The sequence below is a fragment of the Roseococcus sp. genome (assembly GCF_965227005.1).
Taxonomy (GTDB): domain Bacteria; phylum Pseudomonadota; class Alphaproteobacteria; order Acetobacterales; family Acetobacteraceae; genus Roseococcus.
The window spans coordinates 55,527-99,868 of record NZ_CBDDFJ010000010.1 but is presented as its reverse complement, the minus strand read 5'-3'; the positions used below and the strand labels follow the sequence as shown (position 1 = coordinate 99,868).

The following is a 44,342-nucleotide window of genomic DNA, read 5'->3' as shown; positions in this document are numbered from 1 at the left end:
CCGGCCCGATATAGGGCAGCGCCGAGAGGGCGGGGATGTCGGGCGAAGGGATCGGCGTGATCGTCGGCAGCGAGCCGCTTGGATAGAGCACGCGGTAGGCAAAGCCGGTCGCGCCGATGGCGAGGAGGTTCAGCGCCAGACCGGCGATGATCTGCTCGACCTGCAGCAGCACGGCGAGAAGGGCGAGCAGCAGGCAGACGACGAGCCCGGTCAGCGCCCCGGCGCCGATGCCGACGAGGCCCGAGCCCGTGGCATGCATGGCGGCGAAGCTGGCAAAGGCGGCCATCAGCATCGTGCCTTCGAGGCCCATATTGTAGATGCCGGCCCGCTCGGCCACGGTCTCGCCGAGCGCGGCGAACAGGATCGGCGTCATCGTCTGCAATGTCGTCGCGATCAGGCTGACGATGATGATCGGGGTCAGGAATTCAGACCACACGCGGCGTCCTCCCGATGCGATAGGTCGACAGCGCGGCCGCGCCGACGAACATGATGAGCGCCACCGCCTGGATCATGTCGCTGAGCGCCGAGGGCACGCCGATGCGCACCGGCAGCGTGATCGCGGCATTGTCGAGACAGCCGAACAGGAAGGCGGCGAGGATGACGCCGAGCGGATTGAGCCGCGCCAGGATGGCGATCATGATGCCGGCATAGCCGTATCCGGCCGAGATGCCCTCGAGCAGGCGGTGATGGACGCCATAGACCTCGCCGACGCCGGCAAGGCCGCTGAGCCCGCCGGAGAGCGCCATCACGGTGACGAGCAGCCGCGCGCTGCCCTTGCCCTTCAGCGCCAATACGCGTGGATTGGAGCCGAAGGCGCGCAGCTCGAAGCCGAAGGCGGTGCGGTTGATGAGGACATGCACGACGATGGCCGCGAGGATCGCCAGGATGAAGCCGAGATGGAGATGGGATTTCTCGGCGAGCAGCGGCAGCCAGGCCTCGGGCGGCAGCACCGGCGTGCGCTGGTAATAGGAATTGGCGTCGCTCCACGGGCCGTTGAGCAGCAGCAGCGAGAGCGCATAGAGGATGATGTAGTTGAGGAGGACCGTGGAGATGACCTCCTCGACGCCGAGCCGCGCCTTGAGCCAGCCGGCAAAGGCGGCATAGGCGCCGCCGCCGGCAAACCCGGCCGCGAGCGCGATCGGCAGGATGACGAAGGCAGGGGCGGCGAGGCTGTGCGTCGCCCAATAGGCGGCCATGGCGCCGGCGAAGAACTGGCCCTCCTGGCCGACATTCCAGATCCGCGCCCGGAAGGCGACGACCGTGCCGACCCCGGTCAGGATCAGCGGCGTCGCCCGGGTCAGGCTTTCGAGAAAGCTTCGCCGCGAGCCGACCGCGCCCTCGACGAGCGCCGCGAAGCCATCGCCGACGTTGGCGCCGGCGATGGCGAAGAGCAGCGCCGTCACCAGCAGCGAGGCGATCGCGGCGAGCGCGAAGGTCTGGATCCAGAAGCCGCGGCCACCATCCGGGCGGCGCTCGATGCGAAAGGGCAGGCGACCGCCGTCCTGGAGGCTCATGCCGCCGCCTCTTCGGTCGCCCGAGCTTCAGTCGGCAGCGCCTCGCCGGCCATCATCAGCCCGATCCGGGCGAGATTGGCGCCGGCCGCCTCGATGATGCCCATGCTGCGGCCGCGGAAGAGCACCAGGATCCGGTCGGCAATGCGGACGAGATCCTCGAGGTCCTCGCTGGCCAGGAGGATGGCGCAACCTTCGGCGCGGCGGGCGAGGATCTGGCCGCGCACATATTCGATGACGCCGACATCGAGCCCGCGCGTCGGCTGGTTGCAGAGCAGCAGCTTGCTGGCGAGCGGCAGTTCGCGCGCGAGGATCACCTTCTGGGCATTGCCGCCGGAAAGCGTGCGCGTCCGCGCGTCGACGGAGGGCGTGCGGATGTCATAGGCACTGACCGCTGCCTCGGCCGCGGCGCGGATGGCCTCCCGCTTCAGGAACGGGCCGAAGCGGAAGCGCGGGTTCGACTGGTGGCCGAGCAGGAGGTTCTCGGCGACGGTGAAATCGGCCACCAGTCCGTCGCGATAGCGGTCGCCGGGCACATAGCCGACCCCCTCGGCGGCGATGGCGCCGGGCGTCCAGCCGGTGAGCTCAACGCCGTCGAGGAGGATCGCTGAACCGGCCTCGGCAGCGCGCAGGCCGACCAGCGCCTCGAACAATTCATCTTGGCCATTGCCGGCGACGGCGGCGATGCCGAGAATTTCGCCGCGGCGGATGGTGAAGGAGAGGCTGTCGAGCGCGCGCGTCGTGCGCCCACCCCTGACCGTCAGCGCGCGGATATCGAGCATCGCGACCGGCGAGGGCGGCCGCTCGGGCCGCGCCTCGCTGAGCGAGACGGCGCGGCCGACCATCAGCGAAGCCAGCGTCTCGCGGGTGGCACTCTCGGCGTCGAGACTGCCGACGACGCGGCCCCGCCGGATCACGGTGATGCGGTCCGAGCGCAGCACCTCGTCGAGCTTGTGCGAGATCAAGATGACGGCGACGCCGCGCGCCGTCAGGCGGCGGATCATGGCGAAGAGCTGCGCCGATTCCTGCGGCGTCAGCACGGCGGTCGGCTCGTCGAGGATCAGCAGCCGCGCCTCGCCGAACAGCGCGGCCAGGATCTCGACCCATTGCTGCTCGCCGACCGAGAGCTGGCCGACCGGCCGCGCGAGGTCGAGCGACAGCCCGAGTTCGCCGGCCAGCGCCGTGATCCGCGCCTCGGCGGCGGCGCGGTTCTGGCGCGGCGCGCTGACGAGGATGTTCTCGAAGCCGGTGAAGCTCGAGACCAGCGTGAAATGCTGGTGCACCATGCCGATGCCGGCGGCGATGGCATCGCGCGGCGAGCGGAAGCGCACAGGCACGCCGTCGAGATGGATCGTGCCGGTATCGGGCGCGATCAGGCCATAGAGGCAGGCGGAGAGGGTCGACTTGCCCGCGCCGTTCTCGCCGAGCAGGCAATGCAGCTCGCCCGGCGCCACCTCAAAGCTGATCGCGTCATTGGCGGTGAGCGTGCCGAAGCGCTTGGTGAGGCCGGAGACAGCGAGGCGGGCCACGCGCGGCCCGCCATCGCCCGGCGCTGCTGGCGCGTCCATCAGTCGGATTTCGGCTCGCCGGTTTCGAGCGGCACCTTGAGGCTGCCGTCGAGGATCGCCGCCCGCGCATCGGCGACCTTCTTCTTCACATCGGCGGGGACCTTGTCGTCCCAGGCATGGTAGGGGGCGATGTCGAGGCCGCCCGTCGCCATGCCGAACCACACCGGCTCCAGCGGCGCGTCATAGGGCTTGCCGGTGTCCTTCTTGGCCTTCCACTGGTCGATGACATATTTGACCAGCGGGTCCCATTCGGCGGTCGACGAGGTGACGATCACCTCCGGCGCGCTGTCGCTCATGTCGGCGAAATTGCCGAAGCAGCCGATCTTCTTCTGCACGCAGCCCTCGAAGGCCGGGGCGAGCTGATAGATGAAGTCGGCGCCGGCGGCGGCCTGCGCCACGGTGGCGGCGGTCGATTTGGGCGGGTCGTACCAGCTCTGGATGAACGTGACCTTGCCCTTGATCGCCGGGTCGACCGACTTGGCGCCGCGGAAGAAGGCGTTGATCTGGTCATTGGCGTCGTCGGCCGGGAAGGTGCCGATCACCCCGACGACCTTCGATTTGCTCATCGAGCCGGCGAGGAGGCCGAGCAGATAGGCAGGCTCGTGCAGGTGCAGGTAGACGAGATAGCCGTTCTTGCCGAGCGGCTTGTTGCCGGAGCCGGAAACGACGAACAGCGTGTCGGGATAATCGCCCATCACCTGCTCGACCGCGTCGGCATAGCCGCCATCGCCGAAGATGATGTCGTATTTGCCGCTTTCGGCATAGGTCCGGTAGACCTGCTCCGCCTGGTCGTACTGGACGTTCTCGGTGAAGTCGAAGGTGACGTCGAGGCCATAGGGCTTCGAGGCCGCGACGCGCTTGACCGATTCCATGAAGGCCCGGTCCCACGCGCTCTCGACGCCGCCGGAGACGACCCCGGCAATGTGCAGTTCCTCGGCCCCCGCAGCGGATAGTGAGAGCACGGCGGCAAATCCAGCCGCCATCATCAGCCTGAACGGTTTCATGGACGATCCCCTCGCTTGCTGGGCGAAGGTTAGGGCCGCCATTCCCGCGCTGACGAGGCCGATTTCTGGGCAGCTGCGGCCCGTTTTTTCATCGTGTCCGGCCCGGGCGTCACCGGAGCCGGGTTTTTGCGGCAAGGATTGGAATATTCGTCCGCCTAGAGGTCCAGGATGCCGCCGATCTTGCCGCGTTGCCGCCGGCGAGCGCTGAAAGGCAACGGTCCGCGCGGAAAAACATGCAATGAGGCAGCGGTGCCGCTACATCGGCGGCTCGGTGGTGACGACGGTCTCGTCCTCGATCAGCCGCAGCGCGGTGATGATCTCCTCCTCGATCAGGCTGATTGCCGGATCGGTTGCCGTGCCGCGCGCCGGGCGCGCCATGGTGAGTTCCTGGCGGCGGATATAGTGGCCCTGGATCGGCACGAAGACGAGCGCGCCCTCGCGCTGGTCCTCGGCGACATCGATGCGCGACAGGAAGGTCACCGCCTCGCGCGAGCGGGCCATCGCCTTCATGAATTCGACCGAGTTGGAAAGGAAGTCCGGCTTGAAATCGAGCCCGGCGCGGGCGAAGCCGTCGGTGATCAGCCGGTGGATGGTCATGCTTTCGTCGGCGAGCACGATCGGATAATCGAGGCAGTCGGAGAGCCGCACCGGCGAGCGCAGCGCCAGCGGATGCGACGGCGACACCACGGCGCCCATGCGGGTCGGGAAGACGGCGGTGGCGATGAGGTTCGGATTGTCGGGCAGGCGATAGGCGAGGCCGAGATCCGCCTCGCCCGAGAGCAGCGCCTCGACGATGCCGTCGACGACATGGGCGCTCAGCGTCACCAGCACGCCCGGATGATCGCGGCGGAAATTGGCGATGATCGGCCGGAGCACGCCGCCGGCGATGCCGTGCATGGCCGCGATGCGGATCTGGCCGCCGCGCACGCCCTTCAATTCCTCGAGCCGCGTCTGCAGCCGGTCATACTGCTTCAGCGTGTCGCGGATATGGGCGATCAGCAGTTCGCCGGCCGCCGTCAGGCGCAGCTTGCGCGGTAGGCGGTGGAAGATCGGCGTGCCCATCTCCTCTTCGAGCGCGATGATCTGGCGATTGATCGAGGAGGCCGAGACATGCAGCCGCTCGGCGGCCTGGCGGATCGAGCCGGCGCGCACGACTTCGTCGAGATAGCGGAGCATGCGTGCATGCAGCATCGGCGCCTCCTGGAGGCAGCGCGCCGGCCCTGCTGCCGGCCCATTGCCCACACCTTGATCCCTAGCTGAACAGACTGCCCGCGAACAGGGCAGCGTACTTCGAAAGCGCACGGTGCGACCGGAAAAAGACGCTGGAACGCAACGCTGGACCACCGTCCAATGCTCGGTATAGCCCATCGTCCGAGGTCGCCATGCCCGCTCCGTCCGCTCTCGCCGCGCTGTCCTGTACCCGGCGGCCGCGCCATCGCTCCGCCGCCGCCCTGCTGATCGGCGCGCTGGCGATCGCCGCGACCGCGGGATCGGCTGGCGCCGCCGAGACCATCCGCTTTGGCCTCAACTGGCTGCCGGAGGCCGAGCATTGCGGCTTCTATGAAGCGCAGGAGAAGGGGCTCTATCAGGCGGCCGGCCTCGACGTGACGCTGGAGCCGGGCGGGCCCGACAAGAACGTCCCGCTCAGCGTCGCCGCCGGCAAGCTCGATCTCGGCATGGGCTCGAGCTTCACGACATTCAACCTGCAGAAGGAAGGCGTCGCGGCCGAAACGATCGGCGCCTTCTTCCAGAAGGATCCGCAGACGCTCGTTGCCCATGCCGGCCAGGGCATCGCGACGCTGGCCGATCTCAAGGGCAAGCCGATCATGATCGCCAAGTTTTCGCAGTTCGAATTCTGGCAGTTCCTCAAGACGAAATACGGGTTCTCGGACCAGGATATCCGGCCCTACACCTATTCGTCGGCGCCGTTCCTCGCCGATCCCAAGGCCGTGCAGCAGGGCTACATCACGGAGGACGCGCTGCTGCTCGGCAAGGAAATGCCGGAGCCGCCGGTCAGCATCCTGCTCGCCGATTACGGCTACCAGAACTATGCCTCGACCATATTCGGCACCACGGCCTGGATTGAGGCGCACAAGGATGCGGTCAAGGCCTTCGTCAAGGCGACCGCCGAGGGCTACCGGCTGTGCGTCACCGGCGATTACGCCGCCGCGATGAAGGCCGTGATGGCCGCCAATCCAGATCACACCGCCGCATTGTTCGATTTCAAGATCAAGCAGATGGTCGATCGCGGCCTCGTCGCAGGCGGCGATGCGGAGAAGGGCGGCATCGGCGCGATGACTGACGCGCGCTGGAAGGACTTCTTCGACACCATGGTGACCTCGGGCGTCTATCCCAAGGATACCGACTACAAGGCCGCCTATTCGCTCGAATACCTGCCCTGATCGGGCGCTGACGGGAGGAGCCGCCATGGCCTCGATGAAGCTCGCCATTGTCGATATCGCGCCGTTCATCCACGGCGATGCCAGCGCGCGCCGCAAGGTGGCACGGGCCTTCGGTGAGGCGTTCGAGACGACCGGTTTCGCCGTGATCACCGGCCACGGCGTGCCTGAGAGCCTCGCAGGCGGGCTCTATGAAGCGGTGACCGATTTCTTCGGCGAGCCCTATCCGGTAAAGGCCGGCTATATCCCGCCCGAGCAGACCAAGGGCCGCGGCTACCTGCCCGTCGGCATCGAGAGCGTCGCCAAGACGCTCTCGGGCGAGACGCCGCCCGATCTCTGCGAGGCGCTCGTCTTTTCGGCGCCGCACCGGCCTGGCGCCGAGGCGGCCAATATCTGGCCGGCCGAGCCGCCGCGCCTCAAGCGCCTCGTCGAGGATTGGACCTCGGCGATGGTGACGCTGACCGGGCATCTCGCCGAACTGTCGGCGCTGGCGCTCGACCTGCCGGAGGATTATTTCGCCGCCGCCTATGCCGATCCGGCGCTGGTGCTGCGCTTCGTCAACTATCCCGACCAGATCGAGCCGCCGCGCCCCGGCCAGATGCGCTATGGCGAGCATCACGACTATGGCGCGCTGACAATCCTCCGCCAGGACACGGCGCCCGGCGGGCTGCAGGTCAAGGATCTCGACGGCGTCTGGAAGGAGCCCGGCGTGGTGCCGGATTCCTTCGTCATCAATGTCGGCGACCTCATGGCGCGCTGGACCAACAACCGCTGGCGCTCGACGCTGCACCGCGTCTCCAATCCCGATCGCGGCCTGACCGGCTCGACTCGCCGGCTGTCGCTCGTCGCCTTCACAGGCCCGAACGAGCGCTCCGAGGTCGCCTGCCTGCCGAGCTGTACCGATGCCGATCATCCGCCGCTGTTCGAGCCGGTCACGGCGGGCGACTATATCCGCGCCAAGCTGACGGCCTCGATGCAGCTGACGCCGGGGACATGAGCGCCATGACCGAAGCAGCCACTGCTGCCGCCAACAGCGATCTCGTCGCCGCCTATCATCATGCGCTCTGGCGCGATGGCGACCAAGGCGCCATCGACCGCTACTGGGACCCCGCCGCCGTGGTGCACATGACCGATTTCGAGGGCACTGCCGTCGATGTCGTGCGCGAGGACGTGACCCGCTATTTCGGAGCCTTCGCCGAGATCGAGACGCGGATCGAGCATCTCGTTGCCGAGGGCGATCGCGTCGTGTTGCACTGGACGACGTCGGGCCTGCATGTCGGGCCCTATGGCGACGTCGCTGCGACCGGCAAGCGCATCACCATGACCGGCATGGACCTCCTGCGGCTCGCGGGCGGGCGCATCGTCGAATGCTGGTCGATGTGGGACGGGCTCTCGGTCTATGACCAGCTCGGCGTGCTGAAGATCGGCGCCTGACGTCTCGATGCCGGCCGCCGATTTCGCGCGCGACGGCGTGGCGCTGCGCCCCGGCTTCGTCGATGCGGTCGGTCGGGCCGAACTCGCGGCGGCGATCGAAGCCTGCCGGCGCGCGCCGGGCCCTGGCTTCCGCATCCTCTCGCCGCCAGGCCGTCCGCTTGTCATCAGCGACCGCGACCGCGCCGCCGATGTCGCGGCGATCGGCAGGCTCGCGCGCGCCGGGACCGGGCTGGCGGCTGGGGCGTTCGGCAGCACCAGCGCCGTGCTGCTCGAGGACCAATGGTTCCTCTCGGAGGCGGGCGCCGGTACGCCGAGTCCCTGGCATCAGGACCAGCCATTCCTGCCGGTCGAACCGTTCTTCGTCACCATCTGGATTCCGCTCGATCCGCCGCCCGGCCGCGACAGCCTCCGCGCCATTCCCGGCTCGCAGCGCGGTCCGCTCTATGCGCCGGCCGATTTTTCATCCGATGCGCCGGAGCCGGGCGGCGACTGGGAATCAGGGCGGACGGCGCCGATGTTCGCGCCGGCGCTTTCGCCGGGCGATGCCGTGCTGATCGATTCGCGCGTGCTGCATGCGACCGGCGGCTTCTGTCCGGCGCCGTTCCGCCGGATATCGCTGCGCTATGCCCCGCCCGATGCACGGCTTTCGCCGCGACCCTGGCCGGTCGCCGAGCGCTGGCGGCTCCTCGCCGGAGCGGCGGGCGGGCCGCTTCCCTTGAGCCTGCCGCGCATTGCCGCCGATTGATGCGCCCTCAGGCGAGGCCGGGACCGTCGAGCCGCCGGCCGCGGCCGGGCAGGGCGGTGACCGTTCCGCCGGCGAAGATCGTCTCGCCGCGGCTGATCGTCCGGCTGACGGCGCCGGTGAAGCGTGCGCCGACATAGGCGCTGTGCCGGTTGCGATAAAGGAGGTCGTCCGCGGCCAGCGTGAACTCCGCCTCGGGATCGACGATGACGAGATCAGCATCGGCGCCAACAGCGATCGCCCCCTTCTGCGGATCGAGGCCGAACAGCCGGGCCGGATTGGTCGCGGTCATCCCCGCGATCGCGGCGAGCGTGAGGCCGCGCCGCGCCCCTTCGGTCAGCAGCACCGGCAGCGTCGACTGCAAGCCGGAAATGCCGCCCCAGGCCTTGAAGATGTCGGCATCGCCAGCCGTCTTCTCCTCGATCAGGCAGGGCGAATGGTCGGAGGCGATGACGTCGACGGCGCCGCCGAGCACCCTCTCCCACAGCGCCTCGCGCTCGGAAGGCGCGCGCAGCGGCGGCGCGCATTTCGCCAGCGGCCCGATCCGCTCCAGATCGCGCTCGTCGAAGAAGAGATAATGCGGGCAGGTCTCGGCGGTGACGCTGATGCCAGCGGCCTTGGCGGCGCTGATCCGGTCGATGCCGGCGGCCGAGGACACATGCACGATATGCAGCCGCGCGCCGGTTTCCGCGGCGAGTTCCAGCGCCGTATCGATGGCGGCGAGCTCGGCGGCGATCGGCCGTGCCTCGCCCCAGGCGGCGCGGTCGGTGCGGCCGGCGGCACGGAGCGTCCGCGTCAGGGCGTCGGTCATCGCCTCGTCCTCGGCATGCAGCGCCAGGAAGGAGCCGAGGCTGGCGATCATCCGCATGCCCTTGCGCATCAGGGGCGCATCGACGCGGGGGAAATCGCTCGCCGTGCACATGAACGCCTTGAAGCCGACGACGCCGCCCTGCTGCAGGCTGGAGAGATCTGCGCGGTTGTCGTCGACGAGACCGCCCCACAGCGCATAATCGGTAACGCTGACCCGCGCCGCCTGCTGCTTCAGCGCCAGCGCGGCGGCGTTGACCGTCGGCGGATGGGCGTTGAGCGGCATCTCGACGAAGGTGGTGATGCCCCCGGCCGCGGCAGCGCGGCTGCCGGTCTCGAACCCCTCCCAGTGGCCGCGGCCGGGCTCGGAGAAGTGCACATGCGCATCGACGAGGCCTGGCATCAGCACGAGCCCGCCGGCATCGATCGTCTCGGTGGCGGTCTCCTGCGGCGCGCCCTCGAACAGCGCGGCGATGCGGCCGGCGCGGACGACGACACCGCCCTCGAATTCGCGGTCCGGGGCGATCACGCGGGCGTTGTGGACGATGAGATCGGCTGCTGCCATGCGGCACACCTCGGGGGCAGGGACGGCCGGCCACAAGGGACGATGCCGCTGGTCCCTCCGGCAATAACCGACCGCGCGCGGCGAGGCGAGCCCGATTTCAGGGCAGTTTTTCGGCGCGCCATGTTGACCCGGCCGCCGCCGCCCGGCAAAGAGCGGCGGCCCGCCCTTCGGCGATCCGCCCGAGCAAAGACCCGCCCCGATGACCGAACTCGACCTCCGCCGCGACATCATCGCCACCTGCCTCCGGATGAATGCCAGTGGCCTCAACCAGGGCGTCTCCGGCAATGTCTCGGTGCGCCTTGAGGGACGGATGCTGATCACGCCGACCTCGATCCCCTATGACCGGATGCTGCCGGAAGAGATCTGCTCAATGGCGCTCGATGCCGAGGACGGCGCCTTCGAGGGGCCACGCCCGCCCTCGACCGAATGGCGCTTCCATCGCGACATCCTGCGGGCCCGGCCCGAGGTCGGCGCGGTCGTTCATGCCCATCCGACCTATTGCACCAGCCTGGCGATGACCCGCCGCTCGATCCCGGCCTGCCACTACATGATCGCCGTGTTCGGCGGCGACAGCGTCCGCTGCGCCGATTATGCGACCTACGGCACCGAGCAGTTGTCGCTCAACGTCATCGCCGCGATGGAGGGGCGCTCGGCCGTGCTGCTCGCCAATCATGGCGCCATCGCCACCGGCCATGACCTCGCCAATGCGATGTGGCGGGCGGTCGAGCTCGAGACCATCGCCCGGCAATATTACAACGCGCTGCTGATCGGCGGGCCGGTGCTGCTGACGGCGGAGGAGATGCAGGAGACCTTCGACAAGGGCCTTGCCGCCAATTACGGCGGCATCCGCAAGCCGCACTGAGCCGAAAGCGCTAGGCCGGACGCAGCGCGTCGAAGCGGGCGAGCACGGCCGGTAACTCGGCCATGCTGTCGAAGATGATCGCCGGGCCGAGCGCCAGCGCCGCCGGCCGCAGCTTGCCCGGGCCGATATGCGAGCCGCCGAGAAAGGCAGCGACGACCATGCCGGCGGCAAGCCCGGCGGCGATGCCGGCCGGGCTGTCCTCGACGACGAGACAATCTTCGGGGGCGTAACCCATCGCGGCGGCGGCATGGAGGAAGAGATCGGGCGCCGGCTTGCCGTTCTTGACCAGCGACGCGCTGTAGACATGGCCTTCGAAACGCTCGCTGAGACCGGCCTTGCCGAGCGAGACGGTGAGCCGCTCCGGCGTGCTCGACGAGGCGATGCAGGCCGGCCGGTCGAGCGCGGCGATGGCCGCGGCGATGCCCGGCATCGGCTCGACCCGCGTGCGGATGCGCTCGAAAAGCAGTTCCTTATAGGCCTCGACCTCCTCGGCGGAGAGGCGGATCTGATAGTCGCGCGCGAGCAGCGCTGTCACCGTCGTCCAGCTGCGGCCGAGGAAATGCCGGTAGACATAGTCTTCGGCCACCGGCAGGCCGATGCCCTGCAGGAACTCCGCGAGCGCGGCGATGGCGACCGGCTCGCTGTCGACGACGACGCCGTCGCAGTCGAGGATGACGAGCCCGGCGCTGCGCATGATTGGCCCCGCGTCAGCGCGCGAGATAGCGCGTCAGCGTCGCCGCCGTTCCATCCGTCCATAGCGCCTTGAGCGCCTTTGCGAAGGCGTCGCGGAAGATCGCGTTCTCGCCGATCGCGCCATAGATGTCCTGCATCGCCAACCACGCGAACGGGTCATCCTTGGCGCGGGCCGCGGTCTCGGTCAGCAGCTCCCAGTTCGGATCGTTGGGAGCGATGACGGCGCCGCTGTCGGTGGTGCCGAAGCAATAGCGGCACCACAGCGCCGACTCGAGCGCCAGTCCCTCGATCGGGAGGCCCTGCGCCAGGCGGTCGGCAATGGTCGGGATGATGAATTTCGGCTGCCGGTTGGAGCCATCGAGGCATAGCCGGCGGATGGTGTCGCCGATCTTCGGATTGGCGAAGCGGTGCTGGATCAGCTCGAAATAGGCGCTGGTATCGGTATCGGGCACCGGCGGAACCACCGGCAGGATTTCCTCGGTTTCGATCTTCTCGAGGAAGCCGGCGACGAGCGGATGCTCCATCGCCTCATGCACGAAATGGATGTCGAGCAGCCCGCCGGCATAGGCGATGACCGCATGGCCGCCATTGAGGATGCGGATCTTCATCATCTCGAACGGCGTCACGTCGGGGACGAACTGCACGCCGACCTCTTCAAGGCGCGGCCGTCCGGCCGGAAAGTCGTCCTCGAGCACCCATTGCCGGAAATCCTCGCAGAACACCGGCCAGGCATCGTCGATGCCGAATTCGTCGGCGAGCAGCTTCTTCTCGCGCTCGCCGGTCGCCGGCGTGATCCTGTCGACCATGCCGTTCGGGAAGGAGACAGTGTCCTTGATCCAGGCGGCGAAGGCGGGGTCCGAAAGGGCGGCGAGACCGACGACGGCGTTGCGCGTCACCGCGCCATTATGCGGGAGGTTGTCGCAGGACATCACCGTGAACGGGGTGAGGTCGGCGGCGCGGCGGCGCTTCAGTCCGGCGATGATGAGGCCGAACACCGTCCGGGCGCGTTCGGGGTCGGCGGCATCGGCGACGATCTGCGGATGCTGCGGGTCGAAGGCGGCGGTGGCCGCGTTGATGAAATAGCCGCCCTCGGTGACGGTCAGCGAGACGATGCGGATCGCCGGGTCGGCCAGCTTGGCGAGGATCGCCTCGCGATTATCCGGGGCGATGGTCGCGATCATCGAGCCGGTGACGCGGGCGAGCGAGCTCGTCGCCTCCTGCTCGACTAGCGTCGTCAGCAGGTCCTGCCCGGCGAGCAGCCCGGCAATGCGGCTGTCATGCTCGGTGACGCCGGTGCCGATGATCGCGAAATCATGGTCGCGGCCGGTCGAGAAGAGATCGTCGAGATAGGCGGCCTGATGGGCGCGGTGGAAATTGCCGATGCCGAAATGCAGGATGCCGGCGCTGAGCCCGGCGCGGTCATAGTTCGGCACCCGCGCCGTGGCGGCGATCTCGGGCAGGGTGGAGGTCGTGAGCTTGATCGCCATGGCCGCTGTTCTTCTCGTTTCTCGAATCTCTGCCGCGTCGGGCGGGCGGATCATCCATGCCCCCGCGCCGACATTCAACCTCCCGAAGCCTCAGCTCCGGATCGCCCGGCCGCTCTTGTCGAACCGGTGCAACCGCGCCGGATCCGGCTGCAGCATGATGCGCTCGCCGACCTTGAAGCCGACCTCGCCCTGCGTGCGGACCGTGACGAGGCCGATGCCGGCGACATCGACATAGAGGAAGGTGTCGCTGCCGAGATGCTCGGCGACGCTGACGGTACCTGCCCAGCCGTCGCCGTCTCGCGCGACGCCGAGATGCTCCGGCCGGATGCCTACCGTCTCGGCGCCGTAGGTCGCTGCGGTTGAGCCGCCGACGAGGTTCATCTTCGGCGAACCGATGAAGCCGGCGACGAACAGATTGTCGGGACGCTCATAGAGTTCGAGCGGCGAGCCGACCTGCTCGACCGAGCCGGCATTCAGCACGACGATCTTGTCGGCCATGGTCATCGCCTCGACCTGGTCATGCGTCACATAGATGGCGGTGGTGGCAAGGCTCTTCTGCAGCCGCGCGATCTCGATGCGCATGTTGACGCGCAGCGCCGCGTCGAGATTGGACAGCGGCTCGTCGAACAGGAAGCCCTTCGGCTGGCGCACGATCGCCCGGCCGATGGCGACGCGCTGGCGCTGGCCGCCCGAGAGCATGCGGGGCTTGCGGTCGAGATAGGGCGTCAGGTTCAGCGTCGCGGCGGCGGCGTCGACCTTCTGGCGGATCTCCTCCTTCGGCATGCCGGCCATCTTGAGGCCGAAGCCGATATTGCCGCGCACGCTCATATGCGGGTAGAGCGCATAGGACTGGAACACCATCGACAGCCCGCGCTTGGCCGGTGGCAGGTCGACGACATTGACGCCGTCGATGAAGATCTTGCCGGCGGTGACATCTTCAAGCCCGGCGATGAGCCGGAGCAGCGTGGACTTGCCGCAGCCCGACGGGCCGACGAACACCACGAACGACCCGTCATCGACGGTCAGGCTGACATTCGAGATCACCTTCACGGTACCGAAGTGCTTCTCGACGCCTTCCAGGACGATCTTGCCCATGTTCTCTCTCCCCGTCGTCTATTTCACTGCGCCGAAAGTCATGCCGCGCACCAACTGCTTCTGGCTGAACCAGCCGATGATCAGGATGGGCGCGATGGCGAGCGTCGAGGCTGCGGACAGCTTGGCCCAGAACAGGCCCTCGGGGCTCGAATAGGAGGCGATGAAGGTCGTCAGCGGCGCCGCATCGGCGGCTGACAGGTTCAGCGTCCAGAAAGCCTCGTTCCAAGCGAGGATGATGTTGAGCAGCAGCGTCGAGGCGATGCCCGGTACCGCCATCGGCAGCAGGACATAAACGATCTCCTTCCAGAGCGACGCGCCATCCATCCGCGAGGCCTCGAGGATGTCGATCGGGATCTCGCGGAAATAGGTGTAAAGCATCCAGACCATGATCGGCAGGTTGATCAGCATCAGGATGCCGGTGAGGCCGCCGAGCGAATCGAGCAGGCCGAGATTCTTGAAGATCAGGTAGATCGGCACGAGCACGCCAACCGCCGGCATCATCTTGGTCGAGAGCATCCACATCAGGATGTCCTTGGTCCGCTTGGTCGGCGAGAACGCCATCGACCAGGCGGCCGGCACCGCGATCAGGAGGCCGATCAGCGTCGAGCCGACCGAGATCACCACCGAGTTGAAGAAGTGCTTGAAGTAGTTCGAACGCGTCTGCACCTCGACGAAATTCTCCAGCGTCCAGTGCGGCGGCAGGAAGGCCGGCGGGAACAGGATGGCGTCACCCTCGGTCTTGAAGGCGGTGAGGAACGTCCAGAGGATCGGGAAGAACAGGATCAGCGCCACGATCCAGGCGAGGATCGTGAAGGTCCATTTCTTCTGCGGGCTGATGGCGCGGGCCATGGTTCTCTCCCTTCACGCGTCGAGGTTCTTGCCGACAAGGCGGACCAGGAAGATGGCGACGATATTGGCGAGGATCACCGCCACCACGCCGCCGGCCGAGGCGCCGCCGACGTCATAGTCGAGCAGCGCCTGGTGGTAGATCAGATAGGCGATGTTGGTCGAGGCGTAGCCGGGGCCGCCGCTCGTCGTGACGAGGATCTCCGCGAACACCGACAGCAGGAAGATCGTCTCGATCAGGATGACGACGGTGATCGCGCGGGCGAGGTGCGGCAGCGTGATGTAGACGAAGAGGCTGGCGAAATTGGCGCCGTCCATGCCGGCCGCCTCCTTCTGCTCCTCGTCGAGCGATTGCAGCGCCGTCAGGAGGATCAGCGTCGCGAAGGGCAGCCACTGCCAGGCGACGATGAGGATGATTGAGAAGAGCGGATATGTCTCGAGCCAGGCGACCGGCGCGAATCCGAGCCGCGTCGCGATCCAGGCGAAGATGCCGTAATTCGGGTTCATCAGCATGTTCTTCCACACCAGCGCCGCGACGGTCGGCATGATGAAGAACGGCGAGATCACGAGAATGCGGACGATGCCTTGGCCGTAGATGAACTGGTCGAGCAGCAGGCCGAGCAGGATGCCGCCGATCACGGTGATCGCCAGCACCGACAGGGTCAGGATCAGCGTGTTGGCGAAGGCCTGGAAGAAGGCGGGGTCGGTGAGGAAATACTTGTAGTTGGACCAGCCGGCAAAGCCGACATTGGCGGGATTGAGCAGGCTGTAGTTCTGGAACGAGTACCAGATGGTCAAGAGCAGCGGCACGATCATCCAGATGAAGAGAATGACCACCGCCGGCATGAGCATCGATCGCGCCAGCTTGCGCGTGTTGACGGTCGCCGCCATTTCCTGCCTCCCCACTTTGTTCTTGTCGGGTATGACGCCGTCGCGGTGAGGCTCGGCCGGGCGCGCGCGCGGGCGCCAGCGGTGAGGGATCTCGTCGCGATGCGGTCGGATCGGAAGCGTGCCCGGAGCCGGAGCCCCAGGCACGCCGGGTCCGCTACTTGATGTAGCCGGCCTTGGTCATGGTGCGCGTCGTAACGTCCTGCGCCTGCTTCAACGCATCGTCGACGCTCGACTGGCCGGCAAGTGCCGCCGAGAAGATCTGGCCGACGGTGTCGCCGAGGCCCTGGAACTCAGGAATGGCGACGAACTGCACGCCGGTATAGGGCACCGGCTTGACGGTCGGATGGGTCGGATCGGCCGTGTTGATCGAGTCGATCGTCATCTGGGCGAACGGCGCCGCCTTCAGATAGTCGGCGTTCTTGTAGAGCGAGGTGCGCGTGCCCGGAGGAACGTTGGCCCAGCCTTCCTTGGCGGCAACGAGATCGGTGTAGTGCTTCGAGGTCGCCCAGCCGACGAACTTCTCGGCGGCTTCCGTCTTGGCCGACCCGGCGGGGACCGCCAGCGACCAGGCCCACAGCCAGTTGCCACGCTTGCCGAGGCCGGTATCCGGCGCCAGCGCGAAGCCGACCTTGTCGGCGACCGTCGAGGCCTTCGGGTCGGTCACGAACGAGCCGGCGACCGTGGCATCGATCCACATGCCGCACTTGCCCTGCTGGAACAGCGTCAGGTTCTCGTTGAAGCCGTTCGACGAGGCACCGGCCGGACCGGCCGACTTCATCAGGTCGACATAGAACTGCAGCGTGTTCTTCCATTCCGGCTGGTCGAACTGCGGCTGCCACTTCTCGTCGAACCAGCGCGCGCCGAACGAATTCGACATCGCGGTCAGGAACGCCATGTTCTCGCCCCAGCCGGCCTTGCCGCGGAGGCACACCCCGTTGATGCCATTGGCGCGGTCGGTCATCTTGTCGGCGGCCTGGCGGATGAAGTCCCAGGTCGGGGCGTCGGGCATGGTCAGCCCGGCCTTCTCCATCAGGTCCTTGCGGTACATGACATAGCTCGACTCGCCGTAGAACGGCGCGGCGTAGAGCTTGCCATCCGACGAGAGGCCCGAGCGGATCGCCGGCAGCAGGTCGTCGACGTCGTAGTCGGCACCGAGATTGTCGAGTGGCACCAGCCAGCCGTTCTTCGACCAGATCGGAACCTCATAGGTGCCGATGGTGAGCACGTCGTACTGGCCGCCCTTGGTGGCGATGTCCGTCGTCACCTTCTGCCGGAGCACGTTCTCCTCGAGCGTGACCCACTGCAGCTTGATGTCCGGATTGGCCTTGGTGAAGTCGTCCGTCATGCCCTGCATGCGGACCATGTCGCCATTGTTGACGGTGGCGATGGTGAGCGTGGTCTCGGCCAGAGCCGGTCCAGCCGCTGCGATCGCGACCAGCGAGGCAAGGCCCGCAAGGTGTCGATTGAGTTTCATTGCATCCTCCCTGTATCGGGCATTTGCCCAATAGAGGGGAAAATACTCACAAGAGGCCGAGCGTGGTCAACGAAATTCGATACTGCGGCGCACCATGTGGCGCTTCGGTCTGCCTGTCCCCCGGGGCGCGCGACGGCGATGCATGCGACGTCGCCGAGCCGTGCTCGCGAGCTGATGGCGAGCCTGCCCAGCAGCGAGGCCCGCTGCCACTGACGTCTCGAACAAACAATTCCAACTAGATCTCATGTAAAAATTGCACTTTATGAGGGATATGACCCATGATATTGAATCACTGATTGAAGAGATTGAGTTTGAAGCGCGATTGTTCGGGTTCGCAATGGTGGAAATTTGTGCATTTCATCCGGGGGGATGTAGAATGACGAATAACGGTGACGAGCTTCTGACAACCGGCCTGCCCTACAATGGCAAGAACACGATGCCGGTCGTCGCGATCGGGAATTTTCACAAGACCTTGCCGCATAACAAGTTCGGTGAGGTCGATCCCGCCGCCTATGCGGCGTTCAAGCTGGTTGCGGTGACCGGCGGCGACTATGAGACGGTCGCGAGCGTGAAGACCGGCTTCAAGCTCGATGCCAACGGAAATCATGTCGTCGATCCCACGGTCATGCCGAACCCCTATCAAAGTCCTTTCAACGCCGGAGTCATGCCTCTCTCCGGCGACAAACTGAACAACCCGCAGGCGGCGCGGTTTCTCGACGATCTGAGTGGTGGCCCGGCCCATTTCATGATGTCGGCCGCGCCGAAGGTGCTGTCGCTCTCCACGGCCGCCGAGATGACCGAACTGCAGTGGATGGCGATCCTGCGGGACGAGAAGTTCTCGGACTTCACCACCGCGACGCTCCAGCCCGCCGTCGACGACCTCAGCGCTGCCTTCGGCAGCGTGATCGCGGCAAACGAGCCCGGCGGCCTGAAACTTGGCATCGATCTGCCCGTCGACGCGAACGGCAAGCTCGACCTCACCGAAAAAACGCTGTTCCGCTGCGGGTTGCTCGGCGAGGACAAGGGGCCGATCATCTCGCAGTTCTTCCTGCACGATATTGCCTATGGCGCCCAGTTCATCATCCAGAAGGTGCGTCCCTATGCTTCGCGGAAGGACTTCCTGACCAATCACGGAGACTGGCTTCGGGCGCAGAACACCGGGCTCGACGAATGGGGGCACGGCTATTCCGACGACAACGACTTCGTGAGCAAATCTTCGCTGGAGGAGCCTGGCGGCCCGCGGCGGATCAGCACCATGCGCGATCTCGCGCGCTTCGTGAACAAGGATGCCCTGCACCAGGCTTATTTCAACGCCGCGCTGCTTTGCCTCTCCTGGAAGGTGCCGTTCGACCAAGGCAACCCCTATCTCCGGTATACGCGGCAGGGCAACTTCGGCACTTTCGGCGGACCCGACCTGCTGACGCGCGTCTCCGAAGTCGCCTCGCGGGCGCTCGCCATCGTCTGGCGCCAGAAATGGGAGGTCCACCGCCGCCTTCGCCCCGAGGTCTATGGCGGGATGATGGAGATGCAGCAGGTTGGTTTGATAGATCCGGCGAATCCCGCCGCACCGACTAAGCGCGACTACCGTCTGCCCGACAAGGTGTTCAAAACGAAAGCGACCCAGATTCTCACTGATCCGTCGTCGACGCGCTTCTACAAGAACCACTATCTGCCGATGGCCTTTACAGCGGGATCACCGCCGCACCCGGCCTATGGCGCCGGCCATGCGACCGTCGCCGGCGCCTGCGTCACGATCCTCAAGGCCTGGCTCGATGAGAAGACGCCGCTCGGCGACCATCTCGCCCTCAAGAAGCCGCGGCATCCGCTTGCCAGTTCCGATTGTGAAACGATCTCTATGGGTTCTCACTTGCCCGACGGTTCGGTAAGCGCCAGCAGCTCGAAGGTAGCTGGAGACTGCATCGACCCTGATGAAGACCATTGCCTAGTCGTGATCTCGACGACCAACGAACTCGGCAAGCTCGTGCCATACGCCGCGGACGATGCCGACTCCATGACCGTCGAAGGCGAACTGAACAAGATCGCCTGCAATGTCGCGATGGGGCGCTCGATGGGCGGCGTGCACTGGCGCTCCGACAAGACGCGCTCGCTGCGGCTCGGCGAGCAGATCGCGGCCGAGATCCTTCGCAAGGAATCGCTCGAATATGTGGAGCGGGACGGCCCGGCGAAAACCGCGCCCTTCTGGAGCTTCACCAGCTTTAACGGCAATGACGTCCTCATCTTCAATGGCCGCGTGATGGTCAACGGGGCCGATATCGATCCGAGGATGTCGACGCTCTGAAGCGACGTCGGGGTCCAACGGACCCGCTGCAGGCGAGCGACCCTAGAGCATTTCATGTTTTGATAGAAGCATAGCCAGCGTTGGCGAGATAGTTGGCGCACTCCGCTGGGGAGATCGTGTCGACGAGTGTGCCGACGTGTCGCCAGGTCTCTTCGACGGATCGCTTCTGTGCTGGCCGCATCCAATGCTTGATCTTGGCGAAGGCCTGCTCGATCGGATTGAGGTCGGGCGAGTAGGGCGGCAGGAACCAGAGCCGGGCTCCGGCTGCTCGGATGAGATCGCGCACGGCAGCCGACTTGTGGCTGCCGAGATTGTCCATGACGACGATGTCGCCGGGCCTCAGCGTCGGAACGAGCTGCTGCTCGCCCCAGGCGCGGAAGCAGAGCCCATTGATCGGGCCGTTGAAGACGCAGGGTGCGGTCAGGGTATCGACGCGCAGGGCGCCGAGGAAGGTCAGCGTCCGCCAATGGCCATGGGGAGCAAAACCCTTCAGCCGTTTGCCCTTCGGCCCCCAGCCGCGGATCGGCGCCATGTTGGTCTTGATCCAGGTCTCGTCGATGAAGACGAGGCGGCCGGCATCGAGGCCCTTCTGCCAGATCCTCCAGCGACGTCGACGGCGCGCGATGTCGGCCCGTGCCTGCTCAAGGGCGAACATCGTTTTTTTTGAAGCGCAGCCCCTCGCGCCGCAGGAATTGCCACACGGCATTGTGCGAGACGACGATGCCGCGCGCCGCCAGTTCCCCCTTCAGCCCATGCAGCGTCAGCTGCGGGTTCTGGCTGATCCGCTCGACGATGAAAGCGCGGTGCGGTTCGAGAACCCGTCGCCGATAGCCCCCGACCTTCGCCGGCGCCACCGAGCCCGTCATCCTGTGGCGTTGCGACCACTTCACCACCGACGAGACCGCGACGCCGAACCGGGCCGCCACGGATCGGCTCGTTTCGCCCGCCAGAACCGCCGCAACAACACGCTCGCGAAGATCGTTCGAAAGAGCTCGTGCCATAGATGCTGGCCTCCGCCCAGCCAGCATCTTGAATCACACTCTCAACCAAACCGGAATCCATCCCGATTCCGAATAGCGATGAAACGCTCTAGGGAGGCCGCTCGTCGGCCGGCAGTCTCTTGCAGCCGGCACGGCCCGTCATGGCGCCGCCCTCAGGCGTCCAGCAGCATCCGGGCCATGGCTTCGTCGGTGATGAGGCCGTTGACGAGGCGGCCGGCGAGGGCGGCGTGGATCGCGGGGCGCTTGCGGGCGCCGACGGCGATGCCGATGACGAGGCCGCGATCGCGGTCGGGAACGGGCGCCGAGGCGACGCGCGCATTGGTGGCGATGTCGAGCAGCCTTCCGTCCGCACCGAAGGCCCAGCCGATGATCTCGCCGACGGCGCCGGAGGCTTCGAGCAGCGCCTGCTCCTCGGCGGTGATGAAGCCATCGAGCCGCATCGCCGCGTCGCGCGCCATGTCGCCGATGCCGATGAAGGTCACCTCGGCCCGTTCGGCCAGCGCCAAGGTCGGCTTGATCATCGCCTGGGCATGCAGCGTCTCGCGCTCATGGCTCGACGAGGCGACGACCGGGAACGGCAGGGGAAAGGTGGCGCCGCTGATCCGGCCGGCGAGCGAATAGATCACACTGTGATGCGAGGTGCTGCCGTCGGGCAGGATCGAGCCGGTGAGCGAGACGACGCGATGCTGCGGGCAGTCGATATGCAGCATCTGGTCGACCGAGGCCTGCAGCGAGCGCCCGGTGCCGATCGCCATCACCAGCGGCGGCGAGCGTGACAGCCAGCGCTCCATCTCGGCTGCCGCGGCGCGGGCGATGCCGCCGAGCGCGCCGGGGGCGGAGGGATCGGACGGCACGATCTCGCAATGGCTGAGCTGGAAGCGATCGGTCAGCCGGCGTGCGAGGTCGAGGCAGGCGGCGATCGGGTGGTCGATGCGGATCTTGACCAGCCCCTCGGCAACGGCGAGCGAGACGAGGCGCTGCGCTGCCTGGCGGGAGACGCCGAGCTTCTGCGCGATCTGGTCCTGGGTGTTCTCGGCGACGTAATAGAGCCAGGCCGCCCGCGATGCGTCCTCGAGCCTCTCAGACGATACCATTTCGGCGCTGCTCCGCTGGTCCGGGACGACATAGCGCGCGGCCCGGGGCTGCCGGTTCGCGCAAGACCGCGGCAAGCTAGCGGCGCAGGCCCCCGAAAGTCCATGGGCAACGAAGCCTGCTCAGTACCAGCCGGGCTTGAGGCCGCTGCCGAGCATCTCGTCATAGACGTCGCGCCGGCGGTCGCGCATCACCTGGTTGAAGTCGTTCCAGTTCCGCTTGCGCCTGGCGTCGGCGAGATTGACCGTCGCGATCAGGATCTCCTCGCGGTCGGCGCTCGCCGGCCCGGCCACCGGCCAGCCGGTCTGGCCGACAATGAGGCTCTGGCCGATGAAGGGCTGGCCGCGCTCGGTGCCGACCCTGTCGGCGCAGACGACGAACACCGAATTGGAATGGGCGGCGCCCATGACGATGATATTGGCCATGGCCTCGCGCTTCGGGTCCTGGCCAGGGATCGGCACCCAGTTGGTCGGCACGCAGACGATCTCGGCGCCCTGCAGCGCCGCAAGGCGGAAGCTCTCCGGGAACCAGCAATCATAGCAGATATGGCAGCCGATGCGGCCGAACGGCGTATCGAACACCGGAAAGCCGAGATTGCCGGGCGCGAAATAAAGCGCCTCGTCGCCCCACAGATGCACCTTGCGGTAGCGGCCGATCAACCCGTCCGGGCCGATGATCACCGCCGCATTGTAGAGCAGCAAGCCGTCGCGCTCGGTGATCCCGGCGACGATGTGGACGTCGAGCCGGCGGGCGGCCGCGATCCACGCCTGCGACGAGGGTCCGTCGGGGATCGCCTCGGCCAGCGCCTGCGCTTCCGTGCGGCTCTCGAAGACATAGCCGGTGTTGCAGAGCTCGGGTAGAACGACGAGCTTCGCACCCTTGGCCGCCGCCTCCTCGATCAGCGCGATCGAGCGCTGCAGATTGTGCTCGACCGCCCCGATGAGCGGCTCCATCTGGATTGACGCCACGGTCAGCGGCGCTTCCTTGACGCGGGTTGCGGGCATCAGCGGCTCCTTCGGCGCGTGGCGCTCAGTCCTTGGCGACTGCCCAGGCGATCATCTGTTCGAACAACCGGCCATAGCCTTCCCAGGCCACGAATTCCGGCGGCAGCCAGTGCGGCCCGACATCGGAGGTCCACACGACCGTGCGGCCCTTGCCATGGCGGCGGGTGGCGAGCAGCGGCAGCGCGCCATATCCGGACGAGACGGTGGCGAGCACCTCGGCATCGTCCCGGGCGATCACCTCGTTGAAGCCGAGCAGTGGCGGCCACTCGCCGCCGAGGCCGGCGAGGATCGGATGGCCGGCAGCGCCGGTGACCACCGGCGTGAAGCCCTCGGGCACCTCGATGCGGTCGTCATAGGGGTGGCAGGTCACCGGCAGCACCGTCTCGACCGCGGTGCCGCGATAGCGGGCGGAGCCGTTGATGCCCTGGAAGCTCAGATAGCCGCCGAACATCAGCAGCGCGCCGCCGGCCTCGACATAGTCGCGCAGCGCGATCAGCCGGTTCGGCGTCCGCTTCGAATTCAGCCAGGTGTCGGGATGCAGCAGCAGCGTGTTGGCGCCGATATCGGAGAGGATGACGGCGTCATAGGCGGCCAGCGCGTCGGCGGTCTGCGGGAAATCGCGCTGCGCCTCGTGCGAGGGCATGAAGGTGACCTCGAAGCCGCGCTCGCGCAGCAGCGCCAGCAGCGGATCGGCGCCGGTGTGGAAGGTCACGGACTGGAACTGGTCGAAGCCCTTCACATGGGTCGCCGACGACATCCAGGATTCGCCCGCCAACAGTACTTTCAGCCCCGCCATCATAGAGATCCCATGCCTGAGTTTTTCGATCGCGGCGCCAACAGTCCGGAAAGCGCGCGCACTGTCAAGTCGCTTGAATGAGGTTCAGAAGGTTGGAGGCGTGTTGACCCAGAAGATGCTGGCCCGGGCCGTGCCGACATTGCGGTAGTGATGCGGCCGGTCCGATTCGAACACGAAGCTGTCGCCGGCGGCGAGGTGGAACTGCCGCTCGCCGACGCTGAGCTCGATCTCGCCGCAGATGAGATAGCCGACCTCCTCGCCTACATGGCGGATCGGCCCGGCACTCTCGCCACCCGCCTCGATATGGTGGATGTTGCATTGCAGGAGATGGCCGGATGAATAGGGAATGACCCGTTCGAGCGTGATGCCGTCGCCCTGGCGCAGGGGATCGAGCGCGATCATCGGGCGCGCGCCGGCCCGGAAGATGATACCCTCCTCGCCGTCGATTTCCTCGAACATCCAGCCGATATTGGTCTCCAGCACCTGCACCAGCCGGTGCAGCATCGGCAGCGAGGGCGACGCCTTGCCGTTCTCGATCTTGGAGAGCAGGCTCTCCGAGCAACTGGCGGCCTCGGCCAGCGCCTTCAGCGTCATTCCGCGGATCTGCCGCGCCAGCCGCAAGCGCATGCCGAGCCGCATCTCGGCCGTGGGGACTGCGTCCACCGCGGCCTTCGCCTTCATCGTCATCATCATTCCCGCGTCCATTCACCCGGGCGCAGAGCCCGGCTCCGGCCGAGTGTCGCCCCTTCGCGCGGATTTCGCAACGGCGTTGACAAGCGTTCAAGTCTCTTGAATGATCGCCGGCATCGAGCGGAGCCGGGGGGCGGCATCCGTCGGGGGACGGGGTGATGGCGCCGATGTCAGCAGGCTTTCCAGACGCCGCCGGCAGGGATGGTGCGGGGTGGTGACGCCTCGTGTCGACGGCGCGCGGCTGTTGGCGCGGCTCGACGCGTTCGCGGCGATCGGCGGCCTGCCGAATGGCGGCGTCGACCGACCGGCCTTCTCGCCGTCGGACCAGTCGGCGCGCGGGCTCCTCGCAGCGCTCGCCACGGCGCGCGGCTTCCATGTCGCGCAGGATGACGTCGCCAATCTGTTCATTCGCCGCGGCGCCGACGACGGGGCGCCGCTCTTGATCGGCAGCCATCTCGACAGCCAGCCGAGCGGCGGCCGCTTCGATGGCGCGCTCGGCACGCTCGCCGCCTTCGAGGTGCTGGAAGCGCTCGAGGATCATGGCGCTTCGACCGCGCTGTCGGTCGAACTGGTCGCCTTCGCCAATGAGGAGGGCAGCCGCTTCCTGCCCGGCGCCATGGGCTCGCGCGCCTTCGCCGCCCGCCATCTGCCGGATGGCGCCACGCTGGATGCCGCCGGGATCGCGCTCGACGCGGCCATTGCGGCGACCCGCGCGTCGCTGCCCGAAGCCACGCAGCGTCCGCTCGGCTTTCCGATCGCCGGCTATCTGGAACTGCACATCGAGCAAGGGCCGATCCTCGAGCGGGCCGGCCTGCCAATCGGCGCCGTGGAGGCGATCCAGGGCACGCGCTGGCTCGGCGTCACCATGCGCGGCGAGACCAGCCATGCCGGCACGACGCCGCTTGGCGCCCGCCGAGACGCGGTGGCGGCGCTGGTCGCGGCGCTCGGACGGCTGCAGAATGACGTCATGCCGGGCGACGATGCGGCGCGGCTGACGGCGGGCCGCCTCGGCTCGCTGCCCGATTCGGTCAATGCCGTCGCGCGCGAGGCCCGCTGCACGCTCGATCTCCGCCATCCCAGCGCCGATCGGCTCGCGGCGATGGAGGCGCATGCGCGTGCCGTGCTCGGCGAGGCGGCCGCGGCTCATGGCTGCGTCGCCGAGATCGAGACGCTGTTCGCGACGCCGCCGACCGCGTTCGACCCGGACATGGTCGCTGCTGTCGAAAGCGCCGCGGCGCGGCAGGGCCTGGCCGCCCGCCGTATGGTCTCGGGCGCCTTCCACGACGCGCTGGCCATCGCTGCGATCGCGCCGACCGCCATGATCTTCGTGCCGTGTCGCGGCGGCATCAGCCACAATGAGCATGAATTCGTCGAGCCGGCGGCATCCGTCGCCGGCGCCGCGGTCCTGCTCGACGCAACCATCGACGCAGCGGAACGACTGGCCCGCAGAGGCGCGGCGGCCGCTGGCCTGAACCAGAGGAAGAGGATCGGAACATGAGCATGACCCTGACGAGACGCACTCTAGTGGCGGGCCTCGCGCTCGCCGCCGGCCTGGCCTGCGCGCCGTTCTCCGCGCAGTCGGCGGAACTGACCAAGCTGACCTTCGTGCAGGAATGGCCGACGCCGGACGGGTTCTGGATCCCTTGGCTGCTCGGCGCCAAGAAGGGCTTCTATGCCGAGGAGGGGCTGGAACTCGAGATCGTCGTGCCGCCGACCGTCGCCGACACGATGAAATATCTCGGCACCGGCCGCGCCGACGTCGCCTTCACCACGGTGATGGATGTGATCTTCGCTCGCGGTGAGCAGGCGCCGGTCACCGCCATCGCCCGGTACGGCCGTGGCAACAACTGGGGCATCATCAGCCCCGAGGGCAAGCCGCTGACGGTCGCCGACCTCAAGGGCAAGCGCATCGGCATCTATAACGATGCCTGGACCAAGGCGCAGCTCGGCATGATGCTGGCCGATGCCAAGCTGACGCTCGACGATGTCGAGATGGTCGCAGCCGCCGACGACACCGTGCCGCTGCTGCTGCAGAACCGCGTCGACGCGATCACCGGCATCACCAATGCCGAGGCGACCGAGATGATGACGGCCGGCAACCAGAAGGCCGCCTTCCTGCCGGCGACCGAGCATGGCGTTCCCAACACGCCGATCTTCATGCTCGCCGCCAATGACGACTGGCTGAAGGCGCATCCCGACCAGGCCAAGGCCTTCTTGCGCGCCACCGCCAAGAGCATCCGCTATGCCAGCGAACATCCGGACGAGGGTGTCGCGGCGTTCAAGGAACTCTATGCCAAGGCCTTTGACGAAAAATACATCACGCAGCAATGGGCCGACACGATCCCGTTGTTCGGCGCGCTCGGCGATGATCTGATGGGGAATGACGAGGCCGACTGGACGGCGCTTCTTGCGGCGCTGACCAAGTTCGGCGTGGTCAAGGAGGTCGCAGCACCGTCGACCTATTTCACCAACGCCTATCTCGCCAAGTAACGCCTTCAAGCCGGGGCAGCGTTCGCAGGAACAGCCGTTCCCCGACGTCACACGGCCTCGTCAAGAAGGCCGATCATGCCAAACCCCGCCACTGGCCGCGTCCTCGCCGGCCGGTGGCAGCAACCCCAGCCGGAGCGCGTCGCCATGACCGGATCCACCACCGCCAAACGCATCGTGCCTGCCTGGAGCTACAAGCCGGGCCCGGATGTCTCCGACGTGCCGCCGCCCGGCCTTGCCAGGGCGCAGGCGCTCGCCCGCCAGGCTTGCGCGGTCGGCCTGTCGGCGCTGGAACCCGGGCGCAGCGAGGAGGAGATCGATCTCGTCGTCAGCGACTTCCTGGCGCAGAACGGCGTCGAGCATGTCTGGACGATCACCAATGTCGGCCTCGGCGAGAATACGAAGATTTGCTTCCCGACCAAGGGCCCCGGTCCGCTGAAGGCGGCGGAGCGCGACGTGCTGATGCTCGACGTGCATCCGATCACGCCGGACGGCCATTGGGGCGACTGCACCCGCTGCCGGGTGCTCGGCGACTGGCCGGAGGCGAGCCTCGCGCTGGCCGATCTCGAGCGCATCCATGCCAAGACGCTCGCTTTTTGCCGCCCGGGCATGCCGGCAGGAGCTGGTTCCGGCGGTCCATCGCACGGCGTCGCTGGCGCGGCGGGCGGGGCGGTCGCTCACACCGGCCGCGGCGGAGGTCGTGCTGGCGGCGCTGGCACAGCTTCGGCTGCTGCGCGATCCCGGCATCGAGGTGCTGACCGACCGAGCCAGCCTCGTGCGGCAGGGATGGGTGAGCCATCGGTGATGGCGGCGAATCCACGCGGCGCGTAACCTCGGCACGCCAACCAGGAGGTGCGCCGCCCATGGAGCGATTCTTCGGCTTCGCCGAGCACGGCACCAACGCGCGCCGCGAGATCGCGGCCGGGGCCACGACCTTCCTCACCATGGCCTATATCCTCGCCGTGAACCCCCAGATCCTGGCCTCCGCGGGCATGGATCCCGGCGCGGCCTTCGTCGCGACCTGCCTGGCGGCCGCGATCGGCTCAGCGCTGATGGGGCTGGTGGCCAACTACCCGATCGCGCTGGCGCCGGGCATGGGGCTCAACGCCTATTTCGCCTTCGTGGTCGTCGGCGCGCTCGGCATTCCGTGGCAGGTCGCGCTGGGGGCGGTTTTCCTGTCGGGCGTCCTCTTCTTCGCCATCAGCATGCTGCGCTTGCGCGAATGGCTGATCGGCGGCATCCCGCTCTCGCTGAAGCTCAGCATCCCCGCGGGGATCGGCATGTTCCTCGGGCTGATCGGACTGAAGAACCTCGGCATCGTCGTCGCCCATCCGGCGACGCTGGTGGGCCTGGGCGACCTCACCGCCGCGCCCGTCCTGCTGGGCTGCGCCGGCTTCCTGCTGATGGCGACCCTCGCCGCGCGGCGGGTGCCGGGCTCGGTGATCCTCGGCATCCTCATCACCATGGCGGCGGGCATCCCCCTCGGTCTCACGCAGTTCCAGGGCGTGCTGGCCATGCCGCCCTCGCTGGCGCCGAGCTTCCTGCAGATGGACATCGCCGGCGCGCTCTCGCTCGGCATCGTGGGCGTCGTCTTCACCTTCTTCCTGGTGGACCTGCTGGACAATGCGGGCACGCTGATCGGCACCGCCCACCGCGCCGGGCTGATGCGCCCCGACGGCTCGGTGCCGCGCATCGGCCGCGCGCTGATGGCCGATTCCGGCGGCGCGATGATGGGCGCCGTGCTCGGCACCTCCACCACCGTCAGCTATGTCGAGAGCGCGGCGGGCGTCGAGCAGGGCGGCCGGACGGGGCTGACGGCGGTGACGGTCGCCGTCCTCTTCCTGGCCGCGCTCTTCGCCGCGCCCCTGGCCGCCTCCGTTCCGGCCTTCGCGACGGCCCCGGCGCTGATCTTCGTCGCCTGCCTCATGGCCAAGGCGCTCAAGGACTTGGACTGGGGGGATGAAACCGAATACCTCCCGGCGATGCTGACCGTCCTCGCCATGCCCTTCACCTTTTCCATCGCGACCGGCATCGGTCTCGGCTTCCTCTCCTATGCGGGGATCAAGACCTTCACCGGCCGCGCGCGCGAGGTGCATGGGGCCGTCTGGGTCCTGGCGGGGCTCTGCGCGCTGAAATTCGCGGTCGCGTGATGGCCCGCCCCGCCGCCTTCGCGCCGCTGCGCCATCCTGCCTTCCGGCTGCTGTGGCTCGCCAACCTCGCCTCCAACACCGGGCTCTTCATCCAGAGCACGGCGGCGGGCTGGCTGATGACCAGCCTCGCCCCCGCCCCGATCATGGTCAGCTTCGTGCAGGCCTCCTCCATGCTGCCGGTCTTCCTGCTGGCGCTGCCGGCCGGCGCACTGGCCGACATCATGGACCGGCGCATCTTCCTCATCGGCGCGCAGCTGTGGATGGCGCTGATCGCGGCGCTGCTCTGCCTGCTCACGGCCGGCGGCGCGCTGGGGCCCTGGGGCCTCGTGGCCTTCACCTTCGCGCTGGGCGCGGGCCTGGCCATGACCTTCCCCGCCTGGGCCGCGACCACGCCCGAGCTCGTGCCGCGCGAGGACCTGGTGGGCGCCATCGCGCTCAACGGCATCGGCTTCAATCTGACGCGCGCGGTGGGCCCGGCGATCGGCGGGCTGGTCGTCGCCTGGTTCGGCATCGAGGCGGCCTTCGGGCTGAACGCGATCTGTATCCTGGCGATGGTCGTGGCGCTCTTCCTGTGGAAGCGCGAGCGCGTCACCCCGCGCATGCCGCGCGAGCATTTCCTCTCCGCGGTGCGGGCCGGGGCGCGCTTCGTCGCGGCCACGCCGGCCATGCATGCGGCGATCATCCGCGCCGTCGTCTTCTTCCTCTTCGGCTCGGCGGTCTGGGGCCTCCTGCCGCTGCTGGTGCGCGAGACGCTGCACCTCGGCCCCCAGGCCTTCGGGCTATTGCTGGGCTGCATGGGCGCGGGCGCCGTCGCGGCGGGCTTCCTGCTGCCCGCCGTGCGCGGGCGGCTGGACCGCTCGGGACTGGTGCTGTGGTCCTCGCTGCTGAGCGCGCTTTCGCTGCTGATCCTAGCCACGCTGCACCACTGGTTCTTCACCGGGCTGGGGATGCTGCTCTACGGCGTCGCCTGGATCTCGGCCGCCTCGACGCTGCAGGCCTCGGCGCAGATGGCCGCGCCCAACTGGGTGCGCGCGCGGGCGATCGGCATCTACCAGATGTGCTTCTTCGGCGCGATGGCGCTCGGCTCGGCCTTCGCCGGCTGGATCGCGGGCCGGATCGGCGTGGAGATGACCATGGCGCTCTTCGCGGCGAGTGCGGCCGTCGGCGCCATCGCCGTGCGCAACTGGCGGCTGGAGGGCGATGCCCTGACCCCGCCGCCCAAGGTGGAGATCGTCCACCCCGAACCCGCCGCGCCCGAGCTGAGCCACATGCTGCACGAGGGCGAGCACCGCGTGCTCGAGGTCGTGCGCTACCACGTCGCCCCCGCCGACCGCGCGAGCTTCCTTGCCGTCATGGCGCAGTGCCGGCGCGTGCGGCTGCGCGGCGGCGCCGCCACCTGGCGGCTCTACGAGGATGTCGCCCATCCCGAGCGCTGGGTGGAGCTCTGGGCCATCGAGAGCTGGGAGGAGCATCTGCGCGAGGCCGCGCGGCTGACCGAGCAGGACCGCGTGATCCTCGCCCGCGCCGCCGCCTTCCACAAGGCGACCGGCGGGCCGGAAGCCGCGCGCTATGTGAATGTCAGGGTTTGATATGCATCAATGGCGGCTGGCCCCCAGGCTTCCCATAGTGGGTGGACCAAGGAGAAGAATTCCATGACCAAGCTTGCCAAGACCCGCAACACCCTGGGCGAGAACACCCGCCTTTCCAGCGTCGGCCTGCTCAACGCGGCCCTCGTCGACCTCATGGACCTCACCAACGCCGTCCGCATGGCGCATTGGAACGTGAAGGGACCGCATTTCGCCGCGCTGCATGCCAAGTTCGAGGAATTCTACGACCAGCTGGGCGTCGCGTCCGACGACACGGCCGAGCGCATCGTCCAGCTCGGCGGCACGCCGACCGGCACCACCCAGCAGGTCGGCGCGGCGACGCGTCTCGCTCCCTACCCCGCCGATCTGAAGGACGGGATGGCCCATGTGAAGGCGCTGGCCGACCGCTACGGCGCCCTGGCGACGACCACGCGCGAGGCGATCGACGCGGCCTCCGAGGCCGGCGATGCCGACACGGCGGACCTCTTCACCGCGACCTCGCGGACGCTCGACAAGGCGCTGTGGATGCTGGAAGCCCATCTGGGCTGAAGCGATAGCTGCGGACCTCGCCGCGGGAGTTCCTGTTCATCTGCCTCTCAGCGCCGGCGGTCGAGCGCGCGCGCCGCTGAGGTTGCGAAGGACTCCGCGCCTCGGGTAAGGTCCGGCCCGGGGACAGCGAACACATCATGAACGATCTTTTCGGGGGACGCGGCAAGGCCGCCGTCTCCACAAGCTACAACGCCGCCGATATCGAGGTCCTGGAGGGGCTCGAGCCCGTGCGCCGGCGCCCCGGGATGTATATCGGCGGCACCGACGACAACGCGCTCCACCACCTGGCCGCCGAGATCCTGGACAACGCCATGGACGAGGCGGTAGCCGGCCATGCCGACCGTATCGACGTGGTGCTGGAGGCCGGGAACTGGTTCTCCGTGCGCGACAACGGCCGCGGTATCCCCGTCGACCCGCACCCCAAATTCCCCAAGCTCTCGGCGCTGGAGGTGATCCTCACCACGCTGCATTCGGGCGGCAAGTTCTCGGGCAAGTCCTACGAGACCTCCGGCGGGTTGCACGGCGTGGGCAGCAGCGTGGTGAACGCGCTGGCCGAAACCCTGGAGGTCGAGGTCGCGCGCGGCGGCGAGCTGTTCAAGCAGAGCTATTCGCGCGGCAAGCCCACCAGCAAGCTCAAGCGCGAGGGCGAGGTCCGCAACCGGCGCGGCACGCTGCTCCGCTTCAAGCCCGACCCCGAGATCTTCGGCGCCCTGCCCTTCCGCGCCGAGCGGCTGTTCAAGCTCTGCCGCTCCAAGGCCTATCTGTATCGCGGCGTCGAGATCCGCTGGCGCTGCGACGCCTCGCTCGCCACTGGCGACACCCCGGCCGAGGCGGTGCTGCACTTCCCCGGCGGGCTGTCGGACTTCCTGGCCACGGCCGTGGAGGGCCGGCCCGCCGTGGTGCCCGCGCCCTTCGCCGGAACCGCCGAATTCCCCAATTCCGCCGGCCGCGGCGAATGGGCCATCACCTGGCTCGACCAGGGCGAGGGCTTCCTCTCGACCTATGCCAACACCATCCCGACCCCGCAGGGCGGCACGCATGAGGCCGGGCTGCGCGGCGCGCTGCTCAAGGGCCTGCGCGCCTATGGCGAGATGAAGAAGGAGAAGCGCGCCGCCGGCATCACCGCCGAGGACATTCTCGGCGGCATGGCGGGCATGCTCAGCGTCTTCATCCGCGACCCGCATTTCCAGGGCCAGACCAAGGACAAGCTGACCAACGCCGACGCCCAGCGCCTGACCGAGAACGCGCTGCGCGATCCCTTCGACCACTGGCTCGCCGGCGATCCGGCCAATGCCGACAACCTCCTCGCCTATGCCGTCGAGCGCGCCGAGGAGCGCCTGCGCCGCCGTGCCGAGAAGGACACCCCGCGCAAGACCGCGACCCGCAAGCTGCGCCTGCCCGGCAAGCTCACCGATTGCTCCAGCGAGAGCAGCGTGAACACCGAGCTCTTCCTGGTCGAGGGCGACAGCGCCGGCGGCTCGGCCAAGCAGGCGCGCGACCGCGAGACCCAGGCCGTGCTGCCGCTGCGGGGCAAGATCCTGAACGTGGCCAGCGCCTCGGCCGAAAAGCTGCGCGGCAACCAGGAGCTGAAGGACCTCATCGAGGCGCTGGGCTGCGGCGTGGGCGACCGCTTCGACATCGCCAAGCTGCGCTACGGCCGCGTCGTCATCATGACGGACGCCGACGTGGACGGCGCGCATATCGCCGCCCTCCTCATGACCTTCTTCTACAAGGAGCTGCCGGAGCTGGTTCGCCAGGGGCGGATCTACCTCGCCCAGCCCCCGCTCTACCGGCTGCAGGCGGGCGACAAGAACGTCTATGCCATGGACGACGCCGACCGCGAGAGACAGCTCAAGCGGCACTTCAAGGCGAATCAGAAGGTCGAGGTCAGCCGCTTCAAGGGCTTGGGCGAGATGCCGGCCGCCGTGCTGAAGGAGACGACCATGTCGCCGTCCAAGCGCGTGCTGCTGAAGGTGATCCTCCCGCCGGAGGAGCGCGCGCGGACGGCGGAGCTGATGGAGGCGCTGATGGGCCGCAAGCCGGAGCTGCGCTTCAAGTTCATCCAGGACAATGCCGCGACCCTGGACGTCGAGTCGGTCGACGCGTGATCCGCTGAGAAGGCGATTCCGCCAGGCCGGCCCCCGCGCTAAAGCAGGCGCTCGATCGCGCCGCGGATCGCCTGCGGCTTCGTCGAGGAGCCGAAGCGCTTCACCGCCCGGCCCTGCCGGTCCACGAGGAACTTGGTGAAGTTCCACTTGATCGAGGAGCTTCCCAGGAACCCCCTGGCCTCGCTCTTCAGCCAGGCGAAGAGCGGATGCGCGCCCGGCCCGTTGACCTCGACCTTGGCGAAGACCGGGAAGTCCACGTCGTAGGTGAGCTTGCAGAAGCTCGCGATCTCGGCCGCGTCGCCCGGCTCCTGCGCGCCGAACTGGTTGCAGGGGAAGCCCAGCACCGCCAGCCCGCGCCCCGAGAGCTCCCTGTGGAGCGTCTCGAGCCCTTCGTATTGCGGTGTGAAGCCGCATTTGCTCGCCGTATTGACGATCAGCAGGACCTGCCCGCGATAGCGCTCCAGCGGCGTCTCGGCCCCCGTGATGTCACGGGCCGTGAAATCATAGGCCGAGGTCATCTCAGATCGGCTTGTGCGCGCGGTCCATCAGCCGCGTGAAGAAGCCGGGCTTCTTCGCCGGAGCCTCCGGCGCCACGACCTTGGCCGCCGCCGCGGCCTCGTCGCGGGCGCGCTTCTCCTTGTCGCGCATCCAGGCGTCCAGGCTCATGCCAGCCTTCGCCGCGCGCTTGGCCTCATAGCCGCGCTGGCCTTCGGTGAGCTTCTTCGGGTCCATCAGTCGCTCCGGGGAAATGCGAATTTCACCCCCTTGTGCCCATCGGCAGGGCTTGCGGCAAGCGGGGTGCAGCGCCTAACGCATGCCTCATGGACGCACGCGTCAAAGCTCACATCTGGGTCTCCATGGCCATCCGCATGTCGGACATGGCGGGGCGGCCCGCCGCCGTGCTGCGGAAGGGCGATGCCGATTCCGGCGGGATGCTCTGCGTGCTCGAAGGCCGGGGCGGCCAGGTCGTGCTGTCCCAGGCGCGCGACGCCTCCGGGCGGCCGGCCTGGGTGCGCGGGACCGGGCCCCAGCCCGTCGATCGCGAGACGGCCGAGGCCTATATCGAGCGCCAGGTGAAGCGCGATCCGGACCTCTGGGTCCTGGAATTCGAGGCGCCGGACTACGCGCCGCCCTTCGAGGCGCGGATCATCTGAACGAAAACTGCGCGGCCATCAGCACGGCGAGGCGGTCGCGCAGGCCCCGGCGGACCTCTCGGCCACCGGCCAGCCGCCGCAGATCGCGCCGCGCCAGGGTCAAGGGCAGGGCAGCCGCGATGGCCGTGCGGGGCAGCCCGCGCAGGCTGGGCGCCTCGGGCGCGCCCGAGGCGAGCTCGCGGATCACGGGCCAGGCCATGCCGGGGTCGGCGATGACGGCCTCGGGCACCACCAGATCGCCCGGCAGCAGGCAGCGCCCCTGCCGGGCCAGGGCCGGCACCGCCCGCAACAGCCCGCCCAGCCCATAGAGCATCCCCGCCTGTTGGAGTGCCGGCAGCAGCGCCACCGGCGCGTCCAGCAGCCGTCCGGCGACCACGGCGAAGCCGCCGGCCGTGCCGCGCAGATAGGCGTGGAGCGCGGCGGTGGAGGCGATCCCCTCCTCCTCCGTCTCGGCCTCGCGCGCCTCGGCCATGGCGATCAGCCCCTCGGCATCCAGCGCGCCCTCCCGGATGGCGGCGTGCAGGGGGGAGGCGACCTCGTGCTTGCGGGCAGGGCGGCCGTCGCGCGCCTCCTCGACGGCCTCGCGCCACCAGGTGAGGCGGATGAGGGCGATCATCGGGTTGCTGGCGGCTTCGCGCGCGCGGGCCAGCTCGTGATTGAAGGCGATCAGGGTGAACATCGCCTCGCGCTTCTCCGCCGGGGCGAAGAGCGCGCAGAAGAAGCGGTCCGGGTCGTGGCGGCGCGCGAGGGCGCCGCAGGGGGAAAGTTCGGGCACGCAAAAGCCCATGGCCGCAACCGTGTCATGGCGCAAGCGGTTGACGCCTCACGTGACCCTGCTTAGCTGCGGGGACCGCTTCCTCAGGAGAAACGCCATGGCCTTCAGCCTTCCCCCCCTCCCCTACGCCACCGCCGCCCTTGCCGCCCAGGGCATGTGCCAGGAGACGCTGGAGCTCCATCACGGCAAGCACCACAACGCCTATGTGACGGCGCTGAACGGCCTGATCGAGGCCAAGGGCCTGGCCGGCAAGTCGCTGGAGACCATCGTGGCCGAGGCCGGCAAGGCGGGCGCCGATGGCCTGCCCGTCCTGAACCAGGCCGGCCAGCATTGGAATCACACGCTGTTCTGGCAGGTGATGAGCCCGGCCGGCGGCGGCGACAAGCTGCCCGCGAAGCTCGCGGCCAAGATCGACAGCGACCTCGGCGGCCTCGCGGCCTTCAAGGAAGCCTTCAAGCAGGCTGGCGTGACGCAGTTCGGCTCGGGCTGGGCCTGGCTGATCATCGGCAATGACGGCAAGCTGAAGGTCACGAAGACGGCGAACGGCGCGAACCCGATCTCGACCGGCGAGGGCAAGCCCATCCTCGGCGCCGACGTCTGGGAGCACGCCTATTACCTCGACTTCCGCAACGTCCGCCCGAACTACCTGGAGAACTTCCTGAACAAGCTTGTCGACTGGAGCGTGGTCGAGAGCCTGATGGACAAGGGCGGCCTGCAGAGCGGCCAGACGGCCTGAGCCTTCACAGGGCGACATGAAGGGGGCGCGGTCCGCGAGGGCCGCGCCCCTTTTTCTATGGCGCCGCGACGTCCCGCAGGGCCCGGCAGAACTCTTCTGGCGCCTCCTGCGGCGGGTTGTGGCCGACCCCCGGCAGGATCCGGCGCTCGAAGCGGCCGGTGAAGCGGTTGGAAGGCTTTGCCGGCGGCGGGTTCACGCCATCCGAACCACCGTGCAGGTCGATGCTCGGCACGGTGATGGGCGGCAGCTTCGCCAGCGCCGCCTCGATCTCGTCATGCGCGGGATCGCCCGCGGCGAGCCCGAAGCGGTGCCGGTAGGACTGCACCACGACCGGCACATAGTCCTCATTGGCCCAATGTGCGGCGCTGGCGGCGAAATCCACCGCCGAGAAGCGCCAGCCGGGCGACCATTGCTGCCAGAGCAGCCGGCCGAACTCGCGCCGGTTCTCGGCGAGGCCGCGCGCCCCGCGCTCGCCATGCAGGTAATACTGGTACCAATGGCGCATCTCGCGCTCGGGCGGGGCCGGGTCGCCGCTGCGGGCGATATCCTGGATATTATAGCCGGTGCAGCTCACGAGGCCGGTGCAACGCTCCGGATGCAGGGCCGCGACGATGCAGGCGGCACGCCCGCCCCAGTCGTAGCCGGCAAGGATCGCGGAGGGGATGGCCAGCGCGTCCATCAGCGCCAGAAGATCGGCGCCCAGCGCGCCCTGCGCGCCGGAGCGGATCACGCCCGGCCGGAGCCGGGTCTGCCCGTAGCCGCGCAGATGCGGCACCAGCACGCGGCGCCCTGCTTCGGCCAGGATGGCGGCGGCGGCGTCATAGCCGCGCGCGGAATAGGGAAAGCCGTGGAGCAGGATGACGGGCGGGCCGCTGGCCGGCCCGTGCTCCTCGACGGCGATGATGGCCTGCGGCGTTTCGACGAACCGCAGGGCCATCGCCTCAGCCCTTCTTGGTGTCGTTCGCGGCCTCGGGGCGGATCACGCTGCTGATCGTCCCGCGCACCACGACCACGCGCACATTCGGCGCGATCTCGACATCCACCTCGTCGGAGGTCTCCTTCACCTGCTTGACCTCGCCGACGATGCCGCCGGCCGTGATCACGCGATCGCCGCGCTTCAGGCTGGTGAGCATGCTGCGATGCTCCTTCATCTTCTTCTGCTGCGGGCGGATCAGCAGGAAGTAGAACACCACGAAGATCAGCAGCAGCGGCAGCAGCTGCATGACCATGGCGCTCGCGCCGGAAGCGTCCTGGGCATAGGCCGGGGAGATCAACATCGTTCCTCGCAGTGTGATGACTATCCCGTGCGAATGGCCCGCATGCGCCCGCCCGTCAACAGTCCGATGATTTGTCTCTCTTGCGCAACGCCGCGCGCGGCGCTTCAAACCCTTTCATGGAAACGGAACTTCTCGCCCGCATCGCCGCCGCCCTGGAGCGCCTCGCCCCGCCGCCGGCCCCGCCGCCCACCCTCGAGGGCGCCGACGCCTTCATCTGGAAGCCGGAACAGAACCGGCTGATCCCCGTTCCCCATGTCAGCCGGGTCGAGATCGGTCTGCTGCAGGGCGTGGCGCGGCAGAAGCAGATCATCCTCGAGAACACGCTGCGCTTCGCCCGCGGCTTCCCGGCCAACAACGCCATGCTCTGGGGCGCGCGCGGCATGGGCAAGTCCTCGCTCGTTAAGGCGGCCCATGCCGAGGCCAATGTGCTGGTCCCCAACAGCCTGGCGCTGATCGAGATCCACCGCGAGGACATCCGCACCCTCCCCGAGCTGCTGTCCCATCTGCGCGCCCAGCCGCGCCGCGCGCTGGTCTTCTGCGACGACCTCTCCTTCGAGAAGGAGGATGCCGACTACAAGGCGCTGAAATCCGTGCTGGATGGCGGCATCGAGGGCCGGCCGGCCAATGTGCTCTTCTACGCGACCTCGAACCGCCGCCACCTCATGCCGCGCGACATGATCGAGAACGAGCGCAGCACCGCCATCAACCCCAACGAGGCGGTCGAGGAGAAGGTCTCGCTCAGCGACCGCTTCGGCCTCTGGGTCGGCTTCCACAACTGCGACCAGGACACCTTCTTCGCGATGATCGAGGGCTATGCCGGCGCCATGTCGCTCCCCATCTCGAACGAGGAACTCCACAGGGCCGCGGTCGAATGGAGCATCACGCGCGGCGGCCGCTCGGGCCGCGTGGCCTGGCAGTTCATCCAGGAGATGGCGGGCAAGCTGGAGGTGAAGACCACATGAAGTTCATCGAGACGCTCGAAGATCTGCACGGCCATTACGGCCAGCCCGGCGCGGCCTCCACCAAGAAGGAGGCCGACTGGTTCATCCCGGAATACCGGCGGATCATCGAGGCCTCGCCCTTCCTGGCGCTCGCCACCGCCGGGCCCGAGGGGCTGGACTGCTCGCCGCGCGGCGACCTGCCCGGCCAGCTCGTCCGCATCCTGGACGACCGGACGCTGGCCCTGCCCGACCGACGCGGCAACGACCGGATCGACAGCCTGCGCAACATCGTCCGCGACCCGCGCGTGGCGCTGATGTTCCTCATTCCCGGCAACGGCAATGCGCTGCGGATCAACGGAACGGCGCGGCTCACGGCCGATGAGGAACTCTGCGAGAGCTTCCGCATGGAAGGAAAGCTGCCACGGACAGTGGCGATCATCCGGGCCGAGACCATCTACTTCCAATGCGCCCGTGCCGTGATCCGCGCCAAGCTCTGGGACCCCCAGGCCGCCCCCGACCTGCCGACGCCGGGCCAGATCCTGGCGGCGATGACGAAGGGCGCCGTTGGTGGGGCGACCTACGACCAGGAATGGCCCGAGCGCGCCGCGAAGACGATGTGGTGAGGCTGGCGCCCTCCCGGAAAGATGCGAAGGGCCGTTTCCTCAATCCCGATGGCGGGACGGCGGGGCAATCGCTGCGCAACGTCCTGCGCATGATGCGCGAGCGCGGCGGCCCGCCCTGGCCGAACGCGCTCGTCGATCCCCCGCAGGCGCCGGCGCCGGAATTCGTGCCCCATGGCCATGCGAGCTTCACCTTCATCGGGCACTCGACCTTCCTGATCCGGCTGGACGACGGCACGACGATCCTGACCGACCCCATCTTCAGCGACCGTTGCAGCCCGCTCTCCTGGGCCGGGCCCAAGCGGGTGCGCCCGCCGGCGATCGCGCTGGAGGCGCTGCCGCGCATCGACGTGGTGCTGGTCAGCCACGGCCATTACGACCATCTCGACATCCCCAGCCTCAAGGCGCTGCACGCGCGCTGGCAGCCCGCGATCTTCACCGGTCTCGGCCATGCAGCGCTGATGGCGCGGCACGGCATTCCCGATGCGGTGGAGCTGGACTGGGGCGGCGAGGCCGTGCTGCCGGGCGGGCATCGCGCCACCTATCTGCCGATGCGCCATTTTTCCGCGCGCGGGCTGCATGACCGCTCGAAGGCGCTATGGGGCGGCTTCGCGGTGGAGCCGGCCTCCGGCGGGCGGCTGGCCTTCCTGGGCGATACGGCGGCCGGCGGGCATCTGGACGTGATCGGCCGGGCCTTCGGCGGCTTCGGCGCGGCGCTGATCCCCATCGGGGCCTATGAGCCCTTTTGGTTCATGCAGGCGGTGCACATGACGCCCGAGCAGGCGCTGGAGACGCAGCTTCAGCTGCGCGCGCGCACCGTCATCGCCATGCATTTCGGGACCTTCAAGCTGACCCAGGAGGCCATCGACGAGCCCGGGCGGCGACTGCTCGCCGCGCGTGGCAGTCAGGATTTCCGCCTGCCCGATTTCGGCGGGAGCATCACGCTCCCGTTGTGACGGTCAGCCGAAATGCTCGCGGACGCATTGGCAGTACCAGTAGCCCTTCGGCAGGGTGCCATCCAGCGCGGGGGCGAGGGACTGGATATGCGTGTGGTCGTCGGGGAAGGTGTAGTCGGTTCGCAGCGGCAGGCTCGCCTGCCCGCGGATCGCGTTCTCGCTGATGCGCGTATTGGCATAGACGCCCAGGCCCGTCGTGAACATCTCCTCGCGCTTGGCCTGGCCGCCGCCCTGCACGGTCACCGAGTCCTTATAGGCATTGCCACCGAGGTGATGCAGCGCGTGGATCAGCTCATGCGCCAGCGCGATATAGGTGGGTGTCTGGATGCCCGCGAGCTGCGTGTAGGTGGCCTCGTTGTTCACGTCGTTGTGGTAATAGATGATCGTGCGGCTGCCGGCGCCGGCAAACCGGATGTTGCGCCCGCCGACGCCGAGCGCTTTCTCGGCGTTTCCGGATCGTCACCGTGCGCTTCGCGCCGCTTTCCGAGGTCCCGATGCCCTGATGCCGCTGGGCGATGAGCGCAAGCAGCTCGCCGCCCAGCGGGAGCTGCGACAGCCGGATCAGGTCGCGCTGCGTGTTGTTGAAGAAGCGGGCGCGCCTTTGCAGATCGGTCGGCGCCTGCAGCCAGTCGGTCTCGATCAGGATCCCCTTGAATCAGGATGACTGTGCGGTCATGGCACTGCTCCATGGCGCGAGAGGTCGGGCATCGGCCGCCCGAGGCCCTGCGCGCCGAGCGCCTCCTCGAAGGCCAAGGCGATTTCCAGCAGGCGCACATCGCCCTGGTGGCGGCCGATCAGGTTGAGGCCGAAGGGCATGCCGTCCCGCCCGCGCCCGGCCTGGATCGTGGCGACGGGATGTGCGGTCCAGGTCAGGGGCGTGTTGATGCTGGCCGCCGGCAGGCGCGAGAAATCATAGTCGCGCAATCCGGCGCGCGCGTTCTCGGCCCGCAGCGCGGCATCGCGCTTGTCGATCTCGGCCAGGCTCATCAGCGGCTGCGAGGCGCCGGGCGTGATCAGCACGTCCCACTCCTGCAGGAAGCCCGCGAGCGAGCGGAAGGCGCGCGTCTGGTCGGCCTGCGCCTCGGCGATCATCGCGGCGGTGGTGGCATGGCCGCGTCGGAGGTCGACGCGCTTCTCGGGTGTCAGCCGCTCGGGGTCCGCTTCGTAGATCTCGCCGAAGGCCACCAGATAGGAAAGCGGGCGCAGGATGTTGAAGGCGCGCACGATGGGGCCGAGATCGGGCGTCACCCATTCCAGCCGCCCGACCTCGGGGGCGAGCTTCGCGATCACCTCCTCGAAGCGCGCGCGGATGCCGGCCTCGACCTGCACGCAGCCGAGATCGGCCGAGACGGCCACGCGCAGCCCGCGCAGCCCGGCCGGGCGCGGGGCCAGGAGCGGCGCGGGATCGGCGCGCCAGGACAGCGGATCGAGATGGCTCGTGCACATCATCCCCGCCGTGAGCAGCATCAGGTCGCGCACCGAGCGCGCCATGGGACCGGTGACGGAGGCCACCTCGAAGCCGATCGGGCTGCTCTCGCGCGCGACGAGGCCGGGGCTCGGCCGCAGCCCCACCGTGCCATTGCCCGCCGAGGGGCCGCGAATGCTGCCGCCCATGTCCGAGCCCGTGGCCAGCGGCACCAGATCGGCCGAGAGCGCCACCGCGCTGCCGCCCGACGAGCCGAGGCAGGAAAGCGCCGGATCATGCGCGTTGCGGGTGAGGCCGTAGAGCGTGTTGCGCGTGGTCAGCCCCTGCAGCAGCTCGGGCAGATTGGTCTTGCCGATGATGAGCGCGCCGGCGCGGCGCAGGGCCCCGACGCCCGCCGCATCCTTCGCGGCGACGTTGTCGGCGTAGATCTCGCTGCCTTGCGTCGTGTGCAGCCCCGCCACATCGGTGGATTCCTTCACCCCGACCGGCAGGCCGAGCAGCGGCGGCAATTCGCCTCCCTTCGCCGCGAGGCTCTCCGCGGTCCGGGCCTCGGCCCCCGCCTCATCCCAGCGCATCTCGACGAAGGCGTTGAGGTGGGGGTTCAGCGCCTCGATGCGCCGGCGCACCGCGCCCAGCAGCTCGACGGGCGAGAGGTCGCGCCGGGCGATCCGGTCGCGCAGCTCGGTGGCGGAGAGGCTGGTGATCTCGGTCATGAATGCGTCCAGGCTGGCGGCGGATCGCCCCTCCCGGACCGTCATGTCCGGGAGGGGCGGCAGGCTCAGTCGATGCGGATATTCGCCTCGCGCGCGATCACCGCGTTGCGCTCGTTCTCGCTGCGCAGCATGGCGGCCGCCGTGGCCGGGGTGCCTCCGCCCAGCATGAAGCCGGTGTCGCGCAGGCGCTGGGCGATCTCCGGCGTCACAAGCCCGGCATTGAGCGCCACGGCCCAGCGCTCGGCGATCGGCGCGGGCAGGCCGGCCGGGCCCACGATCATGTACCAGACCTTGCGATCGAAGCCGGGGAAGCCGGATTCGGCGACCGTCGGCACGTCCGGCAGCCATTCCACGCGCTCGGGCGTGGTGACGGCCAGCGCGCGCAGCTTGCCCGCGCGGATATGCGGCAGGTTCGTCGGCAGGGTGTCGACGTTGAGATCCACCTGGCCCGCCATCAGATCGGCCAGCGCCTGGCCGCTGCCGCGATAGGGCACATGCGTCATCTCCACGCCCGCCGAGCGCGCCAGCAGCTCGCCCGCGAGATGCTGCGAGGTGGCGATGCCCGAGGAGGCGAAGTTCAGCTTGCCCGGATTGGCCTTGGCGTATTCGAGCAGCGCCCCCAGCGTGCGGAAGGGCGAGTTCTCGTTCACCACCACCACCTGCGGCACCGAGGCGACCAGCAGGATGGGCGTGATATCCGTCAGCGGGTCATAGGGCTTGCGGACCATCACCTGCGGCAGAACCGAGAGCGAGCTGATCGTGCCGATGGCCAGGGTATAGCCGTCCGGACGGGCGCGCAGCACGCCAGCCATGCCAAGCGTGCCGCTGGCGCCCGCGCGGTTCTCCACCACCACCGGCTGGCCCAGCTCGGCCTGCAGCTTCGTCGCCAGCAGCCGCGCGACGATGTCGCTGCCGCCGCCCGGCACGAAGCCGTCCACGAGGGTGATCGGCCGGTCCGGATAGCCGGCCTGGGCCTGGGCGCGTCCCGTCAGGAAAGGCGTCGCGATGAGACCGGAGGCAACCGCAAGCGACCGGCGGCGCGACCATGCGAAATTCGTCATAAGCTTACTATCTCCTGGCGGCGCACCGCCCTTCGTTCCGGGCCAGGGTAGCGCCGCCGGACTTTTGACAAGCCATTGGTCTGTCAAGATTTTACCGGACATCCGACGCTTTGGCCCAAGTTGGCAACACCCTGGCTCCCCGACCTGTTCCCCAGGTCACTCCGGGAAAGACTTGAAGCATGACCTTCGTCACTTCGATAGGGTGCGAAGGCATTTAACCACCCCGCGATGCTTCGTCCGATGCCGTATTCTGGAAGTCGCCTTGGGTGCCATGCTTCCCGTCCACCAAGAGCGCGATCATGTCCCCTCCTTCTTCCAACGCCCTTCCCGCCACGCCCTTCTTCGGATGGCGCGTCACCTGGGCCGCCTTCACCGTCGCCGTCTTCGGCTGGGGCGTGGGCTTCTACGGCCCGCCCGTCTTCCTCCTCGCCGTTCATGAGAGCCGGGGCTGGCCCATCTGGCTGGTCTCCTCCGCCATCACGAGCCATTTCCTGCTGGGCGCCTTCACCGTCGCGAACCTGCCGGCGCTGCACCGCCGCTTCGGGGTCGCCGCCGTCACGCAGGCGGGCGGCATCCTCTCGCTCGCCGGCATGCTGGGCTGGGCACTGGCGCCGGCGCCGTGGCAGCTCTTCCTCGCCACCGCCGTCAGTGGCGCGGGATGGGCCATGACCGGCGCGGCGGCGATCAACGCCATGGTCTCGCCCTGGTTCGTCCGCCGCCGCCCGGCCGCGCTGAGCACCGCCTATAACGGCGCCTCGGTGGGCGGCATCATCCTCTCGCCGCTCTGGGTGATCGCGATCGGCGCGCTGGGCTTTCCCTGGGCCGTCGCCCTGGTCGGCAGCGTCATGGCGGTGACGCTCTGGTGGCTGGCCGGTCGATACTTCTCGGCGACACCCGCCGCGCTCGGCCAGTCTCCGGATGGCGATGCGGCGGGAGCGGTCGCGGCCCGGCCCGCCTCGCGCCACGCCCCCCTGCCCGGCCGCGCGATGTGGACCAACCGCCGCTTCCTGACGCTGGTGGCGGGCACCTCGCTCGGCCTCTTCGCGCAGATCGGGCTGATCGCGCATCTCTTCTCGCTGATGGCCGGGCCGATGGGGCCGCGCCTCGCGGGCCTCGCCGCCGGGCTCGCCACCGCCTGCGCCATCCTGGGGCGAACCGGGATGGGTTGGCTGCTCACCCCCACGGCCGACCGCCGCATCGCCTCGGCGGCCAATTACGGGCTGCAGGTGGTGGGCTCGCTGGTGCTGCTCGCCTCGGGCGGGAGCGACGTGGTCCTGCTCCTGCTGGGCGTGGCGCTCTTCGGGCTGGGGCTCGGGAACTCGACCTCGCTGCCGCCGCTCATCGCGCAGCAGGATTTTTCCGCCGCCGACACGGCGCGCGCGGTGGCGCTCTCCACCGCCTGCGGGCAGGCCGCCTATGCCTTCGCGCCCGCCGCCTTCGGGGCGATGCGCGACCTCTTCGCCAATACGGACGTCTTCTTCCTCACGGCGGCGACGGTACAGGTGCTCGCGGCCCTCGCCATGCTAGCGGGGCGTCAGCCCTC

46 protein-coding genes (2 of these 46 cut by a window edge) are annotated in these 44,342 nt (G+C 68.4%); 20 read left to right on the top strand and 26 right to left on the bottom strand.

The genetic code is table 11. The annotated features are described in order from the left end of the window. The 5 genes from ACO057_RS05285 to ACO057_RS05265 all read right to left on the bottom strand — a co-directional run. Positions 1-436 (bottom strand): ABC transporter permease subunit (locus ACO057_RS05285; protein WP_421989356.1); only part of this gene is annotated, 436 nt, incomplete at its 3' end. Then, positions 426-1,514: an ABC transporter permease gene (locus tag ACO057_RS05280; protein WP_421989354.1), complete on the bottom strand. Its 1,089-nt coding sequence runs from the start codon at positions 1,512-1,514 to the stop codon at positions 426-428. The genes ACO057_RS05285 and ACO057_RS05280, both read right to left, overlap by 11 nt. Next, the gene (locus tag ACO057_RS05275; RefSeq protein WP_421989352.1) at positions 1,511-3,079 is read right to left on the bottom strand and encodes an ABC transporter ATP-binding protein; all 1,569 of its coding nucleotides are present in this window, start codon (positions 3,077-3,079) and stop codon (positions 1,511-1,513) included. The genes ACO057_RS05280 and ACO057_RS05275 overlap by 4 nt, the downstream gene beginning before the upstream one ends. Next, positions 3,079-4,218: a BMP family lipoprotein gene (locus ACO057_RS05270; RefSeq protein ID WP_421989350.1), complete on the bottom strand. Its 1,140-nt coding sequence runs from the start codon at positions 4,216-4,218 to the stop codon at positions 3,079-3,081. The genes ACO057_RS05275 and ACO057_RS05270 overlap by 1 nt, the downstream gene beginning before the upstream one ends. A gap of 120 nt (positions 4,219-4,338) precedes the next feature. Continuing rightward, positions 4,339-5,274, bottom strand: coding sequence for a LysR family transcriptional regulator (locus tag ACO057_RS05265; RefSeq protein ID WP_421989348.1), 936 nt, complete (start codon positions 5,272-5,274; stop codon positions 4,339-4,341). 191 nt (positions 5,275-5,465) lie between these two features. On the opposite strand from ACO057_RS05265, the gene ACO057_RS05260 reads away from it, so the two are divergent. The 4 genes from ACO057_RS05260 to ACO057_RS05245 are packed head-to-tail and all read left to right on the top strand — an operon-like array spanning position 5,466 to position 8,661. Beyond that, positions 5,466-6,485, top strand: coding sequence for an ABC transporter substrate-binding protein (locus ACO057_RS05260; protein ID WP_421989346.1), 1,020 nt, complete (start codon positions 5,466-5,468; stop codon positions 6,483-6,485). A 34-nt stretch (positions 6,486-6,519) separates the two neighbouring features. Next, positions 6,520-7,479, top strand: a complete 960-nt coding sequence (locus tag ACO057_RS05255; protein WP_421989344.1) for an isopenicillin N synthase family dioxygenase — start codon at positions 6,520-6,522, stop codon at positions 7,477-7,479. Between the two features lie 5 nt (positions 7,480-7,484). Then, positions 7,485-7,916, top strand: a complete 432-nt coding sequence (locus ACO057_RS05250) for an ester cyclase (RefSeq protein WP_421989342.1) — start codon at positions 7,485-7,487, stop codon at positions 7,914-7,916. Between the two features lie 37 nt (positions 7,917-7,953). Then, a complete protein-coding gene (locus tag ACO057_RS05245) occupies positions 7,954-8,661 on the top strand; it encodes a phytanoyl-CoA dioxygenase family protein (RefSeq protein ID WP_421989340.1) in 708 nt (235 codons plus the stop codon). Positions 8,662-8,668: 7 nt separating this feature from the next. On the opposite strand, the gene allB is transcribed toward ACO057_RS05245, so the two are convergent. Continuing rightward, positions 8,669-10,030, bottom strand: coding sequence for an allantoinase AllB (gene allB, locus ACO057_RS05240; protein WP_421989338.1), 1,362 nt, complete (start codon positions 10,028-10,030; stop codon positions 8,669-8,671). A gap of 199 nt (positions 10,031-10,229) precedes the next feature. Here allB and ACO057_RS05235 point away from each other — a divergent pair, with 199 nt between their 5' ends. Then, entirely contained in the window at positions 10,230-10,892 is a 663-nt protein-coding gene (locus ACO057_RS05235; protein WP_421989336.1) for a class II aldolase/adducin family protein, read from the top strand. Between the two features lie 10 nt (positions 10,893-10,902). Here the strand turns inward: ACO057_RS05235 and ACO057_RS05230 are convergent, their stop codons facing one another. The 6 genes from ACO057_RS05230 to ACO057_RS05205 form a co-directional block, all read right to left on the bottom strand. Next, on the bottom strand, positions 10,903-11,586 hold the full coding sequence (locus ACO057_RS05230) for an HAD family hydrolase (RefSeq protein ID WP_421989334.1): 684 nt from the start codon (positions 11,584-11,586) through the stop codon (positions 10,903-10,905). A 13-nt stretch (positions 11,587-11,599) separates the two neighbouring features. Beyond that, entirely contained in the window at positions 11,600-13,072 is a 1,473-nt protein-coding gene (locus ACO057_RS05225; RefSeq protein WP_421989332.1) for a mannitol dehydrogenase family protein, read from the bottom strand. 90 nt (positions 13,073-13,162) lie between these two features. Then, complete coding sequence (locus ACO057_RS05220; RefSeq protein ID WP_421989330.1) at positions 13,163-14,167, bottom strand: ABC transporter ATP-binding protein; 1,005 nt, start codon at positions 14,165-14,167, stop codon at positions 13,163-13,165. 18 nt (positions 14,168-14,185) lie between these two features. Continuing rightward, positions 14,186-15,016 (bottom strand): carbohydrate ABC transporter permease, encoded by an 831-nt coding sequence (locus tag ACO057_RS05215; protein WP_421989328.1) that lies wholly within the window; start codon positions 15,014-15,016, stop codon positions 14,186-14,188. A gap of 12 nt (positions 15,017-15,028) precedes the next feature. Then, entirely contained in the window at positions 15,029-15,904 is an 876-nt protein-coding gene (locus tag ACO057_RS05210; RefSeq protein ID WP_421989326.1) for a carbohydrate ABC transporter permease, read from the bottom strand. Positions 15,905-16,058: 154 nt separating this feature from the next. Next, positions 16,059-17,378: an ABC transporter substrate-binding protein gene (locus tag ACO057_RS05205; protein WP_421989324.1), complete on the bottom strand. Its 1,320-nt coding sequence runs from the start codon at positions 17,376-17,378 to the stop codon at positions 16,059-16,061. A 271-nt stretch (positions 17,379-17,649) separates the two neighbouring features. On the opposite strand from ACO057_RS05205, the gene ACO057_RS05200 reads away from it, so the two are divergent. Then, entirely contained in the window at positions 17,650-19,677 is a 2,028-nt protein-coding gene (locus tag ACO057_RS05200; RefSeq protein WP_421989322.1) for a vanadium-dependent haloperoxidase, read from the top strand. A gap of 52 nt (positions 19,678-19,729) precedes the next feature. On the opposite strand, the gene ACO057_RS05195 is transcribed toward ACO057_RS05200, so the two are convergent. The 5 genes from ACO057_RS05195 to ACO057_RS05175 all read right to left on the bottom strand — a co-directional run bounded on the left by ACO057_RS05195 (position 19,730) and on the right by ACO057_RS05175 (position 24,251). Next, positions 19,730-20,678, bottom strand: a protein-coding gene (locus ACO057_RS05195) for an IS630 family transposase (protein ID WP_421989320.1) whose coding sequence is annotated in 2 segments (ribosomal slippage) — positions 19,730-20,341 and positions 20,343-20,678 — 948 coding nt in all. Because the reading frame shifts where the segments join, the coding sequence is not laid out codon by codon here. 152 nt (positions 20,679-20,830) lie between these two features. Further along, a complete protein-coding gene (locus ACO057_RS05190) occupies positions 20,831-21,772 on the bottom strand; it encodes a sugar-binding transcriptional regulator (RefSeq protein ID WP_421989318.1) in 942 nt (313 codons plus the stop codon). 120 nt (positions 21,773-21,892) lie between these two features. After that, positions 21,893-22,774: a nitrilase family protein gene (locus tag ACO057_RS05185; protein ID WP_421989316.1), complete on the bottom strand. Its 882-nt coding sequence runs from the start codon at positions 22,772-22,774 to the stop codon at positions 21,893-21,895. A gap of 25 nt (positions 22,775-22,799) precedes the next feature. Then, entirely contained in the window at positions 22,800-23,570 is a 771-nt protein-coding gene (locus ACO057_RS05180) for a glutamine amidotransferase (protein ID WP_421989314.1), read from the bottom strand. An 84-nt stretch (positions 23,571-23,654) separates the two neighbouring features. Further along, complete coding sequence (locus tag ACO057_RS05175) at positions 23,655-24,251, bottom strand: cupin domain-containing protein (protein WP_421989312.1); 597 nt, start codon at positions 24,249-24,251, stop codon at positions 23,655-23,657. A 112-nt stretch (positions 24,252-24,363) separates the two neighbouring features. Here ACO057_RS05175 and ACO057_RS05170 point away from each other — a divergent pair, with 112 nt between their 5' ends. The 7 genes from ACO057_RS05170 to parE all read left to right on the top strand — a co-directional run bounded on the left by ACO057_RS05170 (position 24,364) and on the right by parE (position 33,140). Further along, the gene (locus ACO057_RS05170) at positions 24,364-25,758 is read left to right on the top strand and encodes a hydantoinase/carbamoylase family amidase (protein ID WP_421989310.1); all 1,395 of its coding nucleotides are present in this window, start codon (positions 24,364-24,366) and stop codon (positions 25,756-25,758) included. Beyond that, positions 25,755-26,750 carry an ABC transporter substrate-binding protein gene (locus ACO057_RS05165; RefSeq protein WP_421989307.1) on the top strand — a complete coding sequence of 332 codons (996 nt, stop codon included), beginning with the start codon at positions 25,755-25,757 and terminating at the stop codon, positions 26,748-26,750. Before ACO057_RS05170 ends, ACO057_RS05165 begins: the two co-directional genes overlap by 4 nt. 144 nt (positions 26,751-26,894) lie before the next feature. Then, positions 26,895-27,578 (top strand): M24 family metallopeptidase, encoded by a 684-nt coding sequence (locus ACO057_RS05160; RefSeq protein WP_421989305.1) that lies wholly within the window; start codon positions 26,895-26,897, stop codon positions 27,576-27,578. Positions 27,579-27,610: 32 nt separating this feature from the next. After that, entirely contained in the window at positions 27,611-28,897 is a 1,287-nt protein-coding gene (locus ACO057_RS05155; RefSeq protein ID WP_421989303.1) for an NCS2 family permease, read from the top strand. Next, the gene (locus tag ACO057_RS05150; protein WP_421989301.1) at positions 28,897-30,486 is read left to right on the top strand and encodes an MFS transporter; all 1,590 of its coding nucleotides are present in this window, start codon (positions 28,897-28,899) and stop codon (positions 30,484-30,486) included. The genes ACO057_RS05155 and ACO057_RS05150 overlap by 1 nt, the downstream gene beginning before the upstream one ends. A 63-nt stretch (positions 30,487-30,549) precedes the next feature. Next, entirely contained in the window at positions 30,550-31,032 is a 483-nt protein-coding gene (gene dps / locus ACO057_RS05145; protein WP_421989299.1) for a DNA starvation/stationary phase protection protein Dps, read from the top strand. Positions 31,033-31,169: 137 nt separating this feature from the next. Next, positions 31,170-33,140: a DNA topoisomerase IV subunit B gene (gene parE, locus ACO057_RS05140; protein ID WP_421989297.1), complete on the top strand. Its 1,971-nt coding sequence runs from the start codon at positions 31,170-31,172 to the stop codon at positions 33,138-33,140. Positions 33,141-33,178: 38 nt separating this feature from the next. Here parE and ACO057_RS05135 read toward each other — a convergent pair whose 3' ends face one another. Both ACO057_RS05135 and ACO057_RS05130 read right to left on the bottom strand, forming a co-directional pair. Then, positions 33,179-33,658, bottom strand: coding sequence for a glutathione peroxidase (locus tag ACO057_RS05135; RefSeq protein WP_421989295.1), 480 nt, complete (start codon positions 33,656-33,658; stop codon positions 33,179-33,181). Position 33,659: 1 nt separating this feature from the next. Continuing rightward, positions 33,660-33,872, bottom strand: coding sequence for a hypothetical protein (locus tag ACO057_RS05130; protein WP_421989293.1), 213 nt, complete (start codon positions 33,870-33,872; stop codon positions 33,660-33,662). A gap of 89 nt (positions 33,873-33,961) precedes the next feature. On the opposite strand from ACO057_RS05130, the gene ACO057_RS05125 reads away from it, so the two are divergent. Beyond that, positions 33,962-34,294: a DUF1491 family protein gene (locus ACO057_RS05125; RefSeq protein ID WP_421989291.1), complete on the top strand. Its 333-nt coding sequence runs from the start codon at positions 33,962-33,964 to the stop codon at positions 34,292-34,294. Here ACO057_RS05125 and ACO057_RS05120 read toward each other — a convergent pair. Beyond that, positions 34,287-35,069, bottom strand: a complete 783-nt coding sequence (locus ACO057_RS05120; RefSeq protein ID WP_421989289.1) for a squalene/phytoene synthase family protein — start codon at positions 35,067-35,069, stop codon at positions 34,287-34,289. The two genes, ACO057_RS05125 and ACO057_RS05120, sit on opposite strands and share 8 nt — an antisense overlap. Positions 35,070-35,166: 97 nt before the next feature. On the opposite strand from ACO057_RS05120, the gene ACO057_RS05115 reads away from it, so the two are divergent. Further along, positions 35,167-35,805, top strand: coding sequence for a superoxide dismutase (locus tag ACO057_RS05115; RefSeq protein ID WP_421989287.1), 639 nt, complete (start codon positions 35,167-35,169; stop codon positions 35,803-35,805). 55 nt (positions 35,806-35,860) lie between these two features. On the opposite strand, the gene ACO057_RS05110 is transcribed toward ACO057_RS05115, so the two are convergent. Together ACO057_RS05110 and yajC are read right to left on the bottom strand one after the other, a co-directional pair. Next, the gene (locus ACO057_RS05110) at positions 35,861-36,742 is read right to left on the bottom strand and encodes an alpha/beta fold hydrolase (RefSeq protein WP_421989285.1); all 882 of its coding nucleotides are present in this window, start codon (positions 36,740-36,742) and stop codon (positions 35,861-35,863) included. A 4-nt stretch (positions 36,743-36,746) separates the two neighbouring features. Beyond that, complete coding sequence (gene yajC, locus ACO057_RS05105) at positions 36,747-37,082, bottom strand: preprotein translocase subunit YajC (RefSeq protein WP_421989283.1); 336 nt, start codon at positions 37,080-37,082, stop codon at positions 36,747-36,749. A 116-nt stretch (positions 37,083-37,198) separates the two neighbouring features. Here yajC and ACO057_RS05100 point away from each other — a divergent pair, with 116 nt between their 5' ends. Genes ACO057_RS05100 through ACO057_RS05090 form a run of 3 tightly spaced genes read left to right on the top strand, consistent with a single transcriptional unit; the run spans position 37,199 to position 39,599 of the window. Next, entirely contained in the window at positions 37,199-38,044 is an 846-nt protein-coding gene (locus ACO057_RS05100; protein WP_421989281.1) for an ATP-binding protein, read from the top strand. After that, positions 38,041-38,646 carry a pyridoxamine 5'-phosphate oxidase family protein gene (locus tag ACO057_RS05095; protein ID WP_421989279.1) on the top strand — a complete coding sequence of 202 codons (606 nt, stop codon included), beginning with the start codon at positions 38,041-38,043 and terminating at the stop codon, positions 38,644-38,646. Before ACO057_RS05100 ends, ACO057_RS05095 begins: the two co-directional genes overlap by 4 nt. Next, positions 38,643-39,599, top strand: a complete 957-nt coding sequence (locus ACO057_RS05090; protein WP_421989277.1) for an MBL fold metallo-hydrolase — start codon at positions 38,643-38,645, stop codon at positions 39,597-39,599. The genes ACO057_RS05095 and ACO057_RS05090 overlap by 4 nt, the downstream gene beginning before the upstream one ends. 3 nt (positions 39,600-39,602) lie before the next feature. On the opposite strand, the gene ACO057_RS05085 is transcribed toward ACO057_RS05090, so the two are convergent. Further along, positions 39,603-39,962, bottom strand: coding sequence for a M91 family zinc metallopeptidase (locus ACO057_RS05085; RefSeq protein ID WP_421989275.1), 360 nt, complete (start codon positions 39,960-39,962; stop codon positions 39,603-39,605). A gap of 16 nt (positions 39,963-39,978) precedes the next feature. Between ACO057_RS05085 and ACO057_RS05080 the strand changes: the two genes are divergently transcribed. Further along, positions 39,979-40,263, top strand: a complete 285-nt coding sequence (locus ACO057_RS05080; protein WP_421989273.1) for a hypothetical protein — start codon at positions 39,979-39,981, stop codon at positions 40,261-40,263. 8 nt (positions 40,264-40,271) lie between these two features. On the opposite strand, the gene ACO057_RS05075 is transcribed toward ACO057_RS05080, so the two are convergent. Beyond that, complete coding sequence (locus tag ACO057_RS05075) at positions 40,272-41,738, bottom strand: amidase (RefSeq protein WP_421989271.1); 1,467 nt, start codon at positions 41,736-41,738, stop codon at positions 40,272-40,274. 65 nt (positions 41,739-41,803) lie between these two features. Next, positions 41,804-42,799 carry a Bug family tripartite tricarboxylate transporter substrate binding protein gene (locus tag ACO057_RS05070; protein WP_421989269.1) on the bottom strand — a complete coding sequence of 332 codons (996 nt, stop codon included), beginning with the start codon at positions 42,797-42,799 and terminating at the stop codon, positions 41,804-41,806. A 299-nt stretch (positions 42,800-43,098) separates the two neighbouring features. On the opposite strand from ACO057_RS05070, the gene ACO057_RS05065 reads away from it, so the two are divergent. Continuing rightward, a protein-coding gene (locus tag ACO057_RS05065) for an MFS transporter (protein WP_421989267.1) crosses the window boundary here: on the top strand, positions 43,099-44,342 show its 5' portion. The gene runs 7 nt beyond the window's last position; the window shows 1,244 of its 1,251 coding nt (coding positions 1-1,244); it begins with the start codon at positions 43,099-43,101; the stop codon falls past the right edge of the window. Next, positions 44,334-44,342, bottom strand: partial view of a metal ABC transporter permease gene (locus ACO057_RS05060; protein WP_421989265.1) — the final stretch only. 861 nt of this gene lie beyond the right edge of the window; only the last 9 of its 870 coding nucleotides appear in the window; the start codon falls outside the window, past its right edge — the gene reads right to left on this strand; it ends in the stop codon at positions 44,334-44,336. The genes ACO057_RS05065 and ACO057_RS05060 overlap by 16 nt on opposite strands.

Excerpts from the sequence above, each read along its gene's own strand:
- ACO057_RS05280 (WP_421989354.1), bottom strand. The coding sequence starts at position 1,514 with ATGAGCCTCCAGGACGGCGGTCGCCTGCCCTTTCGCATCGAGCGCCGC.
- ACO057_RS05275 (WP_421989352.1), bottom strand. The coding sequence starts at position 3,079 with ATGGACGCGCCAGCAGCGCCGGGCGATGGCGGGCCGCGCGTGGCCCGC.
- ACO057_RS05265 (WP_421989348.1), bottom strand. The coding sequence starts at position 5,274 with ATGCTGCATGCACGCATGCTCCGCTATCTCGACGAAGTCGTGCGCGCC.
- ACO057_RS05260 (WP_421989346.1), top strand. The coding sequence starts at position 5,466 with ATGCCCGCTCCGTCCGCTCTCGCCGCGCTGTCCTGTACCCGGCGGCCG.
- ACO057_RS05255 (WP_421989344.1), top strand. The coding sequence starts at position 6,520 with ATGAAGCTCGCCATTGTCGATATCGCGCCGTTCATCCACGGCGATGCC.
- ACO057_RS05250 (WP_421989342.1), top strand. The coding sequence starts at position 7,485 with ATGACCGAAGCAGCCACTGCTGCCGCCAACAGCGATCTCGTCGCCGCC.
- allB (WP_421989338.1), bottom strand. The coding sequence starts at position 10,030 with ATGGCAGCAGCCGATCTCATCGTCCACAACGCCCGCGTGATCGCCCCG.
- ACO057_RS05235 (WP_421989336.1), top strand. The coding sequence starts at position 10,230 with ATGACCGAACTCGACCTCCGCCGCGACATCATCGCCACCTGCCTCCGG.
- ACO057_RS05230 (WP_421989334.1), bottom strand. The coding sequence starts at position 11,586 with ATGCGCAGCGCCGGGCTCGTCATCCTCGACTGCGACGGCGTCGTCGTC.
- ACO057_RS05225 (WP_421989332.1), bottom strand. The coding sequence starts at position 13,072 with ATGGCGATCAAGCTCACGACCTCCACCCTGCCCGAGATCGCCGCCACG.
- ACO057_RS05220 (WP_421989330.1), bottom strand. The coding sequence starts at position 14,167 with ATGGGCAAGATCGTCCTGGAAGGCGTCGAGAAGCACTTCGGTACCGTG.
- ACO057_RS05215 (WP_421989328.1), bottom strand. The coding sequence starts at position 15,016 with ATGGCCCGCGCCATCAGCCCGCAGAAGAAATGGACCTTCACGATCCTC.
- ACO057_RS05210 (WP_421989326.1), bottom strand. The coding sequence starts at position 15,904 with ATGGCGGCGACCGTCAACACGCGCAAGCTGGCGCGATCGATGCTCATG.
- ACO057_RS05205 (WP_421989324.1), bottom strand. The coding sequence starts at position 17,378 with ATGAAACTCAATCGACACCTTGCGGGCCTTGCCTCGCTGGTCGCGATC.
- ACO057_RS05200 (WP_421989322.1), top strand. The coding sequence starts at position 17,650 with ATGACCCATGATATTGAATCACTGATTGAAGAGATTGAGTTTGAAGCG.
- ACO057_RS05190 (WP_421989318.1), bottom strand. The coding sequence starts at position 21,772 with ATGGTATCGTCTGAGAGGCTCGAGGACGCATCGCGGGCGGCCTGGCTC.
- ACO057_RS05185 (WP_421989316.1), bottom strand. The coding sequence starts at position 22,774 with ATGCCCGCAACCCGCGTCAAGGAAGCGCCGCTGACCGTGGCGTCAATC.
- ACO057_RS05180 (WP_421989314.1), bottom strand. The coding sequence starts at position 23,570 with ATGGCGGGGCTGAAAGTACTGTTGGCGGGCGAATCCTGGATGTCGTCG.
- ACO057_RS05175 (WP_421989312.1), bottom strand. The coding sequence starts at position 24,251 with ATGAAGGCGAAGGCCGCGGTGGACGCAGTCCCCACGGCCGAGATGCGG.
- ACO057_RS05170 (WP_421989310.1), top strand. The coding sequence starts at position 24,364 with ATGATCGCCGGCATCGAGCGGAGCCGGGGGGCGGCATCCGTCGGGGGA.
- ACO057_RS05165 (WP_421989307.1), top strand. The coding sequence starts at position 25,755 with ATGAGCATGACCCTGACGAGACGCACTCTAGTGGCGGGCCTCGCGCTC.
- ACO057_RS05160 (WP_421989305.1), top strand. The coding sequence starts at position 26,895 with ATGACCGGATCCACCACCGCCAAACGCATCGTGCCTGCCTGGAGCTAC.
- ACO057_RS05155 (WP_421989303.1), top strand. The coding sequence starts at position 27,611 with ATGGAGCGATTCTTCGGCTTCGCCGAGCACGGCACCAACGCGCGCCGC.
- ACO057_RS05150 (WP_421989301.1), top strand. The coding sequence starts at position 28,897 with ATGGCCCGCCCCGCCGCCTTCGCGCCGCTGCGCCATCCTGCCTTCCGG.
- dps (WP_421989299.1), top strand. The coding sequence starts at position 30,550 with ATGACCAAGCTTGCCAAGACCCGCAACACCCTGGGCGAGAACACCCGC.
- parE (WP_421989297.1), top strand. The coding sequence starts at position 31,170 with ATGAACGATCTTTTCGGGGGACGCGGCAAGGCCGCCGTCTCCACAAGC.
- ACO057_RS05135 (WP_421989295.1), bottom strand. The coding sequence starts at position 33,658 with ATGACCTCGGCCTATGATTTCACGGCCCGTGACATCACGGGGGCCGAG.
- ACO057_RS05130 (WP_421989293.1), bottom strand. The coding sequence starts at position 33,872 with ATGGACCCGAAGAAGCTCACCGAAGGCCAGCGCGGCTATGAGGCCAAG.
- ACO057_RS05125 (WP_421989291.1), top strand. The coding sequence starts at position 33,962 with ATGGACGCACGCGTCAAAGCTCACATCTGGGTCTCCATGGCCATCCGC.
- ACO057_RS05115 (WP_421989287.1), top strand. The coding sequence starts at position 35,167 with ATGGCCTTCAGCCTTCCCCCCCTCCCCTACGCCACCGCCGCCCTTGCC.
- ACO057_RS05110 (WP_421989285.1), bottom strand. The coding sequence starts at position 36,742 with ATGGCCCTGCGGTTCGTCGAAACGCCGCAGGCCATCATCGCCGTCGAG.
- yajC (WP_421989283.1), bottom strand. The coding sequence starts at position 37,082 with ATGTTGATCTCCCCGGCCTATGCCCAGGACGCTTCCGGCGCGAGCGCC.
- ACO057_RS05100 (WP_421989281.1), top strand. The coding sequence starts at position 37,199 with ATGGAAACGGAACTTCTCGCCCGCATCGCCGCCGCCCTGGAGCGCCTC.
- ACO057_RS05095 (WP_421989279.1), top strand. The coding sequence starts at position 38,041 with ATGAAGTTCATCGAGACGCTCGAAGATCTGCACGGCCATTACGGCCAG.
- ACO057_RS05080 (WP_421989273.1), top strand. The coding sequence starts at position 39,979 with ATGATCGTGCGGCTGCCGGCGCCGGCAAACCGGATGTTGCGCCCGCCG.
- ACO057_RS05075 (WP_421989271.1), bottom strand. The coding sequence starts at position 41,738 with ATGACCGAGATCACCAGCCTCTCCGCCACCGAGCTGCGCGACCGGATC.
- ACO057_RS05070 (WP_421989269.1), bottom strand. The coding sequence starts at position 42,799 with ATGACGAATTTCGCATGGTCGCGCCGCCGGTCGCTTGCGGTTGCCTCC.